44 protein-coding genes and 1 tRNA gene are annotated in these 46,408 nt (G+C 70.6%); 12 read left to right on the forward strand and 33 right to left on the reverse strand.

Annotated elements, in window-relative coordinates:
• Together LE181_RS22940 and LE181_RS22945 are read right to left on the reverse strand one after the other, a co-directional pair.
• A partial coding sequence (locus LE181_RS22940; protein WP_225663380.1) for a DUF2510 domain-containing protein occupies positions 1-612 on the reverse strand: 612 nt, incomplete at its 3' end.
• 606 nt (positions 613-1,218) lie between these two features.
• Positions 1,219-1,932 (reverse strand): GAF domain-containing protein, encoded by a 714-nt coding sequence (locus LE181_RS22945; RefSeq protein WP_225663381.1) that lies wholly within the window; start codon positions 1,930-1,932, stop codon positions 1,219-1,221.
• Positions 1,933-2,167: 235 nt separating this feature from the next.
• On the opposite strand from LE181_RS22945, the gene LE181_RS22950 reads away from it, so the two are divergent.
• Positions 2,168-2,584 carry an SsgA family sporulation/cell division regulator gene (locus LE181_RS22950; protein ID WP_225663382.1) on the forward strand — a complete coding sequence of 139 codons (417 nt, stop codon included), beginning with the start codon at positions 2,168-2,170 and terminating at the stop codon, positions 2,582-2,584.
• 11 nt (positions 2,585-2,595) lie between these two features.
• Here LE181_RS22950 and LE181_RS22955 read toward each other — a convergent pair whose 3' ends face one another.
• Together LE181_RS22955 and hppD are read right to left on the reverse strand one after the other, a co-directional pair.
• On the reverse strand, positions 2,596-3,963 hold the full coding sequence (locus LE181_RS22955) for an FAD-binding oxidoreductase (RefSeq protein WP_225663383.1): 1,368 nt from the start codon (positions 3,961-3,963) through the stop codon (positions 2,596-2,598).
• 87 nt (positions 3,964-4,050) lie between these two features.
• Positions 4,051-5,193: a 4-hydroxyphenylpyruvate dioxygenase gene (gene hppD, locus LE181_RS22960; protein WP_225663384.1), complete on the reverse strand. Its 1,143-nt coding sequence runs from the start codon at positions 5,191-5,193 to the stop codon at positions 4,051-4,053.
• 124 nt (positions 5,194-5,317) lie between these two features.
• Between hppD and LE181_RS22965 the strand changes: the two genes are divergently transcribed.
• The gene (locus LE181_RS22965) at positions 5,318-5,782 is read left to right on the forward strand and encodes an Lrp/AsnC family transcriptional regulator (protein WP_190112009.1); all 465 of its coding nucleotides are present in this window, start codon (positions 5,318-5,320) and stop codon (positions 5,780-5,782) included.
• 70 nt (positions 5,783-5,852) lie between these two features.
• On the opposite strand, the gene LE181_RS22970 is transcribed toward LE181_RS22965, so the two are convergent.
• Both LE181_RS22970 and LE181_RS22975 read right to left on the reverse strand, forming a co-directional pair.
• A complete protein-coding gene (locus LE181_RS22970; RefSeq protein ID WP_225663385.1) occupies positions 5,853-6,683 on the reverse strand; it encodes a S16 family serine protease in 831 nt (276 codons plus the stop codon).
• Positions 6,684-6,894: 211 nt separating this feature from the next.
• Positions 6,895-7,536 carry an IclR family transcriptional regulator gene (locus LE181_RS22975; protein ID WP_225663386.1) on the reverse strand — a complete coding sequence of 214 codons (642 nt, stop codon included), beginning with the start codon at positions 7,534-7,536 and terminating at the stop codon, positions 6,895-6,897.
• A 291-nt stretch (positions 7,537-7,827) separates the two neighbouring features.
• On the opposite strand from LE181_RS22975, the gene LE181_RS22980 reads away from it, so the two are divergent.
• Positions 7,828-8,802, forward strand: a complete 975-nt coding sequence (locus tag LE181_RS22980; RefSeq protein ID WP_225663387.1) for an LAETG motif-containing sortase-dependent surface protein — start codon at positions 7,828-7,830, stop codon at positions 8,800-8,802.
• 84 nt (positions 8,803-8,886) lie between these two features.
• Here the strand turns inward: LE181_RS22980 and LE181_RS22985 are convergent, their stop codons facing one another.
• Entirely contained in the window at positions 8,887-10,674 is a 1,788-nt protein-coding gene (locus LE181_RS22985; RefSeq protein WP_225663388.1) for a DEAD/DEAH box helicase, read from the reverse strand.
• Positions 10,675-10,875: 201 nt separating this feature from the next.
• Positions 10,876-12,330, reverse strand: a complete 1,455-nt coding sequence (locus LE181_RS22990) for an MFS transporter (RefSeq protein ID WP_225663389.1) — start codon at positions 12,328-12,330, stop codon at positions 10,876-10,878.
• Positions 12,331-12,538: 208 nt separating this feature from the next.
• Here LE181_RS22990 and LE181_RS22995 point away from each other — a divergent pair, with 208 nt between their 5' ends.
• Entirely contained in the window at positions 12,539-13,159 is a 621-nt protein-coding gene (locus LE181_RS22995) for a hypothetical protein (protein ID WP_225663390.1), read from the forward strand.
• Between the two features lie 128 nt (positions 13,160-13,287).
• On the opposite strand, the gene LE181_RS23000 is transcribed toward LE181_RS22995, so the two are convergent.
• From LE181_RS23000 to LE181_RS23010, 3 genes are all read right to left on the reverse strand, one after another.
• Positions 13,288-14,448, reverse strand: a complete 1,161-nt coding sequence (locus LE181_RS23000) for a YeiH family protein (RefSeq protein ID WP_225663391.1) — start codon at positions 14,446-14,448, stop codon at positions 13,288-13,290.
• Positions 14,448-15,002, reverse strand: coding sequence for a cysteine dioxygenase family protein (locus LE181_RS23005; protein WP_225663392.1), 555 nt, complete (start codon positions 15,000-15,002; stop codon positions 14,448-14,450). The genes LE181_RS23000 and LE181_RS23005 overlap by 1 nt, the downstream gene beginning before the upstream one ends.
• Before the next feature lie 88 nt (positions 15,003-15,090).
• A complete protein-coding gene (locus LE181_RS23010) occupies positions 15,091-15,996 on the reverse strand; it encodes a LysR family transcriptional regulator (RefSeq protein ID WP_225663393.1) in 906 nt (301 codons plus the stop codon).
• Between the two features lie 88 nt (positions 15,997-16,084).
• Here LE181_RS23010 and LE181_RS23015 point away from each other — a divergent pair, with 88 nt between their 5' ends.
• Positions 16,085-16,948, forward strand: a complete 864-nt coding sequence (locus tag LE181_RS23015; protein WP_225663394.1) for an alpha/beta fold hydrolase — start codon at positions 16,085-16,087, stop codon at positions 16,946-16,948.
• Between the two features lie 139 nt (positions 16,949-17,087).
• Positions 17,088-17,162: transfer RNA gene (locus tag LE181_RS23020), tRNA-Cys, on the forward strand.
• A gap of 29 nt (positions 17,163-17,191) precedes the next feature.
• Here LE181_RS23020 and LE181_RS23025 read toward each other — a convergent pair.
• Positions 17,192-17,599, reverse strand: a complete 408-nt coding sequence (locus tag LE181_RS23025) for a hypothetical protein (RefSeq protein ID WP_225663395.1) — start codon at positions 17,597-17,599, stop codon at positions 17,192-17,194.
• A gap of 98 nt (positions 17,600-17,697) precedes the next feature.
• Positions 17,698-18,390 (reverse strand): rhomboid family intramembrane serine protease, encoded by a 693-nt coding sequence (locus tag LE181_RS23030; RefSeq protein ID WP_225663396.1) that lies wholly within the window; start codon positions 18,388-18,390, stop codon positions 17,698-17,700.
• Positions 18,391-18,535: 145 nt separating this feature from the next.
• On the opposite strand from LE181_RS23030, the gene LE181_RS23035 reads away from it, so the two are divergent.
• Together LE181_RS23035 and LE181_RS23040 are read left to right on the forward strand one after the other, a co-directional pair.
• A complete protein-coding gene (locus LE181_RS23035; protein ID WP_225663397.1) occupies positions 18,536-19,297 on the forward strand; it encodes a DUF4190 domain-containing protein in 762 nt (253 codons plus the stop codon).
• A gap of 20 nt (positions 19,298-19,317) precedes the next feature.
• Complete coding sequence (locus LE181_RS23040; RefSeq protein ID WP_225663398.1) at positions 19,318-19,635, forward strand: hypothetical protein; 318 nt, start codon at positions 19,318-19,320, stop codon at positions 19,633-19,635.
• 22 nt (positions 19,636-19,657) lie between these two features.
• On the opposite strand, the gene LE181_RS32690 is transcribed toward LE181_RS23040, so the two are convergent.
• Positions 19,658-19,903 carry a DUF6255 family natural product biosynthesis protein gene (locus LE181_RS32690; protein WP_225663399.1) on the reverse strand — a complete coding sequence of 82 codons (246 nt, stop codon included), beginning with the start codon at positions 19,901-19,903 and terminating at the stop codon, positions 19,658-19,660.
• Positions 19,890-20,390, reverse strand: a complete 501-nt coding sequence (locus LE181_RS23050; RefSeq protein WP_225663400.1) for an ATP-binding protein — start codon at positions 20,388-20,390, stop codon at positions 19,890-19,892. The genes LE181_RS32690 and LE181_RS23050 overlap by 14 nt, the downstream gene beginning before the upstream one ends.
• A 275-nt stretch (positions 20,391-20,665) precedes the next feature.
• Between LE181_RS23050 and LE181_RS23055 the strand changes: the two genes are divergently transcribed.
• The 3 genes from LE181_RS23055 (at position 20,666) to LE181_RS23065 (ending at position 22,183) form a co-directional block, all read left to right on the forward strand.
• Positions 20,666-21,505 (forward strand): helix-turn-helix domain-containing protein, encoded by an 840-nt coding sequence (locus tag LE181_RS23055; protein WP_308103259.1) that lies wholly within the window; start codon positions 20,666-20,668, stop codon positions 21,503-21,505.
• A 15-nt stretch (positions 21,506-21,520) separates the two neighbouring features.
• A complete protein-coding gene (locus LE181_RS23060; RefSeq protein WP_225663402.1) occupies positions 21,521-21,718 on the forward strand; it encodes a DUF397 domain-containing protein in 198 nt (65 codons plus the stop codon).
• A 102-nt stretch (positions 21,719-21,820) separates the two neighbouring features.
• Positions 21,821-22,183: a cupin domain-containing protein gene (locus tag LE181_RS23065; protein WP_225663403.1), complete on the forward strand. Its 363-nt coding sequence runs from the start codon at positions 21,821-21,823 to the stop codon at positions 22,181-22,183.
• 35 nt (positions 22,184-22,218) lie between these two features.
• Here the strand turns inward: LE181_RS23065 and LE181_RS23070 are convergent, their stop codons facing one another.
• The 16 genes from LE181_RS23070 to LE181_RS23145 all read right to left on the reverse strand — a co-directional run bounded on the left by LE181_RS23070 (position 22,219) and on the right by LE181_RS23145 (position 43,662).
• Positions 22,219-22,500, reverse strand: a complete 282-nt coding sequence (locus LE181_RS23070) for a DUF6881 domain-containing protein (RefSeq protein WP_225663404.1) — start codon at positions 22,498-22,500, stop codon at positions 22,219-22,221.
• A gap of 1 nt (position 22,501) precedes the next feature.
• Positions 22,502-27,478 (reverse strand): putative T7SS-secreted protein, encoded by a 4,977-nt coding sequence (locus LE181_RS23075; RefSeq protein WP_225663405.1) that lies wholly within the window; start codon positions 27,476-27,478, stop codon positions 22,502-22,504.
• Positions 27,475-28,017 carry a hypothetical protein gene (locus LE181_RS23080; protein ID WP_225663406.1) on the reverse strand — a complete coding sequence of 181 codons (543 nt, stop codon included), beginning with the start codon at positions 28,015-28,017 and terminating at the stop codon, positions 27,475-27,477. The genes LE181_RS23075 and LE181_RS23080 overlap by 4 nt, the downstream gene beginning before the upstream one ends.
• Positions 28,018-28,061: 44 nt before the next feature.
• The gene (locus LE181_RS23085) at positions 28,062-28,508 is read right to left on the reverse strand and encodes an SseB family protein (protein ID WP_225663407.1); all 447 of its coding nucleotides are present in this window, start codon (positions 28,506-28,508) and stop codon (positions 28,062-28,064) included.
• 42 nt (positions 28,509-28,550) lie between these two features.
• Positions 28,551-28,967: a hypothetical protein gene (locus LE181_RS23090; protein ID WP_225663408.1), complete on the reverse strand. Its 417-nt coding sequence runs from the start codon at positions 28,965-28,967 to the stop codon at positions 28,551-28,553.
• Positions 28,968-29,115: 148 nt separating this feature from the next.
• Positions 29,116-29,613: a hypothetical protein gene (locus LE181_RS23095; protein ID WP_225663409.1), complete on the reverse strand. Its 498-nt coding sequence runs from the start codon at positions 29,611-29,613 to the stop codon at positions 29,116-29,118.
• 91 nt (positions 29,614-29,704) lie between these two features.
• On the reverse strand, positions 29,705-31,516 hold the full coding sequence (locus tag LE181_RS32505) for an alpha/beta hydrolase (protein ID WP_225663410.1): 1,812 nt from the start codon (positions 31,514-31,516) through the stop codon (positions 29,705-29,707).
• Between the two features lie 10 nt (positions 31,517-31,526).
• Complete coding sequence (locus tag LE181_RS23105) at positions 31,527-31,952, reverse strand: hypothetical protein (protein ID WP_225663411.1); 426 nt, start codon at positions 31,950-31,952, stop codon at positions 31,527-31,529.
• Positions 31,953-32,009: 57 nt separating this feature from the next.
• On the reverse strand, positions 32,010-33,206 hold the full coding sequence (mycP, locus tag LE181_RS23110; protein WP_308103265.1) for a type VII secretion-associated serine protease mycosin: 1,197 nt from the start codon (positions 33,204-33,206) through the stop codon (positions 32,010-32,012).
• 1,595 nt (positions 33,207-34,801) lie between these two features.
• The gene (locus LE181_RS23115; protein ID WP_225663413.1) at positions 34,802-35,263 is read right to left on the reverse strand and encodes a DUF2563 family protein; all 462 of its coding nucleotides are present in this window, start codon (positions 35,261-35,263) and stop codon (positions 34,802-34,804) included.
• Positions 35,264-35,346: 83 nt separating this feature from the next.
• Positions 35,347-37,716: a xanthine dehydrogenase family protein molybdopterin-binding subunit gene (locus LE181_RS23120; protein WP_372458466.1), complete on the reverse strand. Its 2,370-nt coding sequence runs from the start codon at positions 37,714-37,716 to the stop codon at positions 35,347-35,349.
• Positions 37,713-39,641 (reverse strand): 2Fe-2S iron-sulfur cluster-binding protein, encoded by a 1,929-nt coding sequence (locus tag LE181_RS23125; protein ID WP_225663414.1) that lies wholly within the window; start codon positions 39,639-39,641, stop codon positions 37,713-37,715. The genes LE181_RS23120 and LE181_RS23125 overlap by 4 nt, the downstream gene beginning before the upstream one ends.
• Entirely contained in the window at positions 39,638-40,543 is a 906-nt protein-coding gene (locus LE181_RS23130; RefSeq protein WP_225663415.1) for an FAD binding domain-containing protein, read from the reverse strand. Before LE181_RS23130 ends, LE181_RS23125 begins: the two co-directional genes overlap by 4 nt.
• Positions 40,544-40,848: 305 nt before the next feature.
• Positions 40,849-42,498, reverse strand: coding sequence for a beta-N-acetylhexosaminidase (locus tag LE181_RS23135; RefSeq protein WP_225663416.1), 1,650 nt, complete (start codon positions 42,496-42,498; stop codon positions 40,849-40,851).
• 249 nt (positions 42,499-42,747) lie between these two features.
• The gene (locus tag LE181_RS23140; RefSeq protein WP_109281359.1) at positions 42,748-43,038 is read right to left on the reverse strand and encodes a DUF3039 domain-containing protein; all 291 of its coding nucleotides are present in this window, start codon (positions 43,036-43,038) and stop codon (positions 42,748-42,750) included.
• 30 nt (positions 43,039-43,068) lie between these two features.
• Entirely contained in the window at positions 43,069-43,662 is a 594-nt protein-coding gene (locus tag LE181_RS23145) for a YqgE/AlgH family protein (RefSeq protein WP_225663417.1), read from the reverse strand.
• A gap of 262 nt (positions 43,663-43,924) precedes the next feature.
• On the opposite strand from LE181_RS23145, the gene murA reads away from it, so the two are divergent.
• Positions 43,925-45,265 (forward strand): UDP-N-acetylglucosamine 1-carboxyvinyltransferase, encoded by a 1,341-nt coding sequence (murA, locus tag LE181_RS23150; protein ID WP_225663418.1) that lies wholly within the window; start codon positions 43,925-43,927, stop codon positions 45,263-45,265.
• Between the two features lie 329 nt (positions 45,266-45,594).
• On the opposite strand, the gene LE181_RS23155 is transcribed toward murA, so the two are convergent.
• Positions 45,595-45,876 (reverse strand): HU family DNA-binding protein, encoded by a 282-nt coding sequence (locus tag LE181_RS23155; protein WP_004951951.1) that lies wholly within the window; start codon positions 45,874-45,876, stop codon positions 45,595-45,597.
• 287 nt (positions 45,877-46,163) lie between these two features.
• On the reverse strand, positions 46,164-46,408 hold a 245-nt coding region (locus LE181_RS23160), incomplete at its 5' end, for a malic enzyme-like NAD(P)-binding protein (RefSeq protein WP_308103270.1).

Raw genomic sequence — 46,408 nt, forward strand, 5'->3', positions numbered from 1 at the left:
CGAGCCGTGCGGCTTGGGGCGGAGGGTGAGCGTGCCCTGGCCCGGGACGGGGGCCTCCGGCGCCGGCGTCACGGCGGCTGCCGGGCGGGCCTCCTGCACGGGTGACTCCGCGGCGGCCGGCTCGGGCAGGCGCGGGTCACGGGCCTTGGGCAGCGCCGGGCCGGCGCCCGCGCCGCCGACGCTCCGGTCACCGCCCCCGTTCCCGCTCCGGTCCTCGCTCCGGCTCCCGCCCCAGGAGACGCGGTCCTTCTCCCGGCCGAAGCCGTCCTGCTGTGCGGTGTCCGCCTGCCAGGCCCCGGACCGCGACTCGGTGCGGGCCTCGGGAAGCTCCGGCTCCTCGTCGAGGAACACCGGACCCGTCTCGTCCGGCAGCTGGACCGCGGGCCGCCGGTCCTGACGCGGCGTCGGCGGCACGGGGGCGGCGAGCGCGGGCAGCGGCGGAGCGGCCACCGAGGCGGGCGGTGCGGGCATCGGCTCGCCCTTGGCGGGCGCGGGCCGGCTGGTGCCGGGCACCCAGGCCGTGCCGCTCCAGTAGCGGATGTAACCGGGGATGGACGGGTCGGGGTAATAGCCTGCGCGGGGAGTGTCCCCGGCGCCGTCAGGAGAGGTCACCAATGCCCCCAACTCCGATCATGCACACCACACTTGACCTATCCGCCGTCTCCGGCTACCACAGCGTCCGGGCGGACACCTCCGTCCGCCCCTGCACGACACTAACGAAGAGCGGCGCCGCCGGAAGAAGGTGACCGCCAGAAAGACTGCCTTCGGGCGACAGCGGAGAGGTTTCACGGCCGAAAACAGGACACTCGAACGAGATCCCCTCGAAAGGCCGTACGAACACATCGGCCGACCCGGCCCCCCTTCCCCGGCCCGGCCGCGCCGCCCGCGCTAGGTGCCCCGCCGGGAGCGCAGAAACGTCAGGACGCCACAGAGGACGTTCCGCAGCAATTCCCATCCCGGAGCTATGGCCGTCGATTCCCGCACCCTGGAGAAATATTCGTCGCTGGTGAGCTCGCCGGCCATCCAGCGCCTCCCCGACTCGACCATCTGGCCATCCCGCGTGATCATGGGGACCCCCTGCCCTGCTAGACCTGTGTCGACCCTAGGGCGTCGCGATCCGCGGCGCCCGTTTCGCCGCACCTTCACCCTTTCTACCCCATCATTGAGGTAGTCTCACCTGGCCAATTACCGTAATTACCAGGCGAAGCAATCATTCCGTTATGCCTTGCCCCCCAGCCGGGTGGCCGTGCCGACCATGTGCGCGATGACGAGGACGTAGGATTCCCGCACCTTGGACAACTCGCCGGCCTTGGGCGCATCGATGATGAGCACCCCCTGGGGCTCGCTCCCGGCGCACGCCGGGGCGACGATCGCGGACTGGTAATCGTTGCCCAAATTGATCTGTAGATTTCCATTGGTGTTCCGATTGTCCGGGATATAGACCACCGTGCCCCGCCGTATCGCGTGGAGCAGGTCCTCCTCGGTCTTCGTGTCGAAGCGCTCGGGAGGAGTGGCGTTCCCGTACACCACCTCCCGCTTGAGGGCGCCCGCCTCGTCCAGCGAGTAGAACGCCGCCCTGGCCCGCGGACTGGCGTCCTTGGCCAGCGTGGTCACCAGCCGGTCGTGGATCTGCCGCAGAATCGCCCGGGCGTCGTCCGGCCCGGAGGTGAGCGTCCCCATGTGGTCGATGACCGCGGACATCGCCGCTTCGAATTTGATGCCCTCGACCTGGCGATAACGCCGCTGGGCCACCATCGAGAGCAACGGTGCCAGCATCGCGCTGATCACCGCACTGACAATGAGCAGAATCTTTCCGGCGCCCTCTTTGCCGCCGATTTGAGTGGTGCACAGAACGGTCAGGCCGGGGGAGACAACAGGGAGCGCATAGAAGAAGAAATCGCTCCATTTCGATTGTTTGTTGCTGTCCGCCATTACACCTTCTTCGAGACATCGGCCACTGCGAGAGCGATCCATTATCCCGGCGTTTTCCCTTCCGTCAGCCCGGACGAGGAGAAGCTTCGGCGCAGCGGGGGGAGCACTCGCCGGGCGCGCGCCCTCGGCACGGTCCCGTGCGCGTCGGCCGCAGGAAACCGTGCGAAGCCGCGTCATGAACCGCGGTCCGCGGCCTCTCTTCCCGTGCCGGTCCCCGAGGAGAGAGGGCGCACTCATGCACACCGTGGTGGAGCGAGACCTGAAGGTCGACATGGTCCTGTCGCCGGAGCGCAGCATTCCGGTCGCGGCCCGGCTGTCCTACCGGACAGTCGATCCCTACGCCGTCCACGTCACCTTCCACATCGCCTCGGAGAGGCCGGTGACGTGGACGTTCGCCCGTGAGCTGCTGATGGCCGGCGTCTTCCGGGCGAGCGGAGTGGGCGATGTGACGGTCTTCCCCGTCACGGACCGGGGTCAGGCGGTCCTGTGCATCGCCCTGTCCTCGCCGGAGGGGCAGGCGCTGCTGAAGGCCCCGGCCCGGCCGGTGACGGCCTGGCTGGACCGGACGCTGCAGGTCGTGGCGCCGGGCGAGGAGCGGGGACGGCTCGCGCTCGACGAGGGCCTGCGGGAGCTGCTGGCATCGGGGGCGTAGGCCCGTGCGGTCTAGAGGACCTTGCCGGGGTTGAGGAGGCCGAGCGGGTCGAAGACGGCCTTGATGCCGCGCTGCATCTCCATGGCCACCGGCCCGGCCTCCCTGGCGAGCCACTCCTTCTTCAGCACGCCCACCCCGTGCTCTCCGGTGATGGTGCCGCCGAGCTCCAGGCCGAGGGCCATGATCTCGTCGAAGGACTCCCGGGCGCGGCGGGCCTCGTCGGGGTCCGCGGGGTCGAAGCAGACCACGGGGTGGGTGTTGCCGTCGCCGGCGTGCGCGCAGACGCCGATGGTCAGGCCGTACTTGTGGCCGATGGCGGTGGTGCCGTCCAGCATGGCGGCGAGGCGGCCGCGCGGGACGCAGACGTCGTCGATCATCGTGGCGGGCCGCAGCCGCTCCAGGGCGGGCAGCGCCAGCCGGCGTGCCTCCAGCAGCAGGGCGGACTCGGCGGCGTCCTCGGCGGGCACCACCTCGGTGGCGCCGGCCGCCGTGCACAGCTCGCCGACGGCGGCGAGCGGGGCCGCCGGGTCGGGCGTGTCGAAGGCGACGAGGAGGAGAGCCTGCGTGGACTCCGGCAGGCTCATGCGGGCCATGGAGTTGACCGCGCGCACGGTCGTGCCGTCCATCAACTCCAGCAGCGACGGCGCATGGCCCCGTTCCATGATCTGCCGCACGGCCTCGCACGCCTGGCCGACGGAGGGGAACTCGGCCGCCAGCACGCGCTGTTCGGGCGGTGCGGGCCGCAGGGCGAGGACGGCCCGTACGACCACGCCCAGGCTGCCCTCGGAGCCGACGAAGAGGCGGGTGAGGTCGTAGCCGGCCACGCCCTTGGCCGTGCGGCGGCCGGTGGTGAGCAGCCGTCCGTCGGCGAGGACGACGTCCAGGCCGAGGACGTACTCGGCGGTCACGCCGTACTTCACGCAGCACAGGCCGCCGGAGGCGGTGCCGATGTTGCCGCCGATGGTGCACTGTTCCCAGCTGGAGGGGTCGGGCGGGTAGCACAGGCCGTGTTCGGCGACGGCGCGGGAGAGGACGGCGTTGACGACGCCCGGCTCGACGACGGCGATCCGTTCGACCGGGTCGATCTCGATGATCCGGTCCATCCTGACGAGCGAGAGCACGATGCAGCCGTCGGTGGCGTTGGCCGCGCCGGACAGGCCGGTGCGGGCCCCTTGCGGGACGACGGGCACGCGCAGTGCGGTGGCCGTGCGCATCACGTGCTGGACCTGCTCGACGGTGCGCGGCACGACGACCACGGCGGGAGCGCCGGCCTGGCAGAAGCTCGCCATGTCGTTGGCGTAGGAGGCGGTGACGTCGGGGTCGGTCAGGACGGCCTCGGCGGGGAGTCCTTCGCGCAGGAGCTTGATCAGATCGCCCATGCGTCCACCCTGCCACCGTCGGTGGCGGGGTGGAAGATCGCGTCGGGGCGCGGCTCGGGTGTGGACCGGCTGTGGCCCAGCTGTGCCTCAGAGGTTGCCGCGCTTCTCCTGCTCGCGCTCGATCGCCTCGAAGAGCGCCTTGAAGTTGCCCTTGCCGAAGCCCATGGAGCCGTGCCGCTCGATCATCTCGAAGAAGACGGTCGGGCGGTCCTGGACCGGCTTGGTGAAGATCTGCAGCAGGTAGCCGTCCTCGTCGCGGTCGGCGAGGATCTTGAGCTCGCGCAGGGTGTCGACGGGCACGCGGGTCTCGCCGACCCACTCGCCGAGCGTGTCGTAGTACGAGTCGGGGGTGTCCAGGAACTGGACGCCCGCGGCGCGCATGGCCCGCACGGTGGCGACGATGTCGTTCGTGGCGAGCGCGATGTGCTGGACGCCGGGTCCGTTGTAGAACTCCAGGTACTCGTCGATCTGCGACTTCTTCTTGGCGATGGCCGGCTCGTTGAGCGGGAACTTCACCTTGCGGGTGCCGTCCGCGACGACCTTCGACATGAGCGCGGAGTACTCGGTGGCGATGTCGTCGCCCACGAACTCCTTCATGTTGGTGAAGCCCATGACGTTGTTGTAGAAGGACACCCAGGCGTCCATCTTGCCGAGCTCGACGTTGCCCACGCAGTGGTCGATGGCCTGGAAGCGGCGCGGGCCGGGCTCGACGATCGGCTCGGCGGCGGCGTAGCCGGGCAGGTAGGGGCCGGTGTAGCCGGAGCGCTCGACGAGCGTGTGGCGGGTGCTGCCGTACGTGGCGATGGCGGCCAGCACGACGGTGCCGTGCTCGTCGCTGACCTCGTGGGGCTCCTCCAGGCCGGTGGCGCCGTGCTCGACGGCGTAGGCGTACGCGGCGCGCACGTCCGGCACCTCGATGGCGAGGTCCACGACCCCGTCGCCGTGCTCGGCCACGTGCTCGGCGAGGAAGCGGCCGCGGTCGGTGACCGGCTTGATCACGGTCGTGAAGACGAAGCGGGCGCTGCCGGACTCCAGGACGTAACTGGCCGTCTCGCGGCTGCCGTTCTCCGGCCCGGAGTAGGCGACGCGCTTCATGCCGAAGGCGGTGGAGTAGTAGTGGGCGGCCTGCTTGGCGTTGCCGACGGCGAAGACGACCGCGTCCATCCCCTTGACCGGGAAGGGGTCCGCCTGCCGTGCGGTGTGAGGGGTGTGATCCGTGGTCTGTGTCATGGCCGCAGGGTCTCGCCGATCCACAAGGTGCGCAATAGTTGGCGTATTCGCTGGGCATTCTGTACAGCGACAGTCCAGTGTTACCGGGCGTTCTGTGCAGGATGACTATGAGAGGCGGCTCACGGTGATCGATCGTTTGGACGGCAGGCTGCTGGAGCTGCTCGCGGAGGAGCCGCGGATCGGTGTGCTGGAGGCGTCGCGGCGCCTCGGCGTGGCGCGCGGCACGGTGCAGGCGCGGCTGGACCGGCTCCAGGCGCAGGGGGTGATCAGGGGGTTCGGGCCGGACGTGGACCCGGCGGCGCTGGGCTATCCCGTGACGGCCTTCGCGACGCTGGAGATCAAGCAGGGCCAGGGGGCGGACGTGCGCAGCCACCTGGCGACGGTCCCGGAGGTGCTGGAGCTGCACACCACGACGGGCCACGGCGACATGCTGTGCCGGCTGGTGGCCCGCTCCAACGCGGACCTCCAGCGGGTGATCGACAAGGTGGTGGGCTTCGACGGGATCGTCCGGGCCTCGACGGCGATCGTCATGGAGAACCCGGTGCCGCTGCGGATCATCCCGCTGGTGAAGCAGGCGTCGGAGGACTGAGGCGCCCGACGCCTCCCGCGCGGGCCGGGGCGGGCGACGCTCCCGGCCGGCCCCGGTCGACCCCGGCCGGTCAGGAGCAGCTGGGGACGCGCTGCCCGGCCGCCAGGGCCTTGAGGGCGTCCACGGCGCCGGCGAGGTCGGTGACGGGGATCAGCTGCAGCCCCTTGGGCAGTTCGGCCTGCGCCTCCGAGCACTCGCCCTTGGGCACGAGGAAGACGGTGGCGCCGTCGCGCCGGGCCGCCTGCGTCTTGAGGGAGACGCCGCCGACGGCGCCGACCTTTCCGTCGGGCTCGATGGTGCCGGTCCCGGCGATCGTGCGACCGCCGGTCAGGTCGCCGCCGCGGCCGTCGCCGTCGAGCTTGTCGACGATGCCGAGCGCGAAGAGCAGCCCGGCGCTGGGTCCACCGACGTCGGCGAGGCTGAGCTCGACCTTGACGTCCTTGGGCGAACGGTGAAGGTGGCGCAGGGCCGCCGCGGCGGCGGAGTCCTGCGACGTCTTCATGTCGGCGACGTTGTGCTCCTCGATCTCCCGGTCGCTCTTGCCGGGCGGGTAGACGGAGTCGTACGGCATGACGGCGCGGTCGGTGCGGAACCAGCTGCTGACGACGTCCTGCAGGCTGATGTCCGTGTCGGGGCCGGTGGCCTCGATGGTGGTCATGCGCAGCTGCCCGCTGGTCCGGCGGGTGTCCGCACCGGTGATCGTGATCACCGGCTTGTTCTTGTGCTCGCCGAGGACGTTGGAGGTCGTCGACCCCGGCTGCGCGATGACGAACGGCAGCGGCAGGAAGGCGGCAACCGCGAGCAGGGCGACGACGGGCGCGGCACAGACGGCGAGGACCCGGGTGCGCGACGCCTTTGCGGGCGTCGAGGACGGCGCGGACGAGGTGGCGGCAGCTGGCATGCTGCGAATCTAATTCACACGGGGGACGACTGTGACACGCGGGCTGCACGGGGCGCCGCCGGGGGCGGCGGGGCACGGGGGTGTGAGCGCGGGCCCGCGGGGGCTCACCGCCGCGGCGTGGGCCCGAGCCGCATGCCCGGACCCCGCGCCGCGCGGGGTCCGGGCCGCGTGCCCGGGCCCGCGCGGGCGTGCCGTGGCGGCGTCCGCGCGCCTACCGCAAGGCTTCGGCCACCTCCTTCGCCGCTTCCACCACCCGGTCCCCGACCCGCTGGGGCACCGAGTCGGCGAGCATGACCACTCCCACGCTCCCTTCTATGCCGGACACTCCGAGCAGCGGGGCCGCGGCCCCGCTGGCCCCGGCCTCCAGTTCGCCGTGGGTGAGGGCGTACCCGGGGTTGCCGATCTCGCCCCTCCGGGCGGCGAGGATGGCCCGGCCGGCCGCACCACGGTCCAGGGGGTGTCGGAACCCGGTGCGGTAGGCCACGTGGTAGTCGGTCCAGGTGGGCTCGACGACGGCGACCGCAAGCGCCTCGGCGCCGTCGACGAGTGTGAGGTGGGCAGTGGCCCCTATGTCCTCGGCCAGCGACCGCAGCGCGGGCAGCGCGGCTTCCCGCACGAGCGGGTGCACCTGCCGTCCGAGCCGCAGCACCCCCAGGCCCACCCTGGCCCGGCCGCCGATGTCGCGGCGCACGAGCGCGTGCTGTTCCAGGGTGGCCAGGAGACGGTAGACGACCGTGCGATTGACGCCGAGCTTGGTGGACAGCTCGGTGACGGTCAGACCGTGATCGGTGTCGGCGAGCAGTTTGAGGACGCGCAGTCCTCTGTCGAGCGTCTGCGAAGTCTCCGCGGTCACGACGCCCCTCCTCCGATGAGTGGCGGCCCTCGCCGCGGTGGGGGTGCGCCGCCGGTCCCGTCCGGCAGCGCGCGAGGAGAGGCCGCCGGCCGTTGACGCATGATCCGGCTGCGCTCCGCGGCGGCGCTGCCACGGGGCGTGTGCGTGACCGGCACCGTAGCGCCGCCGGTCCGCTCAGCGGAAGGGTCTGCCCACAATCCGGGCACCGCACCGGTGGAATTACTGAATCCGCTTTATCCGCACGGCAATCCGGGGCCGCCCTCGGCATTGCCGGGCTTTAGTGTGATCGCCATGCAGATTTCCCGAATAGCCACGATCGCGGCCGCCGGCGTCATCGCCCCGGCCCTCTTCCTGGCCGCGCCCGCCGTCGCGGACGAAGCGCCGGCCACGACGGGGCAGACGTCCGGGCAGGGCGGCGCGGGCGGGCCGGCGGACACGAAACCGGCCGAGAAGACCGACAACGACAACACCACCGCGTTCCAGATCCCGCTGACGGCGCAGGGCCTGCCCAAGACCGTCAAGGCGGGCGGCGACTGGTCGCAGTTCGAGATGTCCGTCGACAACAGCAAGGGGGACAAGGACGCGACCTTCAGGCCGCACGTCGTCTACCTCCCGACCAAGCCCGACGCCACCAAGGCCGGGGACTACGCCATCCAGGTGGAATACCGCACAGGCCCCGACGGCCGCTGGCAGAGCGCGAAGCTGTCCACGGGCTTCACCGAGAGCACCAAGGAGGGACGTTCCTTCACCGTCTACGGCTCACTCGGTGAGTACCAGCTGAAGAAGGGCGATAGGGCTTCGTTCGACCTGCGCCTGCGCTTCGACACGAAGACCCCGGACCACAAGGCGATCTTCCGGGTGGCCGACGAGCACATGCTGACCTCCATGGCCGACCAGGCGTTCTCCGTCCGGGCCGCCAAGGTCACGCCCGACCCGTCCAAGACCAGCCCGGCCGCCACCGCCTCCGGAACGTCGACCTCCGGCCCCAAGCCCTCCGCCAGCGCCTCCGCGTCCGCTTCGGCCTCCGCTTCCGCTTCCGCGTCCGCCACGGCGACGCCGAGCTCCACGCAGTCGGCCGCCGGCACCACCTCGGGCGGCACGACCGGCAGCACCTCCGGCGGTACGACCGGCGGTGGTACGACCCAGCTGGCCTCCACCGGCTCCGACCCGGCCACCCCGTGGATCGCCGCGGGCGGCGCGGCAGCGATCCTCGCGGGCGCCGGCCTCGTCGTCGCCACGCGCCGCCGCGCGGGCGAGCAGGGCTGATCGCGCCGGGCCCGAAGGCCCGTCCCCACGCGCAGCGGGGCCCGGACTCACCGTCCGGGCCCCGTCGTCGTCACAGCGCGCAGGTCACTTCATCCGTGTGGCCCACTCGCGCACCTTGTTGATGCGCTCGGTCAGCTGCCCCGCCGTCGCCTCGGCGCTCGGCGGCCCGCCGCACACGCGCCGCAGCTCGGTGTGGATCACCCCGTGCGGCTTGCCGCTCTGGTGCACGTAGGCGCCGACGAGCGTGTTGAGCTGCTTGCGCAGCTCCAGGAGCTCCTTGTGCGTGACCACCGGGCGTCGCTCGGCGGGGATTTCGAGGAGGTCGGCCTGGTCGTCCGGCCGCCGGCGGCTGTGCGCGATCTGCCGGGCCTGGCGCTTCTGCAGCAGCAGCTGCACCTGGTCGGGCTCCAGCAGGCCGGGGATGCCGAGGTAGTCCTGCTCCTCCTCGCTGCCCGGGTGGGCCTGCATGCCGAACTCGGTGCCGTTGTACATCACCCGGTCGAAGACCGCGTCGGACTCCAGCGCCTCGAAGGGCAGCATGTCCTGCTCACCGGTGTCCTCGTCCTGCTGCTTGTTCGCCTCGTCCATCTCCTTCTCGGACTCGGCGTAAGGATCCTCCTCGCCCTCCTTCTTCGGCTTGTCGAGGACGTGGTCGCGTTCGACCTCCATCTCGTTGGCGAAGCCGAGCAGCATGGGGATGGTGGGCAGGAACACGGACGCGGTCTCCCCGCGCCGGCGGGAGCGGACGAAGCGGCCGACGGCCTGGGCGAAGAACAGCGGCGTGGAGATCGTCGTCGCGTACACGCCGACCGCGAGGCGGGGCACGTCCACGCCCTCGGACACCATGCGGACGGCGACCATCCATCGCGAGTCGGACTGCGCGAAGTCGTCGATGCGCTGTGAGGCCCCGGTGTCGTCGGAGAGGACGAGCGTGGCGCCCTCGCCGGTGATCTCCCGGATGAGCTTGGCGTAGGCGCGGGCCGACTCCTGGTCGGTGGCGATGACGAGCGCGCCGGCGTCCGGGATCGACTTGCGGACCTCGCTCAGCCGCCGGTCGGCGGCGCGCAGGACGTTCGGCATCCAGTCGCCGCGCGGGTCCAGGGCGGTGCGCCACGCCTGCGAGACGGCGTCCTTCGTCATGGGCTCGCCGAGCCGGGCCTCCAGCTCGTCGCCGGCCTTGGTGCGCCAGCGCATGTTGCCGCTGTAGGAGAGGAAGATGACCGGCCGCACGACGTTGTCGGCCAGGGCGTTGCCGTAGCCGTAGGTGTAGTCGGCGGACGAGCGGCGGATGCCGTCGTTGCCCTCTTCGTAGGTGACGAAGGGGATGGGGTTGGTGTCGGAGCGGAAGGGCGTTCCGGTCAGGCAGAGGCGGCGGGTGGCCGGCTCGAACGCCTCCAGGCACGCCTCGCCCCAGGAGCGGGAGTCACCGGCGTGGTGGATCTCGTCGAGGATGACGAGGGTCTTGCGCTGCTCGCAGCGGTTGCGGTGCAGCATGGGCCGCACGCCCACGCCGGCGTAGGTGACGGCGACGCCGTGGTACTCGCGGCCCAGCGGGCCGGCGCTGTACTCGGGGTCGAGCTTGATGCCTATGCGGGCGGCGGCCTCCGCCCACTGCTTCTTCAGGTGCTCCGTGGGCGCGACCACGGTCACCTGCTGGACGACGTGGTGGTGCAGCAGCCATGAGGCGAGGGTGAGCGCGAAGGTGGTCTTTCCGGCGCCCGGGGTGGCCACGGCGAGGAAGTCGCGGGGCTGCGACTGGATGTACTTCTCCATGGCGCCCTGCTGCCAGGCGCGCAGCTTGTTGGCGGTACCCCAAGGGGCCCTGCCGGGAAAGGCGGGCGAGAGGTGGTGGTTCGCTGTGGTGGTAGTCACGGTCTCCGTCTGTGGGTACCCCCGGCGGTGGGCTGGGGGAGGGTCGGCGATCGGCAACCGCGCAAGCCTACCCGCGTCCGCACCGGCACCCGGGTGGGACGACCCGCCCTCACCCGGGTGTGGGACGGAGCTCACACATCGGCTTCCGGGGCCGCCCGGCCGTCCCCGACGGGCACCCGCGGGCGGACCCCGGAGGGCCCGCTAGCCCCGTGGCCGCACCCTCGTCGCGACGTACGCGCCGGCCACCGCGCAGGCCGCCGCGAGCGCGAACACGGCGACGAACGCACCCCGGGGCGCGGCCTGCGCGCCCTCCGCGGCGGTGACCGCGCCGCCCCCGCACGAGACGAAGAGCACACCCGCGAGTCCCACCGTCACGATGCTCCCCAGGGCGTCCGACACCTGCAGCGAGGCCGAGTTCGTGCCCTCCTCGCCCGGGCGCGACAGCCGCAGCGTGAGCACCGTGCCGCTGGAGAGCGTCACGCCCATCCCGTAGCCGCCGACGATCCACGCGACGGCCACCACCCACACCGGCACCGCTTCGATCAGCACGAGGGGCGCCAGCGCGACGGCGAGCGCCATCAGCAGCATGCCCAGGCTCATCAGCCGCTCCCGGTGGGGCTCCATGCGGGGCCGGCTCTGGGTGTACGAGCCGAGGGCCCACGTCAGGCCGCCTCCGGTGAGCGAGAGCCCGGCGAGGGTGGCCGACAGTCCGCGTTCGGTGACCAGCATCAGCGGCACGAAGGTCTCGGCGGCCAGGAACGCCCCCTGGGCGATGCCGCGCAGCAGCACGACCGAGGGCAGCCCCCGCCCGGCCCGGAACGTCCGGGCCGGCAGCAGCCGCAGGGCGCACGGGGCGAGCAGGGCGAGCCCGGCCGCGGCGGGCAGGGCCGCGAGGGGGTGCAGGTCCTGGCCGGCGTACTGCAGCAGTCCGGCCCCGGCGGCCACGCCGAGCGCCAGCAGGATCCGACGCCGGTCCATCGAGCCGGGGCGGTCGCCGGCCGGCAGCGCGCGCAGGGCGGGCAGCATCACGGCGACGGGCGGCAGGACCAGGACGGGGATGGCCAGGAACACCCACCGCCACCCGATCCGCTCGGTCACGGTCCCGGCCACCAGCGGCCCGACGATGACGGGCAGGACCCAGGCCGCGGAGAAGCAGGCCATGACCGCGGGCCGCAGCCGTTCCGGGTAGGCCCGCCCGACGACGACGTACAGCGCGACGACCACCAGCCCGGCGCCTGCGCCCTGCAGTCCGCGGGCGCCCACGAACGTCCACATCTGCTGCGCCGAGCCCGCGGCCACCAGGCCGGCCCCGAAGGCGGCGATGCCGGTGAAGAGCGGTGCCAGCGGCCCGGAGCGGTCGCACCACTCCCCGGACAGGGCCATCGCGAACAGGCTCGCGGTGAAGAAGGCGGAGAAGGAGAAGGCGTACAGCTCGATGCCGTCGAGGGCGCGGGCGGCCACCGGCATCGCGGTGTTGACCGCACTGGCTTCGAAGGCGATGAGGGAGACGACGGAGATGATGCCGAGGGTCAGGGCCCGGTGGCGGCGGCCGAGGACCCCGCCGGTGGTGTCGGTGCCTCCGGCGGTGCGTTCGGCCGGCGTGCCGAGGCCGGTGACGGGGACGGATGGGGCGGCGTCTGCGTCGGGGGCGGTCATGGAGCCAGCGTAGGGAGCCGGGAGGCGGTGCGCGCCCGGCCCGGGAACGGACTCGTGTCGTCCGTAGGCCCTAGGTCGGAGGCCCCGTGCCGGAGACCACGCTGGACAACCTTGCCATGCTCATGATCTAGACTAGTGGACTAGACCACTGTCCGGCGCTTTGCGCTGACGGTGCGTCAACTTACGCACGTCGCACGCCCATCGGGCCGTGCAGCATCATTTGGGGAACATCATTTCCATCCGGCACGTTTTCGCCACCGCTCTGTTCGTTTCGGCCGTACTGGGGCTGACCGCCTGCGGACCCGAAGACGACACGAGCGCCGCGTCCGGTTCCGAGTCTTCGGAGAGCGCCGAGGCGCCGCAGCAGTCCGCCAAGGGCGGTCGTCCCGGCGGCCGCAGGGACGACCGGGGCGGCGGCGCCAGCAGGGCCAACTGCCCGGCCCCCGCACAGGGCCACAAGGTCGTCTGGGTCAGCAACGTCGAAGGCGCGATGAACAACGTCGTCGCCAAGGACGCCAAGTGCAGCCCGACGGCGAGCGGGGCCTCCTACCGTCCGGAGGGGGCGCTGAAGACCTTCTCGTTCTCCCCCGACGCCAAGGTCACGGTGATCACGAAGGACCAGGGCCAGCAGGTCCGCACCGACAAGGAAGGCCCGAAGACCGGCATCGCGCACGTGAAGACGTGCGCCGACCCGGACAGCAAGCAGTACGACGGCGGGCAGGCGCAGAAGACGAAGGGCGACGAGTTCTGCTGGGGCGCGAACTTCTACGACGTCGCCGTCGGCTCCGACAACAAGATCACTGAGATGACCGAGATCTACGCCCAGTGAACCCGGCGGGGCCCGGCACACGACCGGGCCCCGTCCCCTCCTGGGTTCCCCCCACATCCGGGCCCCCGCGCCGCACGGCCTCAGCGGCGCACGACGTCAGCGCCTCACGACGTCAGCGCCGCACGACGTCAGGTGGTGAGCAGCACGCCCCCGTACGACGCTCCGGCGATGACCACCCACGAGCACAGCCCGAGGGCCGCGACCCGTCCGCCGGTGCGGGTGAGGGTCGGCAGGTGCACCGCACTGCCGAGGCCGAACAGGGCGGCCGCGAGCAGCAGTTCCTGGGCGTGCTGGGCGGCGTCGAGCGCACTGCCCGGCACCAGCCCGGTGGTCCGTACGGCCACCATGGCGAGGAACCCGAGCACGAAGAGCGGCACGAGCGGCGGCCGCTTGCCGGCCGGCTGCGCGGCACCCCCGCCGGCCGCACCGGCACCGGCGGGGCCTCCGGCCTCGACGGCGACGGCGGCCTCAGCGGCAACGGCGGCCCGGCGGCGGTTGCGCACGGAGACGGCCACCGCGGCGACGAGCGGCGCGAGCAGGGCCACGCGCATCAGCTTCACGAGCACCGCGTCGCCGAGGGCGGCGGGGCCGGCGGTCTGCGCGGTGGCCACCACCTGTCCCACGTCGTGCACGCCGGCCCCCACCCAACGGCCGAACTGCGCGTCGTCGAGGCCGAGCGGGTGGTGCAGCAGCGGCAGGACCGCGATGGCGAGGGTGCCGCAGAGCGTCACCAGGGCCACCGACGTGGCCACGTCCTCCTCGTCGCTGCCCGACACCTCGCTGACGGCGCCGATCGCGGAGGCGCCGCATATGGAGTAGCCGGTGGCGATCAGCAGCGGCTGGTCGCCGCGCAGCCCGAGCCTGCGGCCGAGCCAGAGCGTTCCGAAGAAGGTCGCGGCGACCACCGCGAGCACCATCGCCACGGTGGCCCAGCCCAGCCCGAGCACGTCGTCCAGACTGAGCTTGAGCCCGAGCAGCACGATGCCGATCCGCATGAGCCGCTTGCCGGCCAGCGTGAGCCCGGGCTTGCCGATGCCGCGCACCCGGGGCCGGACGACCGGCAGGTGCGCGGCGGCGATGCCGAGGACGACGGCCGCGGTGAGCATGGGCACGGCGGGAACGAGCCGGTGCACCGTCCACGCCAGGCCCACGCCGGCGACGGCCATGGCGAGGCCGGGAAGCGTGCCGGGCGCCGCGCCGACGGGCCTGCCGACGGGCCTGCGCGCGGCCTTGCCTGCGGAATCGCTGGTGGAATCGCCGGTGGGCTTGTGGGAACTGAGGAGTGCCATCAGAGCTCGTCGGCGGGCAGGTCGTAGACGCGCCGGACGCTGGAGCCCAGGCGGGCGACGTCGGCACCGTAGATGTGGATCGAGATGGCGACGGACGAGCAGGCGTTGCGCACCCGGTGGATGTCGCCGGGCGGCGCGAAGCCGCAGACGTCGCCCTGGCGGTTGACCACGTCCTCGGTCGCGACGAGGCGGGCGGTCGTGCCGTCGGGCACGAGCCGGTAGCGGCGCTCGCTCTCGGTGCCCTCGTGGACGCCGGTGACACACCAGGAGACGTGGTCGTGGATCGAGGTCTGCTGGCCGGGCATCCACACGAGCGCGACGAGGGAGAAGCTGCCGTCGGTCTCGGCGTGCAGGATGTGCTGGCGGTAGCGCTCGGGGTCGCCCTCGCGCTGTTCGGGGGTGAGCAGGTCGGGGGCGCCGAGGTGGGCCGCGAGCCGCTCACCGACGAGGTACGCCGTCGTGTCGGGCGGCAGGCCGCGGCCTACGGCCTCCCGGACGTCGCCGACGAGCTGGTCGAGGCGCGCGGTCGTCGGGGCTGCGGTAGGTGTGGTCATACCGGCAGCGTCGGGCCACTGATCCATCACGTCCAACGACAGTCTTTTGCCGGGTTCCCAAAGTGGGCTTATGGATGCGTCGGCACGCTCAGCAGCCGACCCGGCGGGCGGCGACGGCCTTCAGTTCGTCGAGGACGAGCGCGGTGGCCGGGATCCGGAGGTGCTCGCGCAGGACGTAGGCCGACACCTGACGGCGGCAGGCCGGGTCGAGGGCCCGTCCGGTGATCTTGTCGTGCCGGAGGAAGGACAACACCAGCCCCGGCATCATCGCCACCCCCAGCCCCTCGGCGACGAGGGACTGCACGACGAGGTTGTCGTCCGTTGTGAACGCGATGTCGGGTGCGAAGCCCTGCTCGGCGCATTCGTGCAGGAAATTGGTGCGGCAGCGCAGGCAGCCGGCGATCCAGCGCTCCTCGGCCAGGTCCGCGAGCTTGACGGCGCGGCGGCGGGCCAGCGGGTGCCCTATGGGCAGCAGGACGGTCAGCTGGTCCTCGAAGAGCGGTATTTCGACGAGCTCCTCGGGGACCTGTTCGTGCAGGCCGGGATAGGTGAAGGCCAGGGTGATGTCGCATTCGCCGCGCACCAGCCGGCGCAGCGAGTCGGGCGGTTCGCCCTCCTGCAGCTCGACGCGCACGCCCGGGTGGTCCGCGGCGAGCCGGGCCAGCGCCTCGGGTATGAGCGTGGCTCCCGCGCTGGGGAACGCGCACACGCGCACCCGGCCCGCGCGCAGCCGGGTCAGGGAGCTCATTTGCCGTTGCGCAGCGGTGAGGCTGTCGAGGATGACCTCCGCGTGCCGGGCGAGCGCCTCGCCGGCCTCGGTCAGCCGCATGCGCCGTCCGACCCGGGTGAACAGCGGGGTGCCCACGGCCCGTTCCAGGGCCTTCATCTGCTGGGTGATCGCGGGCTGGGTGTAGCCGAGCGCGCGGGCGGCAGCCGAATAGGACCCCGCGGTGACGACCGCGTGGAACGTCTTGATGTGCCGGGAGTCGAACACGCCGGAATCATAAGCGGAATTTGGGATCCGGGGGCGGGTGCGGGTGGCTTACTTCTGGATCAAGGGACATATCCGCCATGGTGGACTTATGCCACACTACGTCTCGTACGACGCGGCCGAACTGCACTACCGGGTGCTGGGAGAGGACAACGGCGAGGGCGGCCCACCGCTGGTCTGCCTCGCCGGAGGCCCCGGCCGGGACGCCGCGTACCTGGAGAACCTCGCCGGCCTCGACGCCCGCCGCCCCCTGATCGTCCCCGACAGCCGCGGCACGGGCGCCTCTCCCGCACCCGCGAACCCCGCGGCCTACGCCTTCCCCGCCCTGGCCGACGACCTGGAGTCGCTCCGCGACCATCTGGAGCTGGACCGCTTCGCCCTGCTGGCCCACGACGCGGCCTGCGCGACGGCCCAGGCGTACGCGGCCGCGCACGGCGACCACCTCACCCACCTGGTCCTGGTCACCCCCGGCTCCCGCCTCCAGGGCGAACTCCCCACGGACGCCGAGGACATCTTCGAGTCCCGCGCGACGGAGGAGTGGTGGGTCGACGCCTACGTGGCCGTGCACTCCCTGCCCGGGGCCACGGACCTCGCCGAGGTCCGCTCCCTCCTCCTCCGCGCGGCCCCCATGGCCTACGCCCGCTGGACCCCCGTCCAGCGCGCCCACGCCGCCCGCGAGCCCGACCAGCTGAACCCCGTCCCGCGCGCCGGCTTCTGGCAGGGCGTCGACGAACCCGCCCGCCTGGACCTCCTGCGCCGCCTGCGCGACGTCCACTGCCCCGTCCTCGTGGTGACGGGCGACCGCGACGCGATCACCGGCCTCCGCGCGGGCGAGGCGGTGGCCGCGTCCTTCCCGCGCGCCGTCCTGCGCCCGCTGCACGAGGTGGGCCACTACCCGTGGATCGACGAGCCGGACATGTTCCGCCCCCTGGTGGAGTCGTTCCTGGCGGTGTGAGGCGGGGCCCCGTGAACGCGGCATGACGGTCGTGTGGCGGGGCCGGAGGCGCCATTGATGCGGGGCGGGACGGGCCGTATGGTCGAGGTCGTCGCCGAGACGTTCGATGACGTGCAGCATCATTCGACGCGTTCGGCATGGCCGTGTGCCCGAGTGGCTTAGGGGCTCGCCTGCAAAGCGAGTTACGTGGGTTCGATTCCCGCCACGGCCTCCAGTGTCCTGATCGGACGAGCCCGCCGGTTGCTAGCCGGCCGAGCAGAGGCCGTCGTTCGGGCAGAACATCGCCCACGTGAAGTTGTAGCCGCTCCGCACGGTCACGGGATTCGGCATGGGGCCGAAGTTGACGTAGGACCCCGGGTCGGGCGTGGCGGTGAAGGTGACCGTCGTTCCGACCTCGAAGCTCGCGGTGCAGGCACCGGTCGGGTTCGGCGGCGGGTCCTCGCCCGAGTACGGGTCCCACGCCGTCGTGTGGCAGTTGATCCCGGCGGGCTGGCTGGTGACGGTTCCGCCGCCCCAGCCGTCGGTGATCCACGCGGACAGTTCCGCGGTCTGCTGAGCCTGAACCGGGGCGGCGGAGACGATCGCGGCGGCCGTGGCGAGTGCGGTGACGACTCCCGTGGCGCGCCAGGCGCCCTTTCTGTTCTTCCTCATCGGAGGCTCCTCGGATCGAAGTGATTCGACCCCTGCAACCAGCCTATGAGTCCCTTCGGGCAGCTGCTACGGGAGCGGGTGCGGCATCTGTGCCCGGCTCAGAGCAGCCCGAGGTCGCGCAGTTCCTTGTGCAGGTCGGCGCGGGGATGGCCGGCGGAGCTGCTGTCCGGGACGGCCGGCGTGGCCGCCGGGGCGGGGGCAGGGGTTCGCCGGTCGCGGAAGACCCACGCGCCGATGACGCCCCCGACGAGCCCGCCGAGGTGGGCGAGCCAGCTGATGCCGGGGGTGCCGGGGACCGTGAGGGTGAGGGTGTAGGCGTACGAGGCGCCCATGACGACGCCGACGAGACTGTCGATGAGGTGCCGGTCGAAGAACCCGCGCACGACGACGTACCCGAAGTACCCGAAGACGAGCCCGCTGGCACCGACCGTGCCGACGCCGTCGTGTTCGAAGCACCAGATCGCCAGCCCGCTGGCCACCGCGACCAGCGCCGTCAGCCCGAAGAAGCGGGCCACCCCGCGGTAGGCGGCCAGGAAGCCGAAGACGAAGAGCGGACCGGAATTGCTCTCGATGTGCTGCCAGCTCAGGTGGAGGAAGGGCGCGGTGAGCATGCCGGGAATGCACTCGACGTCACCGGCGACCACGGCGTACCGGCGGGCGAGGTCGTAGTCGCTCCCCCAGTTGGCCAGCTGCAGCGCCCAGACGACGGCCAGGAAGCCGAACATCACGAAGAACGCCTTCCGCGCCTCGGCGATCATCTGCTCGGCGGTGACCGCCGGTGTCCTGCTCAATCCACTCATCCCGATCCACCCGTGCCACGGGGCGTGCCCCCGTGCGTGCGTACCTTACGTAGGGTCGGCATGGGTACTGCTACTCAGTCCGGTTTGAGTGGGCGACCGCTCCCGGGAAGCACCCGCCGGCGTGTGTGATCACTGCATGAACACGAAGCCGCGGCCGGACCGCCTCCCCGACCTCACGCCGAAGCAGCCCAACGGCGCCGGCATGGCGTCGCTGACGCTGGCCGTCGTGGCGGTCCTGGCCTCCCTGACGCTCGTCGGCATCCCCTTCGCCATCCTCATCGGTCTGGCCGCCGCGATCTGCGGTCTGATCGGGCGGGGGAAATTCAAGCGCGGCGAGACGACCGAGGGCGGCCCGGCCCTCGCGGGACTGATCGTGGGCACGACGGCCGCCGTGGTCTGCCTCGGCCTGACGGCGTGGTTCATCAACGGCCTCTCCCACCTCCACGACAGGCCCGAGGACCTGGTCTCGAAGGGCGCGAAGTACGGCGGCACCCCGCTGGCCGCGGGCCAGACGGCCCGCTACCGGGACGGCATGAAGGTGACGGTGGGCAAGGCCCGCCGCGTGCCCAGCCTCCCCGGGGACCTCCTTCTGGGAAAGGACGAGCTGACCTACGAGTTCGCGGTGACGTACGTCAACGACCAGAAGAAGTCCGTCCGGCTGGCCGGGAACGGGATCGACATGGAGAAGAAGATCCTGCCGGGCAACCTCACCCCCACCGGCCCGATGAGCCCGACGTTCGACCGCGAGAACCCCTGGTTCCCCAAGGAGCTCGCGCCCCACCAGAAGGTGACGGTGAAGCTGCACGTCAACGTCCCGCCGGGCTCGACCGACCTCGACTTCACCTGCTCCCCGACGGACTACCGCGACGACGCCCACTGGGTGCTGTCGCTCCGCTAGCAGCCGGAAGGGCGCCTGCCGTGCAGACCAAGAACAACCGCTTCCTGACCGTCCTGGCGGCGACCCTGTGGGTGATCACGCTCCACGCCGTGGGCCTCTGCCTGGTGGTGGTGCTGATGATCGCCGTGTGGAGCGCCGCGGCGGAACACCCGGCCGAGGCGGGCGGATTCCTCCTCCAGGTGGCCGGGGTGCTGGCGGCCGGGGCGGCGCTCCTGTCGTGCGTCTGGTACGCCCTGAAGCGCGCGGGCCTCTCCCCCGCCGCCCGCTCGGCCGTCACGGGAGCCCTGGCCTGCCCGGGCCCGGTGGCGCTGGCGCTGTACCTCTACGCGGGACAGTAGGAACGGACCGCGGAACGGGCGGCTACGCGGGGCAGTAGGAACGGACCGCGGAACGGGCGGCCATGGCGAGGCCGATGCTCCGGGCAGCGGCCCGATCGGCCACGCCCCTCCGCCGGGCGGACGGTACGAGCACGTGCGCCAGGCCCGGTGGCCGCACGGCCCCGTAGTCCCGGAACCGCCGCACCCCGCACACGGGACACCGCATCTCTCCCGGCCGCGCACCCTCTGCCCAGCCCTCCCGGTGCGCACACGGCTCACAGCGTGGCATAGCGCGCCCCCGCCTGGCGCGGCACGACGACCCACAGCTTGCTGCCGCCGACGGGCTTGCCGGCCGCCGCCAGCCCGAGCACGCCCCCGCACTCGTCCACGACGGCCTCCAACGGCCCGAGCGCCTCACGCCGGTACGCCCGGCAGGCCCGCCCGGCACCGCTGCTCTCGGCGTGCTCGGGATGCTCGTCGAAGACGGTCACCCGCAGCACCCCGAACCGCCAGCGCACGGCGAGGCTGACGTCCCGCCCGGGCGTGAACACGAAGGCGTTCCCCAACAGCTCGGACGCGGCGAGCACCCCGAGCTCGGCCAGATCGGCGAGCCCGTGCTCGCCCAGCAGCCGCCCGACGACGCTACGGGCCATGCCGAGCGTGTAGGCGCCGCCGGGCAGCCCGAGGGAGTAATTGAGGTTGCTGCGGGTGGGGCCTGAGGGTGGTGCTTCGATACGGGGCGAACTGGCGGCGGGGCAGGTTTCGTTGATGCTCATGCGCGGACTCCAGAGGACAGAAGGGAGTTCTCGCACGCGGACAGCGGACCGGTGGCCTGCCTCCCTGGGCGCGGACACACCCCACCCAGGGAAGGAGGGCATGCCCACGCGGTGCACTTCCGGCGCCACGGCGTGTGAGCGAAGCGGTACCGAAGGTAGCGCATCCCCGGCTTACTGTTTGCCGCTTCCGTAAAACGGTTCTACGGATGGCTGTGGCGCCCCCGCTGGGGGCAGACTGTGGCCGAACGGAGAGAGGTGACATGCCACCGAGAAGCGTGCCGACAGTCCGTCAACGCAGGCTGGGCAGTGAGCTCCGCAAGATCCGCGAGGCAGCGGGCCTCTCCACACAGGAGGCCGGAGCCCTCATCGGCGTGAACCGAACGCGGATCCCGAACATCGAGTCCGGCCGCTTCGGCATCAGCCCCGAACGAGTCCGCGCCTTGGCGCTCCACTACGGCTGCTCGGATCACCGCCTGATCGAAGCCTTGGCCGACATCGCCCAGGAGCGCGGCACCTACTGGTGGGAGTCCTACCGCGGCCTGTTGCCTCCCGGCTTCCTGGACGTGACCGAGCTTGAGCACCATGCGTCCGGCATCCGGATGTTCCTCATGGTTCACATGCCCGGCCTGCTGCAGACGGCCGAGCACGCACGCGCCGTCTTCGAGCAGTCACTCGCTTCCCTCCCGGCCAAGGAGATCGAGCTGCGCGCCACCCATCGCATGCGCCGCCAGGAGATCCTCACCATCCGGGAAAACCCTCCGCAGTACACGGCGATCATTCACGAGGCGGCGCTGAAGATGCAGTTCGGTGGCCCCAAAGTCGCCAGAACACAGCTGAACCACCTGCTCGACATGAGCGAACGGCCCCACATCACCCTCCGCGCCCTCCCCTTCGCCGCCCAGGGATTCGCCGGCCCGGGCCAGCCGATCTGCTACGCCAGCGGCGCGGTGCAGCAGCTCGACACGGTTCAGCTGGACAGCTTCCACGGCCCCGTCTTCATCGACTCGGAACAGCAGCTGGCGAACTACCGCGGCCTGCTCGACAAGGCGGAGGCGATGTCCCTTTCACCGGCGGCGACACGCGACCTCATCCACGGAATTGCACAGCAACTCTGAAAGGAACGATCGGACATGAGCGAGATCCGTTGGCAGGAACCGTTATGCGGAGGCGACGGCGGCAACTCCTGCCTCCAGATCGGCCACACCGCAGACGGCATCCCACTACTCCGCGAGACAACGCACCCGGACGAACTGATCCGCACCACCCGGCAGGGCCTCCGCAACCTGATAGAGGCGGCGAAGCGCGGCGAGCTGGACCACCTGCTCTGACCGCCCCGTCACTCGCCCGGCCCTCACACCGCGCAGCCGGCCACACCCAGGACTAACTTCGACAGAGTCGCTCGATGGCCCGTTGCTCAAGGAGGAGCCTCCATGGCCGGTCTCGTACGCAAGAGCTTCGACTCGCCGGAGGAGGTCCGCCCCTTCGAGGAAGGGAAGGGACGCCTGGAACTGGTGAACGTGGGCGCAGGCCCGGTGGGCCGGGCGACGTTCGAGCCGGGCTGGAAGTGGTCGAAGCACGTCAAGCCGATCGCGGGAACGGACAGCTGCGAGGCGTCGCACACGGGCTATGTGATCGCGGGCCGCATGAAGGTCGTGATGAACGACGGCGAAGAAGCGGAGTTCGGCCCGGGCGACTACATGATCTGCCCACCCGGCCACGACGCCTGGGTCCTCGGCGACGACCCGTGCGTCTTCATCGACTGGCAGGGCTTCGCCGACTACGCAAAGCGCTAGGCGTGCGGGCTGAGTTAAAGGGAGAGCAGACGGGTCTAATCAGGCCACACGGCCCGAGCCCACGCCTCTTCGAACTCATGGCGCGAGATGAACTGAGCCGAAAATTCCGGCTGCGCCGCCACCTCCTCTATCGCCCCAACCGGAATCTCACTCAACCCAACCATTCGCCCCTCATGCTGCCCATCCGCCTTGAGGAGACGGCCGTCGCGAAATTCTACAACCTTTCGATTCTCGTACCCGTCTTCGCCCACCTCGCTGAGGAGAAGGATGGGCTCTTCCGCGAAGTCGTGATGCCAGACGACACTCCAATACTCCATCTCAATTCCTTCCGTGATTCACGATCCTATCGGTCAAGTCAAGCGATTCCGAGTTGCGTATAACGTACACATCAGGCCGCTCAACAGACCGCATCACCTCCAGCCCCCTCACATCTATTTCGACGAAGTGGGTAAATCTTGCACCCGCCCAAGGAACTTGAAAGAAGGCGTACGAAAGCTGCCCTCTAGTCTTACTCCCCGGCTGTATGTCAGACAAATACTGCCCGTCGCCGAATCGCGCATCCTTCGGACTGTTAGCCTTCAAGGAAGGCCACAACTCGTTGCTTTCCAAGACTCCGTTGTACCCTTTTTCATTGGTGTAATGCATGAGCGTCCCAAGTTCTTCCTCGGGAACTCTTTCGACAGGCCCGGGCTCTGAATAGGGTGCTAGCCCAAAGGGATCGGCCACATGGTGCGGGTTGTGGACATACGCCGCCGGATTCGGCGCCGGCGCCAGCCCCAGCGGGTCCACCGACGCGTACCGCCCCGTCTCCGGGTCGTAGTGCCGATGGAAGTTGTAGTGAAGTCCCGTCTCCGGGTCGAAGTACTGGCCCGGGAAACGCAGCGGCGTGTACGTCGCACTGTCGCGCGGCCACGTCGTCGTGCCCCACAGCGTCGCGCGCGTGCGCCACGCCACCGTGCCCGACTCGTCGACCAGTTCACTCGGCGTGCCGACCAGGTCCGTGACGATCGCGAAGAAACGGCTGTCGATCTCGTGCTGCGGCGCATCCGCCGCCGATATTCGTTCCGTCTGCGCGACCGGGCGCAGGCCGTCGTGGTCCCACGTCAGCGTGACCGGGTTCGGGAGGTTCCCCGCCGTCGTCGTCTGTTCGGCGAGCGTCGGGCCGTCCCACGTGAAGTCGACCCTCTCCGCCACCTCACCCGAAGCGGCGAGCCGCTCCTTCGCCACGCGACGGCCCAGCGGGTCGTACAGGTACCGCCACCGCGTACCGTCCGGCGTCACCACCGCCGTCAGGCGGTCCTCCGCGTCCCACTCGTAGCGCCACGTGTCCGGTTTCCGCGACAGGCGGGTCTTCTGTCGCAGGACCACCCGCCCCTGAGCATCGTGTTCGTAGCGAACCCCGCCCGCCCGCACGATGCGCGTGCCCGCATACTCACGGGCACCCTGGGCCTCCGCGCCCGGGTGACCGGACGGCCACGACGCGTCCGTCTGGTTACCGGCCTCGTCGTAGGCGTACCGTTCCTGCCAGTCCGGCGCGGTCACCGCCGTCACGCGGCCTGCCGCGTCCAGGTCGAAGGTGCGGTCGTCGATGCCCACGAGGTAGCCGTCCCGGCGGTAGCGGTAGTTCCGCCGCTGTACCGACACACCGCCCGCCGTCACCGTCTGCGACCGCAGCCGGCCCGCCGCATCCCACTCCCGGGCCAGCGTGACGTCCTTGCCGAAGTGCCGCGCGATCTCGCGCCCCACCGCGTCGTGCTCGATGTCGAACGTACGGCCTGACGCCGTGAGCGAGGCGCGCCGGCCGCCCGCGTCGTACGTCCACGTGCTGACCGCCCCGGCCGGCGTGACGCGACGGGTCCGCCGGCCCAGTTCGTCGTAGCCGAACGTCAGCGTCCGGCCGTTCGTGGTCTCGGACTTGACGCGGCCCAACCGGTCCCGGCCGTACACCAGCGTCGCGTCCGGTCCCGCCGCCTCCAACAGGCGGCCGGCCGCGTCGTGCGCGTACGTCGTGACCGCGCCGTCGGCGTTCTTCGCCACCATCCGGCCGAGCACATCGTGCTCGTACGTGATCTCCTGCCCCAGCCCGTTCGTGCGGGCGGTGAGCTGTCCGGCCGCGTCGTGCGCGTACGTCAGGGTCCGGCCGTCGAAGTCCGTCTCGGACACCAGGCGGCCCGCGGGGTCGTAGGCGTACGACCAGGTCAGCCCCTGCGGGTTCCTGACCTGCGTCAACTGCAGCAGCGCGTCGTGCTCGAACGCGTACCGCACCCCGTCCGGCCCGGTCCGGGCGCAGATCTTGTCGAAGTGCGTGTATTCGTACGTCGTGACGCCGCCCACCGCGTCCGTGTGCGTGACGCAGTTGCCTTCGCCGTCGTACGTCCACGCCTGCGACGCGCCGTCCGGTTCGACGCGGCGGACGAGATAGCCCTCCACGGACCACTGCATGCGCGTCATGGCACCGAGCGGGTCGATGACGGCCGTCACCCGGCCGAAGGCATCGCGCCGGTACGTGGTCACCCCGCCCAGCGGGTCGGTCACCTCGACCGGCAGGCCGGCCCGGTTGCACCGCAGCCGCGTCGTGTTGCCCCGGGCGTCGGTGACCGACGCCGGATGACCCGCCTCGTCGTACGCGTACTGCGTGACCGCGCCCGCGGGGTCGGTGGTCGACGTACGGTTGCCCGCCGCGTCGTAGGTGTAGCGCCAGACGGTCCCGTCCGCGCCGGTCACCGTCTCCGGCCGGCCGTGCTCGGTGTACGTCGCCGTGGCCTCGCGCCCGTCCGGGCGTACGACGGTCGTCAGGCGGCCGTCGGCGTCGTAGCGGTACGCGGTCGTGCGGCCCAGCGGATCGGTGTGCGACAGCAGCCGGTCGTGGCGGTCCCACTGCATGCGCGTGACGGCGCCGTTGGGGTCGATCTCGGCGACGAGCTGCATCGCGTCGTTGAAGACGTGCTGGTGGGACTGGCCCAGCGCGTCGACGAGGGTCGTCGTCCGCAGGCCCGTCCGCGGGTCCGGTTCGCCGTACTCGATGCGGGCCGCCATGTGGCCCTCGGCACCGCTCTCGAAGACGCAGCGGTCGCGGTCGTCGTACTCGTACGTGTAGTGGCTGCCGTTGCGGTCGGTCCACGACGTGACCCGGCGCCGTTCGTCGTAGCCGAAGCGCAGGGGGCGGCCGGAGGAGTTGACGACGTCGGTGAGGTTGCCGTCGGTGTAGCCGTAGCGGATCAGCTCGGCGTCCGAGCCGTCGGTGCCGCCGCCTGCGAGGTGCAGCGCGGTGATGCGGCCGGCTTCGGTGGTGATGCGGATGCGGTAGCCGGCGCTGTGGGCGATCGCGATCGGCGTGCCGTCGGCCTCGTACTCGAAGGTGATCCAGTGACCGTTCCGGTCCGAGATCTGCTCCAGCAGGGCCAGATCGCCGCCGTACAGCGCGAAGTGCGAGGTGCGGCCGCTCGCGGGGTCGGTGATGACGTAGCCGTGGCCGTCCTCGGCGCAGGTCAGCGGCCAGCGCGGGCCGTTCGTCGGCAGTGTCGGAACGCCCGGTGCCGGGTGCGGGTAGCGGAGCAGCTTGCCGTCCTCGCAGACGAACACCACGCCCTGGGAGTCGATCTCCAGGCGCTGGTCCGCCGTGCTCGCCCATGAACGTCCCAGCCAGCGGCCCGCCCGGTAGTGCGAATGCACGCGGCGGGTGAAGAGGAGCGGCAGCGACGAGGGCAGGGAGACGTCAGTCTGGGGCAGGAACATGTACCCCGTGGCGAGGTCGACCGGGTCCGTGTTGCCGACGGTCTTCTGTCCGTCCGCCTGTCCCGTGGCCTCCGGGTTCTCGTCGGCGTGCGCCCGTGCCGCGCCCCGCTCGGCGCCGGTTTCCGCGCCCGCTCCGTCGTGGGCGCCGGCCCTTGATGCGCCGGACTCGGCCGTCTCCTGCGTCGTGCCTGCCGCACGGGCCTCGCCCTCGGCGGCCTCCTGCGCGGTGGTGCGGGTACTGCTCTCGGCCGCCTCCTCCGTCGCTGCACGCGCTTGGCCCTCGGCAGTCTCCCGTCCCGCCGTGCGCGTCCCGCTCTCGGCCGCGCCCCGTGCGCCCGCGCGCGCTTCGCTCCCGACCGCCGCCTGCCCGCTCCTGGTGGTCGCGGCCTCGGCTGCCGCCCGCTGTGTCGCCCCCCTCGCACCGGCTGTCACCCCTGCCCGCGCGCCGGCGCTTCCGCCGCCCGTGGCCAGAGCCAGCGCGAGGTTGCCGCCGAGCCGGCCCTCCGCCTCCCGGGGGTCCGTGCCCCAGCCGTCGCCGAGCAACACGCCGGGCAGCCGCTCGGGGTGCGATGCGAGGGACAGGATGCCCGTGGCGGTGTCGGAAAGCCCGGTGAGGTAATCCGCGGGGTGGGTGAGGTTGTGCACGTCGAACGGGTTCACGCTGCGCACGGTCCTCAACGTGTCCGTACCCGCGCGCCATACACCGCCGGCGTAGTGCATCCCCTCCACCATGCCGCCGTCGCGCAGGTCGAGGACGTCGGCCTTCATCCGGTCGGAGAACTTCGGGGTCTTCGGTGCGTTCGCGACCGCGCCTTCGATCGCGGACTTCGCCGTGTCCGCCGCCGCGTCCCGCTGCCTGCGGGCATCGGCCAGCAGCCGCTGGGCTTCCTCCATGTCGGCCTTGCCCGGCTTGCCGGGCTTCTCGGGCCGGGGGCCGGGGTCCTGGGCGTGGCTGAGCTTCAGGTTGTAGGCGATCGCCTGGGCGTTGTAGTCGTCGATCGCCCTCTTGTTGGCTTCGTGCCCCCTCTTCCACAGCTGTATCGCCTCCCTCGCCTGGCTCTGCGCCCAGGTGACGGTGTGGGCGTACGACTCCAGGGCGCGGGCTGCCGCGTCGAAGGCGTCGGCGGCCTGGGCCCACTTCTTCGGCTGCTCGACAAAGGCGGTGGTGAAGGCGTCCGCGCCCTCGCCCTTCCAGCCGGTCGCGCGGACCTGCCGCAAGGCGTCATGCGTGCCGTTGAAGGAGCGGTGGAAGTTACGCAGGTGGGTGACAGTGGCCTCGATCTGCCCGACGTCGCCGTGCACCAGCTGCTTGGGGTCCTCGCTCTGGCCGAGCTGATGCTCCCCGACGACGGCGCCGAGGTCGGAAGCGGTCTCGTCGCCCCAGCGCTCGACCTTGTCGGCGGTCCCGTGCGCACCGACCGCGTCCAGGCCACCGGCGACGATGTCGGTGCCCTTGTCGACGACCTTGCCGGCCGCCTTCTTGGTGTCGTCGAATCCTTTCTCGACGAGCTCGCCCGCCTTGTTGAAGCCCTGCTCGGCCAGGTCCCAGGGGCCGCTCATCGATAGTCCTCGATCTTGCTCGCGATTTCCCGGGCCATCTTGTAACCGGACTGCGGGCTGCCGGGTACGACCGTGCTGCTCTGGACGTCCTCCACCGCCCTTGACCACGACTCCTTGGCGTTCTCGCCCGCCTTGGCGAAGGACTCGCCGCTGTAGTCGGCGTCACGGACGGCCGTGATGGGGTTGTCGGCGAGCACGTCCTTGACGGACATGGCCTCGACCTGGTCCTCCGTCAGGTGCGGATTGCCGATGGCGGCGTTGACGGTGACCTTGAAGGTGTCCTTCAGGTACTGGTCCACTTCCCGGTAGTAGCCCGCCGCCAGCCCCACGCGGTGCGCGAACTCGCTCGCGTCCTGGACCAGGGCGCGGACTCCCCAGTCCCACCGGTTGCAGAAGGTCTTGAGCGAGGCCGCCAGGCCCTCGTGCCCCGCCGCCAGACCGGACAGGGCGAGTTCGTCGAAGCCGCGACCGACGGCGGCCGCGCCCGGCCCCGCCACGGTCTTCATCTCGCCGATCGCGGCGTTGATGCTTTTGGCCACGTCTCTGAGGGCGGCATTGCTCGCCTCTATGCCGGCGCCACCGCTCACTGTGCTGCTGCTCCCTCGACATGATTGGCGAAACGATTCTCTGCAGCGTCCAGCGCCACCGCGTCCGGCACGATCCCCCGCACCGGCGGGAACATCATCGGCCGCTCACTCCCGACGTCCAGAGCCACTCCGGCGGGCCCGCCGACCTGAGGGACGACAACATCGAGCAACCGCGCACCGAACACGGACAGATACCGCCACTCCTGCCCCTCGGCCAGACCACGCTCCACCGCGAACCGGGCCAGAGCCGCTTCGTCAGTGAACGCACAGACCCAACGAACCCCGCCGTACTCCACCGCCCAGAGCCCACCCGCCTCATCGAACGGCACGAGCACGGCGGCGCGGCGGAACTCTCCTACGAGGGATGCGGGGTGACCTTGGTGGGCGTGGACGGCGGCTATCTGATGCGCGAGGGGCGAGCGGGTGGGTGGGGAGTCGGTCATCAAGCGAAACCTGGAGCGCTATGGGCTGTTGTCGTGGAGGGGTCAGTAGCCATTGGGGTCAACGCCGTCGGGGGCCCTATAGGCGGGGGAAGTGACTGTGAAGCTGATGAGATCCGTCTTCGAGGATGTGGCATCGGCGCCCTGTCTCGTGCTCCTGGTCAGAAGCTCGGCGAAGAGGAAGGAGCCGTCCTTCTCGTGGCGCGCCTTGATCTGAAGCTGCTGCGCCTTGGAGTTCGCAGGCCCGTAGTGTGTGATCTTCCAACCGTGCTTCGGGAGTTCCTGGTGAAGTCGCTCGAAGCCGCTTGTCAGGGCATCTGGCGACAGCTTCCAGATCGACCAGTCGCGCTGGACGGTAAATCGTCCATTCGGCTTGTCGAATGTCACTGGCGCCGGCCCGCCATCCGTGACTTCGCCATGCAGCCCCGTGCTGTCGAGGATTCCACTCGACAGGCTGCCCACTTCATTCATTGCAGCTCTCGGATAAACCGTTCCCAGGTCACGCGCAGTGGGCTGTGCCTCAGGCTTATCAGGCTCGAAATATGTAGAGCCATATCCCGCCAAGCAGGTCAGAGTCAACAAAACAGCCGCGACGGCAGGCGCCCGCCGGTCAGTACCTATCCACTTTCTTACCCTCAGGGACCCTGAAGCATTCAGAAACGAGGTCAACCATGATGCGCGACTCCTTGCTCGCCCGCGGTCCATCGAATTCACCGGACTGATCCTTATTGAAGAGCGTTACATTTATCGCAAATTTTTGCCCCGGAGCATCGGCAGTCAACTCGAGGCTTTTGGCTGCGCTACTCTCATTGGCCCCGTAGCTAGTAACCTTCCAACCCCGCTCAGGGAGGTTTACCTTCAATCGATCCATGGCGCTTTTCATATCCGAGACCGGAGGGCCCCACAAAGACCAGGGGTGGTGAATCCTGTAGAAGTACTTACTGTCCCGCTCTTCACACACGGCCACGCCCGGCCCAGGATTACTCGTCCGACCCCTCAGCCCCATCGACTCCAAAATTTGACTGGAAAGATCCTTGGCCTGCCTCTGAGCGATCTCAATATCGCGCACCTCTGGGGTGGAGCTTTCATCCTTGCTGGATTCTTTCATATCCTCACATCCCGACGCGGCCCACACGGCCATTACAACCAGAAGAGAGCACACGACTCGCTGCCCGACGCGCGTCCGAGAGCCTGGTTTCTCAGCCACGCTTCACCTCACCGTACTGCTCAACGACGACAGCTGCTTGGTTCCTTAGACTAACCGAGCCCATTTTCCAGTAATCTCCATGACTATTTGAATCTGTCGCCATTATATTGGCGCCAAATTCTCTATCGGATGGGACGACTGGATGGGGCGGCATGGGAACCAGCCCGAACGCCGGGTCGGAATGCTCCCAGCCGCCGAGATTTACGACCTTTCCTCCAGCAGGTACCTTATCCTTGCTGAATGCAGCTGCTTCCGACCAGACGTGACCCTTGGGGGCGTCCAGGAGGTCGGCATGTTTCACCAGCATTCCAGGGCTCGCAACGGATACGATGTCATCGACCCCAAGATCACCCTTACGCGAGGCATCCCCAATTACTGTGGTTCCATAACTATGGCCAATTATGGTCGTGTGACTTTTGTCGGCTCCACCCTGAGCCTCTCGCAGACCGCCGAGAAAGCTGTTCAGCGTGGGTGCTGCTTCATGGGCGTAAGATTTAAAAGCAGCCGACGGGATAATTTCACCCTTCTCGAAAGGGTGGGCGTTTTGCGGGGCGCTGTACCCCATCCAAGTAATCGTTGAGACTTCCTGTGGCCCCGCTATGGAGTTCGTGGTGCGCCAGAGATCAGTCATGCGCCGAATGTCACCGTCCACGCTGCCCAGTTTAGCTGTCGTGCCCGGGACATAAACCGCCGTGTGGGTTGCAGTGTCGGGATTACCATTGGCGACCACAGCACGCCCCAGGCCCTTGGTGTCGAATCCTAGGAGATAGGCGTCCGGCAAACCGTTGTCTCCAGTTGCCTCGAACCGACTCTGGATCGCCTTCATGCCCTCGATATGATCGGCCACCCGCTTTTTCTCTCTCTCCCATTCCCTCCACTCGGGAGTGATCTGGTCCTTTGCCCCCATACGCCTGCCAAACCTGGCATTCATGCGCTGTTCATACTTCTCTGGCGGATGGCTTTTTAGAAACTCTGACTTTTCTTTCGCCGCGTCATACTCTTGCTGGAGCACGATACGGTTGGCTTCGTCGCGGACAGTGGCTGGTAGGCCGTCGAGGGCGCCGATGCTGGCCGGGTAAAGCGCGGTGTATTCGTCACGCTCAGCCTGGGGGAGGTTCTTCCACCACTGGGCGTTCTCTTTGGGAGACTTACCTTTGGGGATCTTGGAGTCTGAGAAGTGCCTGCCGGCGGCGGCGCGGACGTCACTGACGTCACGCGCGACGTCGGACGGGTCCGTATTCTTCAGATTCCCATCGGTGTTGAGCTTTGTCAGTGCCCTGGCGTACCGGCCGTCGATCTCGGTCGCTTCCTTGAGCGCCTCACCAATGCGGTTCGCGATGTCCTGGGCCTTGGCCTGGTTGGGGTCCGGGGTGCTGTCCGGCTTCAGCAGGGAGGGCATGGCGCCAGGGGCAGCCGGCGTCGGGGCGAGGGGGGCGGGCGTGTTCGCCGTCTTCGTGTACTCGACCGAGCCGTCGGGCTTGACCGTGAACTTCAGGCTTTGAGCTTCCTCAAGCGCTTGCTTGAGCTTCCGCTGCGGGGCCGCCAGTTCTTCGGCCAGGCCGCTGAGGGCTGTGCGGACGAGTCCGCACTCGGAGTGGATGTAGCGATAGTTGGCACTGAGCTGGTCGAGGTCTTTCAACGCAGCCTTGGCGGCGTCACCCTTCTGAGTGCCTCTGAGTTTGCCGAGCATCTCGTTGTCCACACGCCCCCGGGACGCGGCGGCACGGTTACTGACCGCGCTCCAGCCGTCGGCGGCCCTGGTGAACTTGGATGTGTCCAGGTTCTTCAACTCGTCGATGGTCACCACTGGCCGGTCACCGGGCCCGGCTGTAGTCGTCGATCTTCGACTTGGTGCCGGCGCCCTCGAACGACGCCTTCACCGCGGCCTCGTTCTCGCCGAACTTAACGCCGGCTTCCTTGAGTGCTCCGTCGAGGTGCTGGCAGGCGGCCCGGACGGCGCCCAGGCGCGCTTCCCAGCCGCCGAGGATTCCGCTGAGTGCTGCCGCGCTCGCGAAGCCGGCTGTGCCGGTCTTGATGCCGTCGTGGGCGTGGCCGAGGTCTCTGACGGCCGAGTCCATCCCTTGGTGCAGCTCACCGGCGACGCCACTGGCGGTGGTCCAGGGGCGGACGCTTGCCTTGTGCGCATCGCCGCCTCCGCCGCCTCCGCCGCCTCCGGAGCCGGCGGAGGCCAGGAGTATGTGGGCCTCCTTGCTCTGCGGGGGGATTTGGGCGTCCGTCATCGTGACCTCGGGTGATGGGTGAATGGGAGCGGCTGGTTGGCAGAGTCTCGGTGACGTCTACCGGGGTGAGTGCGTGCGGCGGCGTGTGGCGAAGATGAGCAGGGGAACGCCGATCACCGCGACGGCGGCCAGGGCGATGCCGGCGATCAGGACGTTGCGCTTGGTGTTGCCGTCGCTCTTGTCGGCGGCGGCTTGGGGAGTGCCGGTGCCTCCGGCGGTGGGGGCTGGAGTAGCTGAGACTGCGGCGAGTTCGGGGAGCGGGCTCACGTTCGGGGGGCCGGGGTCACCGGGGTCTTTCAGTGCGATGCGAGGGCGAACGACGCCGTAGCCGATGCTGTCGCTGCGCTTCTCACCACTTTTGGGGCCGCCGGCGGTGTTGATGAGCACGCGGAGGACCTGGTTTGCCGTCCAGTCGGGGTGGGCGGACCAGATGAGGGCGGCGGAGGCGGAAGCTAGGGCGGTGGCTGCGCTTGTGCCGTGGCCGCGGCACACACCAGTCCCACCCTTACAGGTGTAGATCATGTTGTCGCCGGGAGCGGCGAGATCTACCTCCGGCCCACGTTGGGATTCAGCGGTCGCTTTGATGTCCTGATCAACCGCAGCTACTGCCACCACTCCTGGAATCGCAGCCGGATAACCCACTGGCTCGCCCTTTTCGCCACGATTACCGGTGCCAGCGAGGATCAACTTTCCCTTCGAGATGGCATATCTCACAGCTTCCTCTTGCTTCGCGCTTGCCGTCGGCGCAGACATCGAAACATTGATGACCTTCGCATCGGAATCCGCTGCATAGCGAATCGCCGACGCCATGGGGTCACCCAGGGGAAGTCGTTCGATGGGGGCACTGCTACTCAAAACTCGCAGTGGAAGGACCTTGACTCCCGGCGCAAGGCCAAATCCCCCAGACCCCCCGTTACCTCTCCCTGTCCCAGCGATCAGGACGGCCATGTCCGTCCCGTGTCCGTCATAGTCCGACTGAGCATCTCCAGTTACACCTGAGAAATCCTTACCAGGAAGAACTTGCCCCTGGATGTCCGGAAATCCCGAATCGACTCCCGTGTCAATGACAGCCACAGTTACACCGGCCCCTGTGCTTTTTTGCCACATCTCTTCGGCTCGCATCGCGCTCAGGTGCCACTGTTGGGAACGAATCGTGTCTGCCTGAGCAGGTTTGGAGCAGATAGCGAGAGCGAGAAAAGCAGCGGCACCACACACTACTGCTCCCCCAAGACTGGACGTCGGAAATCCACCCATGGCTTTCTCCTGTGCCTGCCTAATTCAGTCGATGACGGGAGGAGCGACACGGCGGCTTCCTGCAGCCCAAGTCTCTTCGTCCTCCATCAAGTAGTCAGGGCGCTGTCCTTGCCGAGCACCGCGGGGATTCTTCCCCTGGTCAGTGCCAACCGGGCTTCTCACTAGCCCCGTACCTCCCGGGGTGAACGTCTGGTCTCTCGACACGCCATGTCGCTCTTGCCTGCGACCACCCACCACCCCGCCGGGTTCGGACGCCAAACGTCGGCCAGCTCCCCCGCCTGCCCCTACCCGACCAACAGAGGTCCCCGGGGGCATCGCATGCGCGCCGTAACCCACCTGCGAGCGTCCTTGGCTGCCCTCTGCTCCAACGACCGTCGCTCGCGACGCCTGAGTCGGCATCTGTCCCGGCAAGCGGGTCACGGGCCTGCCGCCGATGACGCCGTCGTTAGGCATCCCAGGAATACCTGGGATGAGCCCACTGACGGATCCTCGTCCGGGGGTACTTGTAACGACTCCCCCCCTCGGCCCACCTGTGCCCGGCAACATGCGGCCCATGCCGGGAGCTGGCGGGGCAGCGGAAGCATGCGCCACGCTGGGAATTACTGGCAAGGGGATGCCGCTGTTCGTGCCCCCACCCTGATTAGGCGTCCCCGTTGTAGTCGCGCCAAGGGGCAGCGTCGCCGCATGTGCCGGTTCTGCAACGCCACCATCCACTTCCATAGACACAGGCGGCACCTCGGCATGAGGCCCCGACGCCACGCTGCCAACACCGGCCCCGAACCGGCCGGAATTGTCCCTGTCCATTGCAACCGCTGGCTGCAAGCCGCCACCAGACGACCCAGGCACTACCTGACCAGTTCCCCTGGCAGGGGAAGACTGCGCGCCGCTGCTTGGAGCGGGAACGTATTCCTTGCCCAGAATCGGGTCCGACGAGGGCGGCTCCCCCAACGGCATAGGCGGAAACGTAGGCCGCTCCGCCCCCGTCATGTTCCGTGCCGACCACGCATAGGACTGCGCCAGCTTCCGCATCAGCTGCGCCGCCTCCGCGCGGTCTGCTTCCAGTTGTTGCTGGGCCGCGTAGGCATCCTTCTGGGACGGGCCCGGCTTCTGTAGGCCGCCGCTCTGGTCCGACAGGGCGGGGGAAGGGATCGCGCCCACCTGGCCCGGGTTGTTGCTGCGGTACGCGTCCAGGGTCGTCTTCGACGCTGCCGAGACCGCCGGCATCGACGACTTGACGCTCGACAGCGTCTCCGCCGCGTGCGCCATCCACGTGCCCGCGTTCTGGCTGAACTCGCCCAGGCGCAGCGTCGCATTGGCCATGTCCGCGCCCCATTCGCGGAAGGCATCGCCACCGAGGCTCTCCCACTTCACGCCGGCCATGTGCTCCTTGAGCTGCTCGCCCAGCTTCGTGATGGCCACGGCGGCCACCGTCAGCTTGGCGCCCAGCTGGGCCGTCTCGGCCGGGCGGGCGTGTTCGACCATCGCGCGGAGCTGTTCGTGCGTCATGGACTCGAAGTCCGACGTCGTGAACAGGCCGCTGCTCGGGCGGCTGATGAGGGGGCTGACGCCGCCGGACGGGGTCGGGGGTGTCGCCATCAGATGCCTCCTGCAGTGCTGCCGTGGGCCTGTGCCGGTGCTTCCGTTGTGCCCGCGCGCGACTTGGCCGCCCGGGCGTTCGGGTCCAGCCTCGGCTCGTAGAGCTCCTTGGTGCGGGCCTGGATGGCCCACATGCGGGCGCGCAGGTCGGCGTCGACGTTGGCGTAGCCGACGCGGGCCGCGTGGACTGCCGTGCCCAGGGCCTCGATCTGGTCGTTCAGGAGCTGGGAGAGGGTCTTCAGCTGGCCGTGGACCTCGTTGTACGCGCTGTAGAGGGAGTCGACCTCGGCGAATCCCGCCCCGAGTTGGGCGGGGGTCAGGTGACTCTCCGCTATGCGCTGGGGGGCGGCCCAGGAGCCCTGGAGGAAGGTCAGGAGTTCGTCCACCTGGCCCTTGAAGCCCTTGAGCGACTCCAGTTCCGTCTTCAGCAGTCTCGCGTCCCCACCCGAGCCCGAGCCCACGTCCGCCCCACTCCCCTACCCGTAAGAATCTTGGTCGCGACAAGACTACTGACGGGCGGTGACACTCACCTGAGTACGGGTACTCAAGCCCCTGGCGCACCCGCCGCCGTCTGCGGGCGGATCGGGAGGCGGTTGACCGGGCGGCCCGTGGCCGCGCGGACCGCGCCCGCCACCGCCGCCGGGGACGTGACGACCGGCACCGCGCTGATCGCCTTCGCGCCGAACGGGGCGACCACGTCCCGTTCCTCGACCAGCTTGACGATGTGGATGTCCGGTACGTCCAGCGCCGTCGGGAGGGCGTACGAGGTGAGGTCGGGGCGGCGGACCTGGCCGGCGCTGGTGCGGAGGTTCTCCGTCAGCGCCGCACCGATGCCCTGGGTGATGCCGGCCTCGATGCGGGCCCTGGCCTGCGCCGGGTTGAGGACGCGGCCCACGTCCTGGGCCACCGCCATCTCCACCACGCGCACCGAGCCCAGCTCGACGTCGACGTCCACCACCGCGCGCACCGCGCAGAAGGCGATGCCCACGAACGCGTCGCCCTGGCCGGTGTCGTCCAGCGGCTCCGTCGGGTGCGGGCGGCACTGGGCCGTGGCCCACAGTTCCTTGCCGTCGAGGGCCTCGGCGACCGTCGTGCTCAGCACGCCGTCGTACGAGGTGATCCTGCCGTCGGCGATCGTCAGCAGCTCCGTCGACATGCCGAACTGGTGGGCCAGCGGCTGCAGCAGTTGCGTACGGACCATCCTCGCCGCCCGCTCCACCGCGCCGCCCGAGACCCATGTGTGGCGGCTGTGGGCCGCCGGGCCGCACGGGGGCTGGTCGGTGTCGACGGGCGCGACGTGCACCTCGTCGATGCCCAGGACCTCCTGGACGATCTGCCGGGCGAGGGTCGTGAAGCCCTGGCCCGTCTCCACCGCGGCGCAGATGACCGTGGCCACCGAACCGCTGACCTTGACCGTGGCCGTCGAGACCTCGTCCGTGCCCTCCGCGCCCAGCATGTGCACCATGCCCACGCCGTAGCCGACGCCGCGTCGCACCGCGCCCGGCTCGCCCGCGCCGTCGGGGCCGCCGGGCAGCAGCCAGTCGTCCTCGGGGTCGTCCACCGGCAGCGGCGGCAGCGGGTAGTCGCGCACCGCGCGCAGGAGCTCCGCGACGGGGGCCGGGCAGGTCACCGTCTGGCCCGTCGGCAGCAGGTCGCCCGTCGCCATGATGTTGCGCATGCGCACCTCGGCCGGGTCCAGGCCGAGCTTCGCCGCCAGCTTGTCCATCTGGCCCTCGTACGCGGCGCACACCTGCATCGCGCCCTCGCCGCGCACATGGCCGGACGGCGGGTTGTTCGTGCGGACGGCCCAGCCCTCGACGAAGGCGTGCGGGACGACGTACGGGCCGCAGGCGAAGGCGACCGCCGCGGCCAGCGCCTCCGACGAGGAGTCGGCGTAGGCGCCGGCGTCGAGCAGGATCTGCGCCTCGACCTTCAGCAGCTTGCCGTCCGCGTCCGCGTGGTGGCGGTAGCGCAGCAGCGTCGGGTGGCGGTGGGCGTGGCTGAGGAAGGACTCCTCGCGGGTCGCCGCCAGCTTCACGGGGTGGCCCGTGCGCAGCGCCAGCAGGCCCAGCGCCAGCTGGATGCCCACGTCCTCGCGGTCGCCCATCGCGCCGGGCACGCCCGTGACGACGACCTTGACGCGCTCGGGTTCCAGGCCGAAGCAGGCGGCGGCCAGGTCGCGGTCGCCGTGCGGGTCGGTGGAGGCGGTGTAGATCTCGACGCCGCCGTCGGGGCGCGGTACGGCCAGGCCGGCCTCGGCGCCGATGGGCGCCGGGTCCTGACGGCCGATGCGGTACAGGCCCTCGACGATCACCTCGCCGACCACGTCCGGGTCGCCGAAGCGCAGCGGGATGTGGCGGATCAGGTTGCCGTCGGGGTGCAGCGACTCGGCGGCGAACGCCTGCTCCGGGTCGGTGACCGGCTCCAGCACGTCGTACTTGACCGCGATGGCGGCGGCCGCGAGCCGGGCGGTGTCGGGGTGGTCGGCGGCGACGGCGGCGATCGGCTCGCCGTGGTAGCGGACGAGGTCGGAGGCGAAGACGGGCCGGTCGGCGATGCGCCGGCCGTGGGCCGCGTCGCCGGGCACGTCCGCGTGCGTCACCACGACCCGTACGCCCGGCATCGCCGCGGCGGCCGACGTGTCGAGCGAGACGATGCGGGCGTGCGGGTGCGGGGAGCGCAGCACGGCGGCCCACAGCAGGCCCTCGGCCCACAGGTCGGCCGCGTACGGGAAGGTGCCCTGGGTCTTGGCGGCCGCGTCGGCGGCCGGGAGGGACACGCCGAGGCCGCGCAACGGCGCCTCGGTGGCGGCGGGGGGCACGGCGGAGGCCGTGAGGACGGAGGCGGGGATGTCGCCCGCGCCCGTCGTGCCCCCCGTCCCGCCCATTCCGGCCGTCCCGCCCATTCCCGTCATGCCATTGCCCTTCCAGTGCCGCTGTCGCCGCCGTACGGATCCGACTGGCCGTCGCCGTACGGGCCCGCCTGGCCCTCGTCGTAGGGAGCCGCCTGGCCGTCGCCGTAGGGACCGGCTTGGCCGTCGCCGTACGGGCCCGCCTGGTGCGGGATGTGCGCCGTGTCCGTCTCCGGCTGCTGCTGTTCCTGGGCTTCTTCCAGGGCCGCGGCCGCCGCAGCGCGCTCGTCGGCGACCTGGCGCACGGCGTCGAGCACGCCCCGGTAGCCGGAGCAGCGGCAGAGGTTGCCGCAGATGGCCTGCCGGGTCTCCAGCTCGCTCGGCGCGTGGTTGCCCTCAAGGAGGTCGTGCACGGTCATGGCGAGGCCGGGCACGCAGAAGCCGCACTGCACGGCACCGCACTCGGCGAGCGCCCGCTGCACGTCGGACGGCTGCCCGCCCGTGGCCAGGCCCTCGACGGTGCGGATCTCCGATCCGGCGGTGGTCGCTGCGGGTACGAGGCAGGAGGCGACGAGCCGGCCGTCGACCTGTACGGAGCAGGCACCGCACTCGCCCTGCGAGCAGCCGTCCTTGGCCCCGGCGAGGCCGAGGCGCTCGCGCAGGACGTACAGCAGCGACTCGCCGATCCAGGCGTCGGTCACCGGACGTTCGGTGCCGTTGACGCTGAGGACGTACGAGGCACAGGGGTGCTCGTTGTGCGCGAGGGGCAGCCCGTGCGCCTGGTCGAGGCCGAGACCGCCGTCGAGGCCGTGGCCGTGACCGTGGTCGTCCACCGGCGGGTACGTGTCGGCACCGGGCCCGGCGGCGGCGTATGCCTGGGCGCCGGATTCCGCTTCCGCCGCCGGTTCCACCCGGGCTTCCGGCTCCGCCTCCGCGCGGGGTTCGGGCACGGGTACGGACACGGGGGCGGGCTCCGGCTCGGCTGCCGGCTGCGGCTCCGCGTCGAGTGCGGGTGCGGGTACGGATGCGGGTGCCGGTGCGGGTGCCTCAGCGCCCGCGCCGTCGGCCGGTGCCGGCCGTCCGGGCTCGTCCGCGGCCTCCGCTTCGCCCGTCCACTCGGCGATGGGATGTTCGCCCGTACCGGTGACGGCGTCGACCGGTCCGAGGCCGTAGCCGCGCTGCACGTCCGGGCCGCCCAGGGCGTATTCGCCGGACTCGTCCACCGCGTCGTCCCCGGCGGCCGGGACCGACCACTGTCCGGTAGCACCGGCTCCGGGCACCGCCTCGGCGACGCCGTCGCCGGCGTCCGCGGCGAACGGCATGGCCCATTCCGCGGTGTCGGCCATGCCGCCCACGCCCTGCGCGTCGGCGCCGTGCGGATCCGTGCCGTGGCGCAGGTCCGTGCCGTGGCCGTCCGTGCCGTGCACGTCCGGACCGTGGGCGGCGTCCATGCCGTGCACGTCCAGGCCGTGGCCGTCCGTGCCCTGCGCGTCCAGGCCGTGGGCGGCGTCCATGCCGTGCAGGTCCAGGCCGTGGCCGTCCGTACCGTGCACGTCCATGCCGTGCAGGCCGTTCGCGCCATGCGTGCCGTACGGGTCGGCAGCGGCGCCGTCGACCGTGCCCGGTGCGTGCTGGCCGTAGGACGTCTCGTAGGCGTCCCACGGGTTCGCCCCCGCCGGGGCCGGGGCCGGGACCGGCTCGGCGACGGGCTCCGGCGCGGTGGCGGGCACGTGCTGCTGCCACGGGTCCGCCGCGGGCGCGGTGTGAGCGGGGGGCGGGTAGGCCGGCGGCGTGTAGCCCGTACCGGGCGCCGCCAGCGGACCCCAGGAGTCCGTACCGCCCGCCGGGCCCGGGTGGGCCAGGAGCTCGGGCGGGAGCTGGAGGAAGGTCGTGCCCTCCGCGTCGAGCCCGGCGCCCTGCGGGATCGGCTGCCAGCCGCCCCCGCCCGGCGTGGGCACATGGCTGTGTCGCTGCTGTTCGTCACTCACGCGAGTGCCCTCCCCAGTGCTCGGCGGGCCAGAGTCGCCACCGTACGACGGAGATGCAGCACGGCCGGCGGCAGGGTACCCGGCTCGGTGCCGTCGAGCGCGGACTGCGCGGGGGCCGGGTCGGGGATGCACGCGGCCGCGACGTAGTCGCCGAAGGCGGTGAGGGCGTCCGGGGCGAGCGTGCGTTCGCCGTCCCAGTCGACGATCGAGGAGACCCAGCGCTCCGCGTCGAACGGCCGCAGCGGCATCGGCGCCACCGCGCCCACCGCGCAGCGCACGCTGCGCCGCGCCGGGTCGAGGACGACGGCGACGGAGGCGATGGCGCGGCCCGGTCCCGTGCGGCCGGTGGCCTTGAGGAAGGTCTGCGGGGCGTGCAGCAGCGGCACGCGGACGTAGCCGATCAGCTCGCCCGGCCGGAGCATGTCGAGGCCGGCGAGGAGCCGGCCCACGGGGATCTCGCGCCGCGTTCCGCCGGGGCCCGCGATGACGAGCGACGCCTCCAGCGCGGCGAGCACGGGCAGCGCGTCACCGGTCGGCGCGGCGGAGGCGATGTTGCCGCCGAGGGTGCCGGCGTTGCGGATCTGGGGCGGGCCGGCGGCGCGGGAGGCGGCCGCGAGCGCCGGGATGAGCGCGGCGAAGTCGGGGCGGCCCATACGGGCGTGGGTGAGGCCGGCGCCCAGCAGGGCGGCACCGTCCTGGTACTGCCAGCCGCGGATCTCGTTGATGCGGCCGAGGCCCACGAGGGCGGCGGGTCGCAGCAGTCCGGCGTTGACGGCGGCCATCAAGTCGGTGCCGCCGGCGACGGGCACGGCTGTGGGCATGGCGGACAGCGCCGCCACGGCTTCGTCGAGCGAGCCCGGCAACGTCACCGTGTGCGCCGCCTGCGGTGCGTGCGTGGTCAACCCAGCTGCCCCTTCCCCGGTGGTCCCGACTGTTCCGCCAGGTCTCGCCGTACGGTACGTGCTGTCGGCCCGGACGTGGCAACTCTGGCACATCTTCCGGGTCCACCGTCGCGAGGGTCCGCGAACCGCCGGGCCGTCCCAACTCGGGAGGAAAGTCCGAGTTGGGGCACTCTCTCCACTGTGAGCATTGTGGGCGCATTGCCATGCTTCGGGGATCCTTGTGCGGCTTACGGCGGCTTACGGCAGTGTGTGAAGGACCACCGTGCCAGGGCCCCACCCCACGGTTCGTCACCTTGCCGCGCGCCTCACACGATCGGGGGCGCGCCCTCGATCGGGCGTCCGAGCACGCCGGGCCGGCGCTGCCACGGACGCGGGCCGCCGGGCGGCCGGTAGTCGACGCCGAGGGCGTCGAGGCGGCGGTAGTGCGCATCCATCCTGCGCTCGAAGTCCGCGTGGTCGCGGGCGCCGGAGGCCGGCAGGGCGGACCACACGGTCTCGGCGAAGGCGGCCAGCCGGGGGAACGCCTGGTAGTCGACGCGCTGCTGGGTCTCCATCACCTCGGTCCAGAGGTTGGCCTGGGCGCCGAGGACGTGCGCGGCCTGCTCCTGCGTCAGCTCCGGCGGTACGGGCTCGAAGCGGTAGACGTCCTCCAGGGTGCGGACGTAGCCGATGGGTACGGGCTCGTCGGGGCCGGCGGCCTGCCGGTGGTCCAGATAGACCTGCTGCTCCGGGCACATGACGACGTCGTGGCCGGCGCGGGCGGCGGCGATGCCGCCGGCGAGGCCGCGCCAGGAGGAGACGACGGCGCCGGGCGCCAGGCTTCCTCCCTGCCGCCGGCCTTCAAGGATCTCGTCCCAGCCGACGAGCCGTCGGCCGCGTTCGGCGAGCCACCGGTCGAAGTGGCGGATGAACCAGCTCTGCAGCTCGTCCTCGTCCGCCAGTCCCTCCGCCGCCATGCGCGCCTGCGCGGCGGGCGACGCCTTCCACTGCTCCTTGGGGCACTCGTCGCCGCCGATGTGGACGAAGGGCGAGGGGAAGAGTTCGAGGACCTCGGTGAGGACGTTCTCGTAGAAGGCGAGGGTGTTGTCAGTGGGGGCGAGTACGTTCGGATTGACGCCCCAGGTGTCCCAGACGGAAAGGGTGGTGGTGTCGATGACGTCGGTGTTGCCCAGCTCCGGGTACGCGGCGATGGCGGCCTGCGAGTGGCCGGGGACGTCGATTTCGGGGACGACCGTGATGTGCCGTTCGGCGGCGTACGCGACGATCTCGCGAATATCGTCCTTCGTGTAATAACCACCGTGCGGCCGCTCGTCCCACAGCGGCGACGCCCGGTGGCCCACCTTGGTCCGGGCGCGCCACGCGCCCACTTCGGTCAGCCGGGGGTAGCGCTCGATCTCGATGCGCCAGCCCTGGTCGTCCGTCAGGTGAAGGTGGAGGACGTTGAGCTTGTGCGCGGCGAGCAGGTCGAGGTAGCGCAGCACGCCGTCCTTGGGCATGAAGTGCCGGGCGACGTCGAGCAGGACGCCGCGCCACGCGAAGCGGGGTGCGTCCTCGACGACGACGCAGGGCACGGTCCACTCGCGGCGCGGGCTCACCCGCGCCCGGCGGAAGGCGTCCGGGCCGAGCATCTGACGGAAGGTCTGGGCTGCCCAGAAGAGTCCGGCCGCGCTGCCGCCGTGGATGCGCAGGGCGTGGCCGTCGACGACGATGCGGTAGCCCTCGGGGCCGAGCTGTCGCTCGACGGCCGGGTCGATGCTCAGCGCGATGCGGTTGTCGCTGTCGTCGCCGGGCTGCAGGGGCAGGCCGGTGGCGGCCCCGACGGTCGCGCGCAGCCAGCGCGCGACGCCCTCCGTACCCGGCCCGGCCTCGATCAGCGTCTCGTCGTCGAGCACGTACAGACCGGCGGGCGGGATCTCTGCGACTCGTCGCGGGGAGGGGATCAGCTCGTGCGGCATGCGTCCGTCCTAGCCGCGCAGCAGGCGCGGGGCAAGACTCCCGTCGGCCAAGAGGGGCCGCAGGGCCCCTGCCGACGTGCCCGTCCGCCGGCGTCCGCCACCGGCCCGAACGACTCCCGCCATCACGAACGCCCCCGTGCACGCAAACGGCTCCCGTGCACGCAAACGGCCCCCGTGCACGCAAACGGCTCCCGGAGCGCGACCTCGCGCCCCGGGAGCCGTCGAAAGCCCGGGCTGAGCAGCCGGTGGCTACTTCTTGTCGCCGCCCTTGCCGCCCTTGTCGTCCCCGCCGGCGCCCATGCCGTCGAAGATCTCCTTGCACATCGGACAGACCGGGTACTTCTTCGGGTCGCGCCCGGGCACCCAGACCTTGCCGCAGAGGGCGACGACCGGGGAGCCGGAGAGCGCGCTCTCCATGATCTTGTCCTTCTGGACGTAATGGGCGTAGCGCTCGTGGTCGCCGTCGCCGTGCGACACCTGCGGTGTCGGCTCTACGAGGGTGCCGGTACCTGCCCCGCGCTCGGGCTCAAGAGTGCTCATGGTCCCCAAGGGTACTGGGGCCGGACCCCGTCAGTTGAGGCTCGGGTCGTCCGGATAGGTGGCGACCATCGCCAGTTCGTTGCGCTGACGCCGCAGTACGGCCCGCCACAGCCGCTGCGGATCGGGGGACGACACGTCACCCGGCTCGGACTCGACCACGTACCAGGCGCCCTCGACGAGCTCGTCCTCCAGTTGTCCCGGGCCCCAGCCCGCGTAGCCGGCGAAGATCCGCAGCGAGCCCAGGACGGTGGCCAGCAGCTCCGGCGGGGCCTCCAGGTCGACCAGCCCGATCGCGCCGTGCACCCTGCGCCAGCCCAGGGGCCCGTCGTCGGCGCCGGGCGCGCCGTCCTGGTCGTGCGCCTCCCCCGGCACCACCGCCACGCCCAGGGCGGAGTCCAGCGAGACGGGCCCGCCCTGGAAGACCACTCCCGGCTCCCCGGCCAGCGCGGCCCAGGATTCGAGGATGTCGGCGACGCCGACCGGGGTCGGCCGGTTCAGGACCACGCCGAGGGATCCCTCCTCGTCGTGGTCGAGCAGCAGCACCACCGCACGGTCGAAATTCGGGTCGGCGAGTGCCGGTGTCGCGACGAGCAGTCGTCCTGTGAGCGAGGACACCTCGGCCATGGCGCCATGATCCCCCATATCGGGGCCGTTCGGGGAGTGGACAGCGGCAATGTGGCGGGGGCGGCAGGGGGGCGTACGAGAGCAGCGCCCGCGCAAATGACCGGCAGCGACCCGGCGATAACCGGTAGCGACGATTCCATATACGCAGAGTGTTGTGACAAACCCATGACGTGCAGAAGGCCCCTCCGGGGCGGCAGAACGGCCTTCCGGTCCCATTACCCTTTCTTCTTGCCCCCTGCCCAACTCCAGGAACGCGAGATCCATGACCGGCCCTGACGATGTCCTGCTTGTCCACGGCGGTACTCCGCTTGAGGGAGAGATCCGCGTCCGCGGCGCGAAGAACCTGGTCCCCAAGGCCATGGTCGCCGCGCTGCTCGGGCACGGTCCGAGCCGGCTGCGCAACGTCCCCGACATCCGTGACGTGCGCGTCGTGCGCGGCCTGCTGCAGCTGCACGGTGTGACCGTCCGCCCCGGTGACGAGCCCGGCGAGCTGGTGCTGGACCCCACGTACGTGGAGAGCGCCAACGTCGCCGACATCGACGCGCACGCCGGCTCCTCGCGCATCCCGATCCTGCTGTGCGGCCCGCTGCTGCACCGCCTCGGCCACGCCTTCATACCGGGCCTGGGCGGCTGCGACATCGGCGGCCGGCCGATCGACTTCCACTTCGAGGTCCTGCGCCAGTTCGGTGCGACGATCGAGAAGCGCGAGGGCGGCCAGTACCTGGAGGCCCCGCAGCGACTGCGCGGCTGCAAGATCCGCCTGCCCTACCCCTCGGTCGGCGCGACCGAGCAGGTGCTGCTGACCGCCGTGCTGGCGGAGGGCGTCACGGAGCTGTCCAACGCGGCCGTGGAGCCGGAGATCGAGGACCTCATCTGCGTGCTGCAGAAGATGGGCGCGATCATCGCCATGGACACCGACCGGACGATCCGGATCACCGGTGTCGACAAGCTCGGCGGCTACAACCACCGCGCGCTGTCCGACCGCCTGGAGGCGGCCTCCTGGGCGTCCGCCGCGCTGGCCACCAAGGGCAACATCTACGTCCGCGGCGCGCAGCAGCGGTCGATGATGACCTTCCTCAACACCTACCGCAAGGTCGGCGGTGCCTTCGAGATCGACGACGAGGGCATCCGCTTCTGGCACCCGGGCGGCTCGCTCAACGCCATAGCGCTGGAGACGGACGTCCACCCCGGCTTCCAGACCGACTGGCAGCAGCCGCTGGTGGTGGCCCTGACGCAGGCGAGCGGCCTGTCGATCGTCCACGAGACGGTTTACGAGTCCCGCCTGGGCTTCACGTCCGCGCTCAACCAGATGGGCGCCCACATCCAGCTCTACCGCGAGTGCCTGGGCGGCTCCGCCTGCCGCTTCGGTCAGCGCAACTTCCTGCACTCCGCGGTCGTCTCCGGCCCGACGAAGCTGCAGGGCGCCGACATGGTCGTGCCCGACCTGCGCGGCGGCTTCTCGTACCTGATCGCGGCCCTGGCCGCGGAGGGCACCTCGCGGGTCCACGGCATCGACCTGATCAACCGTGGCTACGAGAACTTCATGCAGAAGCTGCGCGACCTGGGTGCGAACGTGGAGATGCCCGGCGGCGACGCCAACTGACCACCGGCCCCCGGCTGGGGGTCCGGGGGTCACCCCCCGGGACAGCACAGCATGCAGAAGCTGCGCGACCTGGGTGCGAACGTGGAGATGCCCGGCGGCGACGCCAGCTGACCACCGGCTGACCACCGGCCCTGAGGAGAACGTCGACTGACGTCCCGTAAGGCCGTCTGAAGCCCGTACAGACCTTCGATGGTCCGTACGGGCTTCTTCGTGTTCTACGGCCCGTCACGGGGCTGACAGGCCCTCACGGACGGCAAAAGGGCGGCCGCCCCGGACCGGGACGGCCGCCCTTTCAGGCTTTCGAGGCGCTGGTCGCAGCGCCCGAGGCTTTACTTGCCCTTCGCGGCTTCCTTGAGCTTGGAGCCCGCGGAGACCTTCACGCTGTAACCGGCAGCGATCTGGATCGGCTCGCCCGTCTGCGGGTTGCGCGCGGTCCGAGCGGCACGGTGGGTGCGCTCGAAGGTCAGGAAGCCGGGGATGGTGACCTTCTCGTCGCCCTTGGCGACAACCTCGCCGACGGTCTCGGCGAGGGCGGCCAGAACGGCGTCGGCGTCCTTGCGGGTCACCTCGGCGCGGTCGGCCAGAGCGGCCACCAGCTCACTGCGGTTCATGTTGTACTCCCGTGTTCTTCTTGCCAATGAGGCGTGAGATCGAAGCCGATGCTGCCAGGGCCCTCGGACAGTCCCCGGACCCGGGTCCGTTTGCCAGACCCTCGCGCCCGGTTACGCATCCTGCCCCCACCAGTGGCGGGAAAGCCAATCCGGCACCCTGGAGAGTCACACGGAAAGCGCCACGGCCAGCGCCACAGCCTCGGATGCAGCCGCATTTCTGCGGCCCGATGCCTGCCCGACACCTTATGGGGGGCCCAGGAGCGTCGCGCCACTCGACGCGCCGTGCGTCAGACCGTCGTGGTGGCCGTCACAGCGGCTCCGGCGGCCTTGGCGGCCTCCCGGACGGCGCCCGCGACCGCTCCTGCGACCTTGTCGTTGAAGACGCTGGGGATGATGTAGTTCGCGTTGAGCTCGTCCTCGGCGACCACATCGGCGAGCGCCCGGGCCGCGGCCAGCATCATGTCCGTGTTCACCGTCCGCGACTGCGCGTCCAGCAGGCCGCGGAAGACGCCGGGGAAGACCAGCACGTTGT

Source organism: Streptomyces sichuanensis (assembly GCF_020328095.1).
Lineage (GTDB): Bacteria > Actinomycetota > Actinomycetes > Streptomycetales > Streptomycetaceae > Streptomyces > Streptomyces cinnamoneus.

Bases quoted from the DNA above. Each gene is read 5' to 3' on its own strand.
- LE181_RS22945 (WP_225663381.1), bottom strand. From the start codon at position 1,932: ATGGCGGACAGCAACAAACAATCGAAATGGAGCGATTTCTTCTTCTAT.
- LE181_RS22950 (WP_225663382.1), top strand. From the start codon at position 2,168: ATGCACACCGTGGTGGAGCGAGACCTGAAGGTCGACATGGTCCTGTCG.
- LE181_RS22955 (WP_225663383.1), bottom strand. From the start codon at position 3,963: ATGGGCGATCTGATCAAGCTCCTGCGCGAAGGACTCCCCGCCGAGGCC.
- hppD (WP_225663384.1), bottom strand. From the start codon at position 5,193: ATGACACAGACCACGGATCACACCCCTCACACCGCACGGCAGGCGGAC.
- LE181_RS22970 (WP_225663385.1), bottom strand. From the start codon at position 6,683: ATGCCAGCTGCCGCCACCTCGTCCGCGCCGTCCTCGACGCCCGCAAAG.
- LE181_RS22980 (WP_225663387.1), top strand. From the start codon at position 7,828: ATGCAGATTTCCCGAATAGCCACGATCGCGGCCGCCGGCGTCATCGCC.
- LE181_RS22990 (WP_225663389.1), bottom strand. From the start codon at position 12,330: ATGACCGCCCCCGACGCAGACGCCGCCCCATCCGTCCCCGTCACCGGC.
- LE181_RS23000 (WP_225663391.1), bottom strand. From the start codon at position 14,448: ATGGCACTCCTCAGTTCCCACAAGCCCACCGGCGATTCCACCAGCGAT.
- LE181_RS23005 (WP_225663392.1), bottom strand. From the start codon at position 15,002: ATGACCACACCTACCGCAGCCCCGACGACCGCGCGCCTCGACCAGCTC.
- LE181_RS23015 (WP_225663394.1), top strand. From the start codon at position 16,085: ATGCCACACTACGTCTCGTACGACGCGGCCGAACTGCACTACCGGGTG.
- LE181_RS23025 (WP_225663395.1), bottom strand. From the start codon at position 17,599: ATGAGGAAGAACAGAAAGGGCGCCTGGCGCGCCACGGGAGTCGTCACC.
- LE181_RS23035 (WP_225663397.1), top strand. From the start codon at position 18,536: ATGAACACGAAGCCGCGGCCGGACCGCCTCCCCGACCTCACGCCGAAG.
- LE181_RS32690 (WP_225663399.1), bottom strand. From the start codon at position 19,903: ATGCCACGCTGTGAGCCGTGTGCGCACCGGGAGGGCTGGGCAGAGGGT.
- LE181_RS23050 (WP_225663400.1), bottom strand. From the start codon at position 20,390: ATGAGCATCAACGAAACCTGCCCCGCCGCCAGTTCGCCCCGTATCGAA.
- LE181_RS23060 (WP_225663402.1), top strand. From the start codon at position 21,521: ATGAGCGAGATCCGTTGGCAGGAACCGTTATGCGGAGGCGACGGCGGC.
- LE181_RS23065 (WP_225663403.1), top strand. From the start codon at position 21,821: ATGGCCGGTCTCGTACGCAAGAGCTTCGACTCGCCGGAGGAGGTCCGC.
- LE181_RS23070 (WP_225663404.1), bottom strand. From the start codon at position 22,500: ATGGAGTATTGGAGTGTCGTCTGGCATCACGACTTCGCGGAAGAGCCC.
- LE181_RS23075 (WP_225663405.1), bottom strand. From the start codon at position 27,478: ATGAGCGGCCCCTGGGACCTGGCCGAGCAGGGCTTCAACAAGGCGGGC.
- LE181_RS23085 (WP_225663407.1), bottom strand. From the start codon at position 28,508: ATGACCGACTCCCCACCCACCCGCTCGCCCCTCGCGCATCAGATAGCC.
- LE181_RS23095 (WP_225663409.1), bottom strand. From the start codon at position 29,613: ATGAAAGAATCCAGCAAGGATGAAAGCTCCACCCCAGAGGTGCGCGAT.
- LE181_RS23105 (WP_225663411.1), bottom strand. From the start codon at position 31,952: ATGACGGACGCCCAAATCCCCCCGCAGAGCAAGGAGGCCCACATACTC.
- mycP (WP_308103265.1), bottom strand. From the start codon at position 33,206: ATGGGTGGATTTCCGACGTCCAGTCTTGGGGGAGCAGTAGTGTGTGGT.
- LE181_RS23120 (WP_372458466.1), bottom strand. From the start codon at position 37,716: ATGACGGGAATGGGCGGGACGGCCGGAATGGGCGGGACGGGGGGCACG.
- LE181_RS23135 (WP_225663416.1), bottom strand. From the start codon at position 42,498: ATGCCGCACGAGCTGATCCCCTCCCCGCGACGAGTCGCAGAGATCCCG.
- LE181_RS23140 (WP_109281359.1), bottom strand. From the start codon at position 43,038: ATGAGCACTCTTGAGCCCGAGCGCGGGGCAGGTACCGGCACCCTCGTA.
- LE181_RS23145 (WP_225663417.1), bottom strand. From the start codon at position 43,662: ATGGCCGAGGTGTCCTCGCTCACAGGACGACTGCTCGTCGCGACACCG.
- murA (WP_225663418.1), top strand. From the start codon at position 43,925: ATGACCGGCCCTGACGATGTCCTGCTTGTCCACGGCGGTACTCCGCTT.
- LE181_RS23155 (WP_004951951.1), bottom strand. From the start codon at position 45,876: ATGAACCGCAGTGAGCTGGTGGCCGCTCTGGCCGACCGCGCCGAGGTG.